The 53,289-nt window shown below is 69.7% G+C and carries 61 protein-coding genes and 1 tRNA gene (2 of these 62 cut by a window edge); 23 read left to right on the forward strand and 39 right to left on the reverse strand.

Translation table 11 applies throughout. The annotated features are described in order from the left end of the window. From ACFWJX_RS03480 to ACFWJX_RS03515, 8 genes are all read right to left on the reverse strand, one after another. Nucleotides 1-239 carry the 5' portion of a hypothetical protein gene (locus ACFWJX_RS03480; RefSeq protein WP_383236190.1) on the reverse strand. It extends 52 nt beyond the left edge of the window, so only the first 239 of its 291 coding nucleotides appear in the window; its start codon is at nt 237-239; the stop codon falls past the left edge of the window. Between the two features lie 18 nt (nt 240-257). Beyond that, complete coding sequence (locus ACFWJX_RS03485; protein WP_383236193.1) at nt 258-722, reverse strand: hypothetical protein; 465 nt, start codon at nt 720-722, stop codon at nt 258-260. Between the two features lie 203 nt (nt 723-925). Continuing rightward, entirely contained in the window at nt 926-3,055 is a 2,130-nt protein-coding gene (locus tag ACFWJX_RS03490) for an FtsK/SpoIIIE domain-containing protein (protein ID WP_383236196.1), read from the reverse strand. 115 nt (nt 3,056-3,170) lie between these two features. Beyond that, nucleotides 3,171-3,488, reverse strand: a complete 318-nt coding sequence (locus tag ACFWJX_RS03495) for a hypothetical protein (RefSeq protein ID WP_383236199.1) — start codon at nt 3,486-3,488, stop codon at nt 3,171-3,173. 14 nt (nt 3,489-3,502) lie between these two features. Beyond that, nucleotides 3,503-3,835 carry an RRQRL motif-containing zinc-binding protein gene (locus tag ACFWJX_RS03500; RefSeq protein WP_383236202.1) on the reverse strand — a complete coding sequence of 111 codons (333 nt, stop codon included), beginning with the start codon at nt 3,833-3,835 and terminating at the stop codon, nt 3,503-3,505. Further along, nucleotides 3,835-4,689, reverse strand: a complete 855-nt coding sequence (locus tag ACFWJX_RS03505; RefSeq protein ID WP_383236205.1) for a protein spdB — start codon at nt 4,687-4,689, stop codon at nt 3,835-3,837. Before ACFWJX_RS03505 ends, ACFWJX_RS03500 begins: the two co-directional genes overlap by 1 nt. Continuing rightward, entirely contained in the window at nt 4,686-4,949 is a 264-nt protein-coding gene (locus tag ACFWJX_RS03510; protein ID WP_383236208.1) for a DUF6284 family protein, read from the reverse strand. The genes ACFWJX_RS03505 and ACFWJX_RS03510 overlap by 4 nt, the downstream gene beginning before the upstream one ends. 108 nt (nt 4,950-5,057) lie before the next feature. Continuing rightward, entirely contained in the window at nt 5,058-5,237 is a 180-nt protein-coding gene (locus tag ACFWJX_RS03515; protein WP_383236211.1) for a hypothetical protein, read from the reverse strand. A 506-nt stretch (nt 5,238-5,743) separates the two neighbouring features. On the opposite strand from ACFWJX_RS03515, the gene ACFWJX_RS03520 reads away from it, so the two are divergent. Together ACFWJX_RS03520 and ACFWJX_RS03525 are read left to right on the forward strand one after the other, a co-directional pair. Continuing rightward, the gene (locus tag ACFWJX_RS03520; RefSeq protein ID WP_383236214.1) at nt 5,744-6,502 is read left to right on the forward strand and encodes a GntR family transcriptional regulator; all 759 of its coding nucleotides are present in this window, start codon (nt 5,744-5,746) and stop codon (nt 6,500-6,502) included. Continuing rightward, on the forward strand, nt 6,483-7,145 hold the full coding sequence (locus tag ACFWJX_RS03525) for a GNAT family N-acetyltransferase (protein WP_383236217.1): 663 nt from the start codon (nt 6,483-6,485) through the stop codon (nt 7,143-7,145). The genes ACFWJX_RS03520 and ACFWJX_RS03525 overlap by 20 nt, the downstream gene beginning before the upstream one ends. A 249-nt stretch (nt 7,146-7,394) precedes the next feature. Here ACFWJX_RS03525 and ACFWJX_RS03530 read toward each other — a convergent pair whose 3' ends face one another. From ACFWJX_RS03530 to ACFWJX_RS03580, 11 genes are all read right to left on the reverse strand, one after another. Beyond that, nucleotides 7,395-8,552: a pentapeptide repeat-containing protein gene (locus ACFWJX_RS03530; protein ID WP_383236220.1), complete on the reverse strand. Its 1,158-nt coding sequence runs from the start codon at nt 8,550-8,552 to the stop codon at nt 7,395-7,397. A 419-nt stretch (nt 8,553-8,971) separates the two neighbouring features. Further along, nucleotides 8,972-9,151, reverse strand: a complete 180-nt coding sequence (locus ACFWJX_RS03535; protein ID WP_319257256.1) for a hypothetical protein — start codon at nt 9,149-9,151, stop codon at nt 8,972-8,974. Between the two features lie 557 nt (nt 9,152-9,708). Further along, complete coding sequence (locus ACFWJX_RS03540) at nt 9,709-10,941, reverse strand: tyrosine-type recombinase/integrase (protein ID WP_383236227.1); 1,233 nt, start codon at nt 10,939-10,941, stop codon at nt 9,709-9,711. Beyond that, entirely contained in the window at nt 10,941-11,180 is a 240-nt protein-coding gene (locus tag ACFWJX_RS03545) for an AlpA family transcriptional regulator (RefSeq protein ID WP_086769715.1), read from the reverse strand. Before ACFWJX_RS03545 ends, ACFWJX_RS03540 begins: the two co-directional genes overlap by 1 nt. Continuing rightward, a complete protein-coding gene (locus ACFWJX_RS03550; protein ID WP_383237322.1) occupies nt 11,173-12,453 on the reverse strand; it encodes a replication initiator in 1,281 nt (426 codons plus the stop codon). The genes ACFWJX_RS03545 and ACFWJX_RS03550 overlap by 8 nt, the downstream gene beginning before the upstream one ends. Before the next feature lie 159 nt (nt 12,454-12,612). Continuing rightward, a complete protein-coding gene (locus ACFWJX_RS03555; RefSeq protein WP_383236231.1) occupies nt 12,613-12,864 on the reverse strand; it encodes a SpdD protein in 252 nt (83 codons plus the stop codon). Nucleotides 12,865-12,889: 25 nt separating this feature from the next. Next, the gene (locus tag ACFWJX_RS03560; protein WP_383236233.1) at nt 12,890-13,084 is read right to left on the reverse strand and encodes a hypothetical protein; all 195 of its coding nucleotides are present in this window, start codon (nt 13,082-13,084) and stop codon (nt 12,890-12,892) included. A gap of 16 nt (nt 13,085-13,100) precedes the next feature. Continuing rightward, nucleotides 13,101-13,292: a mobile element transfer protein gene (locus ACFWJX_RS03565; protein ID WP_010985414.1), complete on the reverse strand. Its 192-nt coding sequence runs from the start codon at nt 13,290-13,292 to the stop codon at nt 13,101-13,103. A 10-nt stretch (nt 13,293-13,302) separates the two neighbouring features. After that, the gene (locus tag ACFWJX_RS03570) at nt 13,303-13,917 is read right to left on the reverse strand and encodes a DUF2637 domain-containing protein (protein WP_383236237.1); all 615 of its coding nucleotides are present in this window, start codon (nt 13,915-13,917) and stop codon (nt 13,303-13,305) included. Between the two features lie 81 nt (nt 13,918-13,998). Beyond that, on the reverse strand, nt 13,999-15,375 hold the full coding sequence (locus ACFWJX_RS03575; RefSeq protein ID WP_383236240.1) for an FtsK/SpoIIIE domain-containing protein: 1,377 nt from the start codon (nt 15,373-15,375) through the stop codon (nt 13,999-14,001). Then, nucleotides 15,375-15,731 carry a hypothetical protein gene (locus tag ACFWJX_RS03580; protein WP_150471638.1) on the reverse strand — a complete coding sequence of 119 codons (357 nt, stop codon included), beginning with the start codon at nt 15,729-15,731 and terminating at the stop codon, nt 15,375-15,377. The genes ACFWJX_RS03575 and ACFWJX_RS03580 overlap by 1 nt, the downstream gene beginning before the upstream one ends. Before the next feature lie 180 nt (nt 15,732-15,911). On the opposite strand from ACFWJX_RS03580, the gene ACFWJX_RS03585 reads away from it, so the two are divergent. Next, nucleotides 15,912-16,280 carry a hypothetical protein gene (locus tag ACFWJX_RS03585; RefSeq protein ID WP_383236243.1) on the forward strand — a complete coding sequence of 123 codons (369 nt, stop codon included), beginning with the start codon at nt 15,912-15,914 and terminating at the stop codon, nt 16,278-16,280. Between the two features lie 28 nt (nt 16,281-16,308). Here the strand turns inward: ACFWJX_RS03585 and ACFWJX_RS03590 are convergent, their stop codons facing one another. Beyond that, on the reverse strand, nt 16,309-17,097 hold the full coding sequence (locus ACFWJX_RS03590) for a GntR family transcriptional regulator (protein WP_383236246.1): 789 nt from the start codon (nt 17,095-17,097) through the stop codon (nt 16,309-16,311). A 107-nt stretch (nt 17,098-17,204) separates the two neighbouring features. Here ACFWJX_RS03590 and ACFWJX_RS03595 point away from each other — a divergent pair, with 107 nt between their 5' ends. The 4 genes from ACFWJX_RS03595 to ACFWJX_RS03610 all read left to right on the forward strand — a co-directional run bounded on the left by ACFWJX_RS03595 (nt 17,205) and on the right by ACFWJX_RS03610 (nt 19,429). Next, complete coding sequence (locus tag ACFWJX_RS03595) at nt 17,205-17,612, forward strand: NUDIX hydrolase (protein WP_383236249.1); 408 nt, start codon at nt 17,205-17,207, stop codon at nt 17,610-17,612. A 46-nt stretch (nt 17,613-17,658) separates the two neighbouring features. Beyond that, nucleotides 17,659-18,090: an ATP-binding protein gene (locus tag ACFWJX_RS03600; RefSeq protein WP_383236252.1), complete on the forward strand. Its 432-nt coding sequence runs from the start codon at nt 17,659-17,661 to the stop codon at nt 18,088-18,090. Beyond that, the gene (locus ACFWJX_RS03605) at nt 18,084-18,467 is read left to right on the forward strand and encodes a hypothetical protein (RefSeq protein ID WP_383236254.1); all 384 of its coding nucleotides are present in this window, start codon (nt 18,084-18,086) and stop codon (nt 18,465-18,467) included. The genes ACFWJX_RS03600 and ACFWJX_RS03605 overlap by 7 nt, the downstream gene beginning before the upstream one ends. A gap of 401 nt (nt 18,468-18,868) precedes the next feature. After that, entirely contained in the window at nt 18,869-19,429 is a 561-nt protein-coding gene (locus ACFWJX_RS03610) for a hypothetical protein (RefSeq protein ID WP_383236257.1), read from the forward strand. Between the two features lie 318 nt (nt 19,430-19,747). Here the strand turns inward: ACFWJX_RS03610 and ACFWJX_RS03615 are convergent, their stop codons facing one another. Further along, complete coding sequence (locus tag ACFWJX_RS03615; RefSeq protein WP_383236260.1) at nt 19,748-20,812, reverse strand: pentapeptide repeat-containing protein; 1,065 nt, start codon at nt 20,810-20,812, stop codon at nt 19,748-19,750. Between the two features lie 595 nt (nt 20,813-21,407). On the opposite strand from ACFWJX_RS03615, the gene ACFWJX_RS03620 reads away from it, so the two are divergent. Beyond that, nucleotides 21,408-21,893 carry a DUF4265 domain-containing protein gene (locus ACFWJX_RS03620; RefSeq protein WP_383236262.1) on the forward strand — a complete coding sequence of 162 codons (486 nt, stop codon included), beginning with the start codon at nt 21,408-21,410 and terminating at the stop codon, nt 21,891-21,893. Nucleotides 21,894-22,162: 269 nt separating this feature from the next. On the opposite strand, the gene ACFWJX_RS03625 is transcribed toward ACFWJX_RS03620, so the two are convergent. The 4 genes from ACFWJX_RS03625 to phoU form a co-directional block, all read right to left on the reverse strand. Next, the gene (locus ACFWJX_RS03625) at nt 22,163-22,453 is read right to left on the reverse strand and encodes a ribosomal protein L7/L12 (protein WP_383236265.1); all 291 of its coding nucleotides are present in this window, start codon (nt 22,451-22,453) and stop codon (nt 22,163-22,165) included. A gap of 106 nt (nt 22,454-22,559) precedes the next feature. Next, nucleotides 22,560-22,808, reverse strand: coding sequence for an SCO4226 family nickel-binding protein (locus tag ACFWJX_RS03630; protein WP_383236267.1), 249 nt, complete (start codon nt 22,806-22,808; stop codon nt 22,560-22,562). Between the two features lie 166 nt (nt 22,809-22,974). After that, nucleotides 22,975-23,127 (reverse strand): hypothetical protein, encoded by a 153-nt coding sequence (locus tag ACFWJX_RS03635; protein WP_170109914.1) that lies wholly within the window; start codon nt 23,125-23,127, stop codon nt 22,975-22,977. A gap of 151 nt (nt 23,128-23,278) precedes the next feature. Beyond that, entirely contained in the window at nt 23,279-23,980 is a 702-nt protein-coding gene (phoU, locus tag ACFWJX_RS03640) for a phosphate signaling complex protein PhoU (protein WP_383236271.1), read from the reverse strand. A 224-nt stretch (nt 23,981-24,204) separates the two neighbouring features. Here phoU and ACFWJX_RS03645 point away from each other — a divergent pair, with 224 nt between their 5' ends. Further along, complete coding sequence (locus ACFWJX_RS03645; protein ID WP_383236274.1) at nt 24,205-25,539, forward strand: sensor histidine kinase; 1,335 nt, start codon at nt 24,205-24,207, stop codon at nt 25,537-25,539. Continuing rightward, nucleotides 25,536-26,216 (forward strand): response regulator transcription factor, encoded by a 681-nt coding sequence (locus ACFWJX_RS03650; protein ID WP_015659563.1) that lies wholly within the window; start codon nt 25,536-25,538, stop codon nt 26,214-26,216. The genes ACFWJX_RS03645 and ACFWJX_RS03650 overlap by 4 nt, the downstream gene beginning before the upstream one ends. A gap of 262 nt (nt 26,217-26,478) precedes the next feature. Here ACFWJX_RS03650 and ACFWJX_RS03655 read toward each other — a convergent pair whose 3' ends face one another. Beyond that, nucleotides 26,479-27,159, reverse strand: coding sequence for a DUF461 domain-containing protein (locus tag ACFWJX_RS03655; RefSeq protein ID WP_383236278.1), 681 nt, complete (start codon nt 27,157-27,159; stop codon nt 26,479-26,481). Nucleotides 27,160-27,846: 687 nt separating this feature from the next. On the opposite strand from ACFWJX_RS03655, the gene ACFWJX_RS03660 reads away from it, so the two are divergent. The 6 genes from ACFWJX_RS03660 to ACFWJX_RS03685 all read left to right on the forward strand — a co-directional run bounded on the left by ACFWJX_RS03660 (nt 27,847) and on the right by ACFWJX_RS03685 (nt 34,342). Then, nucleotides 27,847-28,329, forward strand: a complete 483-nt coding sequence (locus ACFWJX_RS03660; protein WP_003953493.1) for a CarD family transcriptional regulator — start codon at nt 27,847-27,849, stop codon at nt 28,327-28,329. Between the two features lie 343 nt (nt 28,330-28,672). Continuing rightward, nucleotides 28,673-29,425: a 2-C-methyl-D-erythritol 4-phosphate cytidylyltransferase gene (gene ispD, locus ACFWJX_RS03665; RefSeq protein WP_383236282.1), complete on the forward strand. Its 753-nt coding sequence runs from the start codon at nt 28,673-28,675 to the stop codon at nt 29,423-29,425. Next, nucleotides 29,415-29,921: a 2-C-methyl-D-erythritol 2,4-cyclodiphosphate synthase gene (ispF, locus tag ACFWJX_RS03670; RefSeq protein ID WP_383236285.1), complete on the forward strand. Its 507-nt coding sequence runs from the start codon at nt 29,415-29,417 to the stop codon at nt 29,919-29,921. The genes ispD and ispF overlap by 11 nt, the downstream gene beginning before the upstream one ends. A gap of 168 nt (nt 29,922-30,089) precedes the next feature. Then, a complete protein-coding gene (gene cysS / locus ACFWJX_RS03675; protein ID WP_383236288.1) occupies nt 30,090-31,490 on the forward strand; it encodes a cysteine--tRNA ligase in 1,401 nt (466 codons plus the stop codon). Nucleotides 31,491-31,601: 111 nt separating this feature from the next. Continuing rightward, the gene (gene rlmB, locus ACFWJX_RS03680; RefSeq protein WP_073492111.1) at nt 31,602-32,543 is read left to right on the forward strand and encodes a 23S rRNA (guanosine(2251)-2'-O)-methyltransferase RlmB; all 942 of its coding nucleotides are present in this window, start codon (nt 31,602-31,604) and stop codon (nt 32,541-32,543) included. Between the two features lie 149 nt (nt 32,544-32,692). Then, entirely contained in the window at nt 32,693-34,342 is a 1,650-nt protein-coding gene (locus ACFWJX_RS03685; RefSeq protein ID WP_383236291.1) for a DoxX family membrane protein, read from the forward strand. An 84-nt stretch (nt 34,343-34,426) separates the two neighbouring features. Here ACFWJX_RS03685 and ACFWJX_RS03690 read toward each other — a convergent pair whose 3' ends face one another. The 3 genes from ACFWJX_RS03690 to ACFWJX_RS03700 all read right to left on the reverse strand — a co-directional run bounded on the left by ACFWJX_RS03690 (nt 34,427) and on the right by ACFWJX_RS03700 (nt 36,999). Further along, nucleotides 34,427-35,158, reverse strand: a complete 732-nt coding sequence (locus ACFWJX_RS03690) for an NDP-sugar synthase (protein ID WP_383236294.1) — start codon at nt 35,156-35,158, stop codon at nt 34,427-34,429. A gap of 61 nt (nt 35,159-35,219) precedes the next feature. Next, nucleotides 35,220-35,675 (reverse strand): hypothetical protein, encoded by a 456-nt coding sequence (locus tag ACFWJX_RS03695; protein WP_383237326.1) that lies wholly within the window; start codon nt 35,673-35,675, stop codon nt 35,220-35,222. A 235-nt stretch (nt 35,676-35,910) separates the two neighbouring features. Further along, on the reverse strand, nt 35,911-36,999 hold the full coding sequence (locus ACFWJX_RS03700; protein ID WP_383236297.1) for an ABC transporter ATP-binding protein: 1,089 nt from the start codon (nt 36,997-36,999) through the stop codon (nt 35,911-35,913). 242 nt (nt 37,000-37,241) lie between these two features. Here ACFWJX_RS03700 and ACFWJX_RS03705 point away from each other — a divergent pair. Beyond that, nucleotides 37,242-37,313, forward strand: a tRNA-Thr gene (locus ACFWJX_RS03705). Between the two features lie 136 nt (nt 37,314-37,449). Beyond that, a complete protein-coding gene (locus ACFWJX_RS03710) occupies nt 37,450-38,847 on the forward strand; it encodes an NAD(P)/FAD-dependent oxidoreductase (RefSeq protein WP_383236299.1) in 1,398 nt (465 codons plus the stop codon). Nucleotides 38,848-38,863: 16 nt separating this feature from the next. Here ACFWJX_RS03710 and ACFWJX_RS03715 read toward each other — a convergent pair whose 3' ends face one another. After that, a complete protein-coding gene (locus ACFWJX_RS03715) occupies nt 38,864-39,835 on the reverse strand; it encodes a zinc-binding dehydrogenase (RefSeq protein ID WP_383236302.1) in 972 nt (323 codons plus the stop codon). A 74-nt stretch (nt 39,836-39,909) separates the two neighbouring features. Continuing rightward, a complete protein-coding gene (locus ACFWJX_RS03720) occupies nt 39,910-41,073 on the reverse strand; it encodes an NAD(P)-binding protein (protein ID WP_383236305.1) in 1,164 nt (387 codons plus the stop codon). Between the two features lie 150 nt (nt 41,074-41,223). On the opposite strand from ACFWJX_RS03720, the gene ACFWJX_RS03725 reads away from it, so the two are divergent. After that, on the forward strand, nt 41,224-41,934 hold the full coding sequence (locus tag ACFWJX_RS03725) for a pentapeptide repeat-containing protein (RefSeq protein ID WP_383236308.1): 711 nt from the start codon (nt 41,224-41,226) through the stop codon (nt 41,932-41,934). A 150-nt stretch (nt 41,935-42,084) separates the two neighbouring features. Here ACFWJX_RS03725 and ACFWJX_RS03730 read toward each other — a convergent pair whose 3' ends face one another. After that, the gene (locus ACFWJX_RS03730) at nt 42,085-42,585 is read right to left on the reverse strand and encodes a hypothetical protein (RefSeq protein WP_383236311.1); all 501 of its coding nucleotides are present in this window, start codon (nt 42,583-42,585) and stop codon (nt 42,085-42,087) included. A 156-nt stretch (nt 42,586-42,741) separates the two neighbouring features. Between ACFWJX_RS03730 and ACFWJX_RS03735 the strand changes: the two genes are divergently transcribed. Beyond that, nucleotides 42,742-44,154: a M1 family metallopeptidase gene (locus tag ACFWJX_RS03735; protein WP_383236314.1), complete on the forward strand. Its 1,413-nt coding sequence runs from the start codon at nt 42,742-42,744 to the stop codon at nt 44,152-44,154. 7 nt (nt 44,155-44,161) lie between these two features. Here ACFWJX_RS03735 and ACFWJX_RS03740 read toward each other — a convergent pair whose 3' ends face one another. Together ACFWJX_RS03740 and ACFWJX_RS03745 are read right to left on the reverse strand one after the other, a co-directional pair. Next, nucleotides 44,162-45,121, reverse strand: a complete 960-nt coding sequence (locus tag ACFWJX_RS03740) for a GNAT family N-acetyltransferase (RefSeq protein WP_383236317.1) — start codon at nt 45,119-45,121, stop codon at nt 44,162-44,164. Between the two features lie 74 nt (nt 45,122-45,195). Beyond that, complete coding sequence (locus ACFWJX_RS03745) at nt 45,196-45,771, reverse strand: TerD family protein (RefSeq protein ID WP_266458676.1); 576 nt, start codon at nt 45,769-45,771, stop codon at nt 45,196-45,198. A gap of 147 nt (nt 45,772-45,918) precedes the next feature. Here ACFWJX_RS03745 and arfB point away from each other — a divergent pair, with 147 nt between their 5' ends. Then, nucleotides 45,919-46,356 carry an alternative ribosome rescue aminoacyl-tRNA hydrolase ArfB gene (arfB, locus tag ACFWJX_RS03750; RefSeq protein ID WP_383236320.1) on the forward strand — a complete coding sequence of 146 codons (438 nt, stop codon included), beginning with the start codon at nt 45,919-45,921 and terminating at the stop codon, nt 46,354-46,356. Between the two features lie 39 nt (nt 46,357-46,395). Here the strand turns inward: arfB and ACFWJX_RS03755 are convergent, their stop codons facing one another. Beyond that, complete coding sequence (locus ACFWJX_RS03755) at nt 46,396-46,887, reverse strand: GNAT family N-acetyltransferase (RefSeq protein ID WP_383236323.1); 492 nt, start codon at nt 46,885-46,887, stop codon at nt 46,396-46,398. Between the two features lie 48 nt (nt 46,888-46,935). Next, nucleotides 46,936-47,454: a flavin reductase family protein gene (locus ACFWJX_RS03760; RefSeq protein ID WP_383237329.1), complete on the reverse strand. Its 519-nt coding sequence runs from the start codon at nt 47,452-47,454 to the stop codon at nt 46,936-46,938. Nucleotides 47,455-47,869: 415 nt separating this feature from the next. Between ACFWJX_RS03760 and cdgB the strand changes: the two genes are divergently transcribed. Further along, a complete protein-coding gene (gene cdgB, locus ACFWJX_RS03765) occupies nt 47,870-49,537 on the forward strand; it encodes a diguanylate cyclase CdgB (RefSeq protein WP_383236326.1) in 1,668 nt (555 codons plus the stop codon). 152 nt (nt 49,538-49,689) lie between these two features. Then, a complete protein-coding gene (locus ACFWJX_RS03770; protein WP_383236329.1) occupies nt 49,690-50,634 on the forward strand; it encodes a carbohydrate-binding protein in 945 nt (314 codons plus the stop codon). 6 nt (nt 50,635-50,640) lie between these two features. On the opposite strand, the gene ACFWJX_RS03775 is transcribed toward ACFWJX_RS03770, so the two are convergent. The 3 genes from ACFWJX_RS03775 to ACFWJX_RS03785 form a co-directional block, all read right to left on the reverse strand. Then, the gene (locus ACFWJX_RS03775; protein WP_383236332.1) at nt 50,641-51,561 is read right to left on the reverse strand and encodes a 1-phosphofructokinase family hexose kinase; all 921 of its coding nucleotides are present in this window, start codon (nt 51,559-51,561) and stop codon (nt 50,641-50,643) included. A 150-nt stretch (nt 51,562-51,711) separates the two neighbouring features. After that, on the reverse strand, nt 51,712-52,920 hold the full coding sequence (nagA, locus tag ACFWJX_RS03780; RefSeq protein ID WP_383236335.1) for an N-acetylglucosamine-6-phosphate deacetylase: 1,209 nt from the start codon (nt 52,918-52,920) through the stop codon (nt 51,712-51,714). Next, nucleotides 52,920-53,289, reverse strand: the 3' portion of a protein-coding gene (locus tag ACFWJX_RS03785) for an ROK family protein (protein WP_383236338.1). Its footprint extends 575 nt past the window's final position; 370 of the gene's 945 nt are visible here — the last part of the coding sequence; its start codon lies off the right edge, out of view — the gene reads right to left on this strand; it ends in the stop codon at nt 52,920-52,922. Before ACFWJX_RS03785 ends, nagA begins: the two co-directional genes overlap by 1 nt.

Raw genomic sequence — 53,289 nt, forward strand, 5'->3', positions numbered from 1 at the left:
TCGTGGCGGCGGCGCAGCCACCGGGGCCGGCGCGGGAGCGGCAGCAGGGTCACGGACCGTGCCGTCCAGCAGTCGCAGAACTCCCAGTGGGATCCGGCGTACTCGCCGGTGTCGTAGTCGCCGTAGTCGTAGGAGTGACCTCCCTCTCCCGCACAGTGCGGGCAGTCGGGGCGGGGGGTGTCGGTCAGGACCAGGGCACGGCGGGGGCAGCCCGCCAAAGCGAGGCGGAACCTGAGCATCGGTGTGAATCTCCCTTGTCAGCCGTAGAACTTGTTGCGCTTGAGGACGGCCTTGCGGATGTTGACCGTGGTCCCGGCGCCGTGGCGGTTGCTGCTGAGCACCTGCACGGCGATCCATCCGCCGAAGATGACGGCGGCCAGGGTGATGAGCTGGGTGATCAGCGCGGCCAGTGCGGTGATGAAGGTGGTGAGCATGAGCAGTCCGCCGCAGACGGCGAGGAACCCGACGCCTGCGAGGGCGACGTTCACCGCCGTGCGGGAGACGGCCGGCTTGGCGGCGAGCGGGGCCGGGTGCGCGTGCTCGATGGCGTAGCCGGTGACCACACGGCCGTCGGGCAGGATCACGCTCGCCACGGCCGGCACGGTGTGCGGCTGGGCGGGAACGAGGGGTGCCGGGTACGGCGCGGTGGGGGTGAGGGGGGTGGGGTGGTGGACTTCCACGGCCCGTAAGGCGGGTGGGTTGTGGGTGTGGTCGGGGTACATGTGGAATCCCTTCCGGTGCTTGGCGGGGGAGGCAGGGGCACCCCCTTCGGGGTGCCGTGTGGAGGGGGTTTCGGGGGTCTGAGCAGGGAGGCTCCCCGCTTCCCCGAAACGGTGTTTTCCCTGATCAACGTGGGGGATGCGGTCCGGGGAGGGGGTTGGGGAGTTCTCCCCGCCTCCCCGGTCCGGGAGGGTGTTCCTCCCCGCTACTCGGCGGTGGAAGCGGAACCGTTGGCGTCGCGGTGGGCGAGCGCCCGCAGGACGTGATCGCGGTGGAGGACCATGACCCCGTGGGACTTCTTCGGTTCCTCGCCGTGCTTCTCCAATAGGGCCTTGAGGCGGTCGTTGGTCCACTGGTCGCCGTAGACGTTCGGGGCCAGGGCGTGCAGCCGCTTGAGGACCTCGTTGGTCCGCAGCCGCGGCGCGTCGCCGATGACGGAAGCGACGTCGGCGAGCGCGTCGCGCTCCTCGCCCTGGTCGACCAGTCGCAGGGTGGTGACGCCGTCGCGCAGGGCCTTGGCCCGGTCGGCGATCTCGGCGGCCGGTTCGTCGTCGATGAAGTGGGTGCGCACCGTGATGGACGCCTGCCCGGCCGGGATCGTGATGCCGTCGGAGGCGACCACGAGGGTGCCCTTGTCCAGCCCTTGGCGCAGCAGGTGCGGGGCGGCGCCGGCGTTGACGGCCTTGGCACCGAGCGCCATGACGGCCTGGGACTCGGTGCCCACCACGAGGGAGGCGCGGGTGTGGGCGCCCTCGCGGACCAGCTTGGGAAGGTTCTGGTCGGTGGGGTCCTGCGTGCCCTGCCACATCAGCACGTCGACCGCACGGCCCTGGTTGTGGATCTCACGGACGCCCATGAAGTAGCGGGACGTTGCCTTGGAGCCGCCGTAGGGACGGCCGTCCTCGCCCTTGGCCGGGCACATGAACGCCTTCTGTGCCTCATCCACCGTCACGATCAGCGGCTCGAACACGATGGACGGGTCCTTGCGGCGTGCCTCGATCCGCCGGTTCATCTCCTCCACCGCGTTCTCAACCATCTCGGTCGCCTGGATGCAGTGGTTGTCCGAGGGGCCCTCGATCAGTACCTGTGCGATGCCCTCGAACATGGCCCAGTCGCCGATGCCCTTGAGGTCGGCGATCCAGAACTGCACGGAGCGGTCCAACGCGAGCCACAGGGCGAGGGCGCGCAGGGCGGCGGTCTTGCCCTGGTTGGACAGGCCGGTGACCAGCAGGTGGCGTTGGTACAGGCTGATCGCGGCGGTGTCGCCGCGCAGGTCCTGACCCCACGGGGCCTTGCCGGTCTTGTAGTTCGCGGTCATCGTCTCGTCCGTGACCAGCGGGGACGGGCCGATCGGCTCGTCCAGCGCGCCGGAATCGGCGATCCACAGCCGCACCGTGCGGGCAGCCTCCGGGATGGTGATGAACACCTCGTGCTCATGCCGGGTGAGGTTCTCAGCGAGCCTGCGCCGCTTGGCCTGCACCTCGTTCGTCGCCACCCCCGAGGGCAGGGTCACGTCGACCTCCACGCCGCATCCGGCGATCCGGATCGGACCGAGCATCGAGGCGCCGGCGTCACCCATCTCCTTGATGGCGTTGCGCAGCGCGGGCACTCCGAGATCGCGCAGGGCCTTGACCACGATCGACGGCGTGATGGGCTCGCCCTCGCTGTTGCGGACGTTGGCGGGCAGGGCCCAGGCGGGTGCGGCATGCTGCTTGCTGCCGACGGCCCACAGGGCGAGCAGGGCGAGGAACGGGCCCAGGGAGATGGCCGGTCCCCACAGGATCTGAACGATCCGGATCAGCGTCGCGATGAAGTCGATGGTCGCGGACAGCGGCGTGACCACGTCCCGGACCTCGCCCGAGTTGATCGCCATGACGACTCCGAGGGCGACCAGCAGACCGACGCTCATACCGGCACCGACCCCGACGCCCTTGGCGGCATCCACGGGTGAGTGGAGCAGGTCCATGCGGCGGTGGTGGCGGGCCGCGCGGAAGCGCGTCAGTCGCTCCTCCCACTCCTCGGCCGCTTCCAGGTTCCCCGCGGCTTCCGCCGCGCGGATCATGCGCTCGTAGCGGGAGCCGGTCTTGCCGTCCCAGGTGCGGCGGGCCACGATCCGCCCGCCGTTGAACGTGTACGACGCGTGCCGGGCAACCGCCCTACCCGTCGCCCTGGTCGTCTCGTGCGTGACAGCGGTCTTCACCGCGCGGCCTGAGCGCACCCACAGGGGAACGGGCCGGGCCGGCGGGGCGTCGGGCACAACGGTGAGCACCGTGGGCGCCGTACCGGGGGCCGGCGGGTCGGTGGGCTTGTGGAGGTGAACGACGTTCTCAGACATGCTGGAACTGCTCCTGACTGCCCCCTCTTGAGGGGCGGGAGATGTGGGAGTGCAGGTGCCGGGGTGGCCGGGTCCGTGGAAAGAGCGGCCACCCCGGCGCACGGGGGTGGGCTGGTCAGAACCAGCCGGACTTCTTCTTGGCGGCCTTGGCGCGGGCGGCCTCGGTGATGAGCCGCTGCCGCTCGCCGTGCAGCGCGGCCAGTTCGGCGTTCAGCCGCATCTCGGCGGCCGTGCCGGTGGTGTCCATGCGCTGTTCGGCACGGCCCGCGCTGCGGCCACGGGTGATCTGGTAGGCGCCGCCGGCCAGGGCGCGGGCCATGGCCCGGCGCTCGCTGCCGTTCAGCGGCCACCACTCGCCCCGCCGGACCGCTTCCAGCTTCTTCGTAGCCTTCTCGATCTCGCGGTCCAGACGGCGGATGTCGGCGTTGCCCATCAGGTGTTCCCTTCTCAGGCGTGCGGGTCGGGGTAGGCGCAGGGCACGCACATGCCGAGCGAGGTGGGGATGACGTATCCGGCGTCACGCCGGCAGGCGGGGCAGATGCGGCGGGCGGCGTTGGCCTTGGCCAGGGCCGCCCACCGGCCGGGGGTCATGGGCCGGACCGGCTTGGCCAGGTCGACCCGGTAGAGGTAGGCGATCAGCGGGCCCCGGCGACGGCGGGGCCGTTCGAGTTGAGCCGCAACGTCCTGGCCGCCGGGGCGCAGGTTGCGGGCCCTCAGCTGTCGGCGGGTGGCGTAGCCGTCCGGGGCGAGGCGCCACCGGTAGACCGGGAGCGTGGCCATCAGGCGACGCGCTTCCACGCCGACCGCAGCCGGACCTCGGAGGCGGAGTGGCCGGCCGCGCGGAAGCGGACGGCCATCTCGCGATACGACAGGGCCGGGGTCTGGCTCTGCCGGATCTCGTCGACCAGCGCGTCCAGTTCCGCATCCGTGAGCGCGGGCCCCGCGTCCAGCGCGGGAACGGCCTCGGTGGGACCCCAGACGGGCAGGTCCCAGCGGGATGTGACGCCGGGCGTGACACGGGCCGTCACACTGGTCAGCGCCCTGCCGGTGTCCTCCCCGGCACGGGCCCTCTCCAGCGTCGACCACGCCCCGGCGAGGGTCTCGGCCGTCCTGGCTTGGACGCGTGCGACGCGGGCACCGGCCTGCGTCACGGCCGTCAGCCGCGTCTCCTCGGTGGCCGCTTCCGCCCGCAGCCGGGCGCGGGCCACGGCCGCCTCGTCGCGCGCTTCCTGCTGGATGCCTCGGATCGCTCCGAGGGCGGAGGGGGTGAGCGCGGTGCGCTCCCACATGCCGTGCACCAGCCACAGCGCTTTGGCCGCGATGGGCAGCCACGCGACGGCCAGCCACGCGCCGGCCGAGTGGTCGGCGGTGAGCGCGTGGGCGACCAGGACGCCGGCCGCGAGCAGGCCGAAGGACCAGCCGACGGCGGTGACGGCGTTGCTGTGGTCGCCCTGCGCGGCCAGACGCCGTTCGTAGGCGAGGGTGGCCAGCCATCCGCCGTCGATCCCGAGACCGACGACCAGGGCGACCGGCCACGGCACTGCCGTGCCCAGCCACATCATGACCACGGCCAGCGTGAGGACCATGGACACCGCCGTCATCGCCACGGCGGGCAGCACGGTCTTGGCGTTCACGCCGCACCGCCCGCCGCGCCGGTGGTGCGGTTGACCAGGTCCCGCCGCGCGGCCAGCACCCGGTTACGGGCCCGCCGGATCCGGCGGGCGTCGAGGTCGGTCGGCGTGCGGTCCAGCGTGATGATCTGCGCGTCCAGCAGGTCGACCTCCGCCAGGATCAGCGGGGACTCCTGCTCGATCGCGTCCAGCTCAGCGGCTGTCGGTTCCATGAAGTCGGCGAACGCGGTAACAGCGTCCTGAACAGTAACGATGTGGTTCATGGGTCGTGGTCTCCCTAGCAGGTGAAACGGCCCGAACAGAGCCCCCGGAGTGGCTGCTCCGGGGGCTCGCGCCGTCTATCGGGTGTAGGTGGGGGCAGGCAGGTATGCCTAGCTCTGGGTGATCGTGATGTTGCCGATCGGCTCGTATCCCCTGCTGCGCAAGCTGCGCTCGACCGCTTTCTCGGCGGCTTGCGGCGAGGATGCGCTCAACGTGCCGGTCGCGCTCGTGATCTCCCCAGGGGTCAGGGTGTCGGCGAGTTCTTCGGCGGTGAAGCTGTACTTCGGCACGAGGTTCTCCCCCTCGGTTTCGGATCCGGCCCGTTCCGGCTCCCCTCCGCTGCACGTGCGAGACGTGCAGCGGAGGCAACCGGCCGCCGCAGCGAGCACGGCGAAAAGTTGAGAACTTGAGGCGCGGCAGGTGCCGCGCAATGTTCTGCGGATGTCAGATCACGCGATGCCAGCACCGCCCCGAGGGGCGGAACCGGGCAGGTCACCCGGCCCGACATGGGCGGTCGGGATGGTGACCCGCACCCATCGACCACCCGTGTTCAGGTGGCTGGGTCGGCACTCTGTTGAGTTCTCAAGCAAACGGACGCTGCCTTCGTACTCGCCCCCTTGCGGGGACTTTCCTCCGGGCGCTGTATGGCAATGCTGTACGTGACACCCCGTCTGGCTTGTCTGGAGGAGTGCCTTGGCAGAAGACTGCCCGAGCCGGACTTGGAGAGTCAAGCCCCCTGGTCTAACTTGTACGGAGGAGTCGGAGCAGAGGGGAAGTCTTGCCAGTGCGACGCGGTATGACGAAGGCTCAGGAAATTGCCTATGACCTGCGCGAACAGATCCTGTCTGGGGCGCTGAGCGGGGGGCAGGCGCTCCCAAGCGAGTCCAAGATGATGAGCCAGTACGGCTACAGCCGCGAAACCATCCGCTCCGGTGTCCGCCTCCTGATCGAGGAAGGACTAGTCGTCACGGGGCAGGGACAAGGGAAGTACGTCCGTGAGGACTACGCCCCCGTCGTGTGGAACTGGACGACGCTGGAGAGTCGGAGTCGCCATGCCAACGCGGTCGAAGGACGAACCGCCGGCGACCAGTGGGCGAGCGTGATTCAGGAAAACGGGAACGCCCCCCGCCAAGACATCACGGTGTCGATCGTCGAGCCCCCATCTCACGTCCGCGAGCGACTCGAACTCCCGGCAGACGGTTTGGCCGTGGCACGTAAGCGCGTTCGGTACATAGACAACCGGCCGTACGCGCTCGCCGACTCGTACTTCCCTCAGGAACTCGTGAGCGGCACGCCTTTGATGGAGCCCCGAGACGTCTCCGCACCGGGCGGCATCTTGGCCTCGGTGGGACTCGTCCAAGCCAAGTACGTGGATGAAATCTCAGTGCGCATGCCGACCCGCCCGGAGGCTGAACTGCTTGCTCTACCTGCGGCAACACCCATCGCAGAGCACACCCGAACGGGCTATGACGCGGACGATCGGCCCCTCCGCTGCATGGTCACCATCCTCCCCGGAGATAGGCACAGAATCCTCTATGAAGTCAGCACGGACTGAGTACCTCCGCCCCGCAGCGGCGGAGGATGTACCCGCCCTCTTGGCCTTGCGAGCAGAGGCGGAGGGGTGGTTGCGCGCCAAAGGCACGGACCAGTGGAGCGACCCTGAGACCGGCGAAAGAGCCATCACCAAATGGCGCGCGAGCATAGATGAGGGACGTGCATGGGTCGTCGTCGGTGAGCGGGACAAGGTGCTTGCGACTGTCAGTCGCGGCCCCGTCGACCGTGACTTCTGGAAGGACGACGACCGCCCAGAGTTGGCTCTGTACCTGTACAAGCTGATGGTGGCGCGCGAAGCGTCCGGCCGGCACCTCGGCGCACGGATCATTGATTGGATGTCCCGCCTCGCAGCGATGGAAGGCCGGAGCTGGGTGCGTATCGACACGTGGCGCACGAACACGGGCCTGCACGCTTACTACGAACGTTTGGGCTTCAAGTACGTACGCACAGAGGCGCCGTCCCACAGGCGTTCTGGCTGGCTTGCGCAGCGTCCAGCGGGTGAGGTCGCTCTGCCGCATGACCTCCTGCCCATTGGCTCTCATGGCGAGCACGGAGGCGCGAGTACGCTTCTCGAACTGCCGCATCAAACGGCTGAAGCGCGGAACAGCGGTGGCCTTGACCATAAAAGGGGGATGACTCCCTGACATCCCGACATCAACACGGGCGCGGCGGGGGCTGCTCCTCTTCGTGGGTAAGGATCCGGGGAGACACTGCCGGGCCCTTTCTTGACCCTCTGAAGGCGAGCGACGACGACAGGCAACGACCATAACGACGGTGCCACCGCAGGTCGTTGGGGTGTGCCTATCTCTAACCAGGGGCGAAAACGGGCCCGCCAGCCCCATGGCGGCCCTTGCCGCTGAGTATTGTCTGGGCGGTCATATGGCTGACCCGCCTCAGGGGTGTTGTTGTCCGATACCGTTTCTTGGTTTCTTGGCGGTTTCCGTCTCGCAGAACTGGATGCGTTCCTCCAGCTCGGGCGCATCGGCAAGTCGAGTGGGCAAAGTAGTTGTTGATCGTAGATCCGCGCCCAGCAGCGTTTGAATCGTACAATCTTGGGCCTCCCCAAGATGAGCCCGATCGAGCTTGGTCTCGATGAAGTAGGTGTTTGTCAACTTTGCCCCGTGTAGGCTTGCTCCGGTCATATCTGCTCGGCTGAGGTCTGCGGAGGACAAATCGGCTCCCTGCATTGCAGCCCGAATTAGGGTGGCACCGTACATCTGCGCATGTGACAGGTTGGCCTGGGAAAGGTCAGCCCCGCTCAGATCAGCCCTCGCCATTAGAGCTCCGTTCATTTGCGCCCCTACAAGATACGCGTCACTAAGCTGCGCGCCCTCCAACTCGGCTCCCGCCAAGTTCGCCTCCAACAGGTAGGCGCCGGACAAGTCGGTCTCTCTGAGGTCGAAGGCGGCAAAATTGGCTTTGAATAGGTGTGCGTTGACAAGGTGCACGCTGCGCAGATCAATCTCGAATGACTCCTTCCTTATTGGTCGCCTACCTAGAACCGTGAGGGCCGCTTGGACCTCCTCGCCCAGAGGTCCGCGCTGAAATCGGGCCGACATTCCCACGAGACTCGGCAAGGGTTGGCTGGCGTGCTGCCGGATAAAGCCAGCAAGAACCTGCACCACCAAAGCGTGATCCTTTGCCGAATCGCGCATAATGCGTTCCAATGCAAAGACCCCACCTAGTCGTTGGGTAACGTTCTCCGAACCCAATAGCTTGATGGCTTCCACGTAGCGATCGGTTACCTGGCCCTCACGGGTCAACTCCGCCTGTTCGCGATCCTTGTCCTGGGTGTGCTGAAATAGGGCCTCGGTCTGCTTATGGCCCTTGTGTGTGTAGCGCAGGCCAAATGCAGCCAGGGCTCCGGCACCAACGGCCACCAGCATGGTTCGGAAGCCGGTGATGACCACACCGTCGGCTGGCTGAAGGTTCTTAGTGCGGAGGTGGGCGCCGTCAATCCACCAGGGGCCGCGCCACAGCAACAGGACGTAGCCGATAGCCACCAAGGTGAGCAAGCTGGTAAGCGCGATCGGTTTCAACTTCTGCTTCATGGCAGGAGCTTGGCCCATTTCAGGCAAAAGCAACCGCGAACAGTTGATTTCAGAGGAGAAGTTGAGGTTGTGGGCTCGCCTGCGTGTCACCGGTGGAGCGAGGGTCACGTCGTGCTGGTCCTGCTTGCGAGCCGCTACTTGGTGAGCAGTCAAAGCCCAGGCAGGGCAGAACAATCCCCTGCCGGGCCCTCACTGGGCCCTCACTGGGCCCTCCGAGGATGACCGAGGACGACAGATGACGACAGATGACGACCCCCCGACCGCAGGTCAGTTGGGGTATGCGGCCCGCTGACCAGGGCCGAAAAACGGGCCCCTCAGACCCAGGGCAAGAAGAAGTAACGCGACACCGGTAAGCCCCCGACCTGCTGTTTCTTGGCAGGGCGGGGGCTTTTTAATGGGGCTGGGCCGTCTCTGGGCCGTCAGGTGGGGCGGCGCCAGCGACGGACCCGGATGTCGAGGACGATCAGCAGCGCCACGGGGACGGCGATCTCGGCGGGCGTGTCGGCCCAGAGGGCGAGCGCGCCGCCGGCTGTGCCGATGAGCGCCATCGGCAAGTCGCGGGGACAGATGTCGACACTGACACCTGCGCGTGGGACCATATTGCCTCCTTCTGTGGTCGGTTCCTGGTTACGGCTTCCGAACGCGGAATTGGAAACGAATGCCGCCCCTGTCCGGGCGGCATTCTCATGCGCTGGAACTCTCCCATAGCAGCCACCCGTCCCACAAACGTGCAGCTGGAATGCGGGTGCCGTCCCTGTTCCGTAGACAGTTCGTCTACGGAACTGGGACAGTGAGGCTTTCCGGGGGCTTCATGGCTCTCTCTAGTTTCCGCAAGTTTCCGCTAGCTTCCGGCATCTTCTCTGTGCCCCCTGCCGCTCGTTGGGGCTCCCTGGAGTGATCTGAGAGTCCCTGACGTTACCTCAAGTGTTCTGACATCCATGAGGCGTTCCTCGGCAGCCGGATATTCCATGGATGGAACGAATCGTTCCATCCGGTGAACGACGGGAAGTCTCCCTCGTGAGGGAGACTTCCCGTCACTGATTGCACGCTTTCCGCTAGCCAGCTAGCTTTCTTGCTAGCCAGAAAGATTCCCTCCCGAGGGAGAAAGGAAGCGTTGAGGCTCTCTTCTAGAGCTTCCAGGGGGTATGGCCCAGATCTACGCATCGAATTCTTCGTATGCCTGAGCGATTGCCTTTCGCGTACGTTCCTGGCTGGAGGGCATGAGGTGCGCGTACACCCGGAGCGTCAGGCCAGGGTCGGAGTGGCCGAGGTACTCCGCGAGAGCCTTGATGTTCTCCCCGGCGTCCAGGAGCACCGAGGCATAGAAGTGCCGGAGCGCGTGCATGCCGTTCTCGCGGGACTCGGCGTACGGCTCGCCCGGCTTCCGCTCGGGGATCACCCCGGCCGAAGCCAGTGCCCGCTTCCACGCCTCCTCGTTGAGCGACGTCCGCCAGACATGACCTCCGCGTGGCCCGGTGAAGATCAGCCGCTTGGTCACTGGAGGCCCGTCCGCCACCTTCCACGGCAAGGTGATGTCGACCGGCGGGAACCGCTTCATATGGGCCCGCAGGGCATCAGCGACCGGCCCAGGAAGCGGCACGTCCCGGAGCTTGCCACCCTTGGGCGGGGCAAAGACGGCCTTGCTTCGGCTCAGCTTGAGCTGCTGGACCACATGCAACGTGTCCGACTCGAAGTCGATCGCGTCGACGGCCACGCCGAGGATCTCGCCCTGGCGCAGACCGCAGCCGCCGCCCAGGTCGACCATGGCCCGGAACCGCTCGGGCATGCCGGCCTGGACAGCGAAGACCCGTTCCGGTGTCCAGGGAGTGACGCGCCTGTCGTCCACGACCGGTGGCCGGACGGAGCGAGCCGCACACGGATTCCGGGGAAGGTGTCCGTCGTCCACGGCCGCACTGAGGGCGGCACGCACGTTGGAGTAGATGGTGCGGGCGTATGAGCCCTGGATGCCGTTCTCGCTCAGCTGCCGCACCCAGTCACGGATGTGCGCAGGCTGGAAGGAGCCGAGCGGGCGCGATCCCAAGTACGGGAAGGCGTGCAGCCGAAGTTGCGACTCCATCGAAGCCTGGGTGTTCGGGTCGGCTCCCTGGGTGGATACCCATGTCTCGGCGTACTGCTGGAAGGTGACCCGAGCGGCACGAGGGTCGATGTACTGCCCGCGGGCCATGTCCGCCTCGGTGTGGGCGAGCCACTGATCAGCAAGCCGCTTCTGTCTGTCGGGGAAGCTCTTGGACTTCTCCGTACCGTCCGGGCCGACGTACCGCGCGCGGTAGCGCGCGCCCGAGCCATAGCGCTCGCTCCTCACTCTGCGGGTCTTGCCGTCCGGACCGACCTCTGTCTTGTACCAGCGGTCTTGGATGTGCCCGGCCATCAGGCAGCCGCCCGCTCACGCTGGGAGTCCACCCAGGCCCGCACGTCTGCCGGGTCGAAGCGCAGATGCCGGCCGACACGGAAGCCACGGGGCCCGGTGCGCTTGCGTCGCCACTGGTAGACCGTCTCGACGCTGGGCAGCTCGAACATCTCCACCAGGTCGTCAGGTGTCAGGTACCGCGTGGGCAGGGGACGCGGCTCGGTGGCCACGTCGACCAGGGCGAGGCGTCGGTTAGCCACGGGTGGGTTCTCCTTCGGTTCCAGGGGCGGGTTCGATGGACGCGGCCAGCCAGGCTTCGGCGTCGGAGAGGCCAGTTCCGGCGAAGACCCAGTGCGCGAGGACGTACGTCGTCTCGGGTGCTTGTTCGTTCGCTGCTGTCTGTGCTCGTCGCCATTCGGCGCGGGCGGTGCGGAGCGCGCCGAGGGTGGTGGAGTAGCGGCGGGACTTGGTGGAGAAGTGGCCGCGGAAGCCGAGCATGTGCGCCCAGGCCCGCAGGCGGAGGTGTTCGAGGTCTTTGCGTGCGCCCAGGGCCCACGCGGTCCGGATGAGGCGGCGGGCGTGTTCGCTGATGTCGAACTGGGCGAGTTCGGCGGCGAACTTTAGCGGGCGGTCGAGAGCTCCCGTGGCGGTCTCGGCGCCCTTGGTGGCGTACTTGGCGATGTACGCGGCCACGGCCCGTTCGGTCAGCTCCTGGCCGCGGTCGAAGTCGGCGGAACGGATGGTGCGGACGTCGAGTTGGTGGCCGAAGGTGAAGGTGTGGGCCCGGCCGTCGATGGTGGGTCCGTCGACGCGGACCTTGGTTGCGGCAGCGCCGATGGCGTCGGTGAGCAGCTCGGCGGTCGCCCACGCCGGGGGCGGGGTGTCGCCGCCGGTCGGGCCGTCGAGCCGTATGACGGCGTGGAAGTGAACCGCACCGCGCTTCTGGTACTCCGCGACCTTGGCGAAGGAGACGCGGGCATGGTCGCGGAGACGGCGCTGTGAGAGGCCCGCCCGCTTGGCGACCTCCCGGCGGACGTACGTCGAGAAGCGGCGCCAGAGGGGACCGGCGTGCGCGTTCCACAGGATGGCGGCCTCGTAGTCGTAGGTGTCCGGGTTCAGTGGGGTGCCGAGCGCCTCGTCCTCCTGGTCGTGCTGGGTGCCGCAGCGGCAGGGGCGGCCGTCGGTGCGGCGGTTGTGGACCGGGCCGAAGCCGGGGGCGGTGAAGGTGGCGAAGACACGGGGGTGGGTGGCGACGTGTTCCGGTGTGCCCTTGCCGCCGCGTAGTCCGGCAGTGATCAGCTGGAAGGTGTCGCGACGGTAGACCTCCGAGCAGGCCGGGCAGCGGGTCGTACGGCGGTTGTTGCAGCGGACGAGGAGTTGGCCGGCCGGGAGGTCGCCCGAGTCGAGGCGATGAAGAACGCGGCCGATCTCGCCGGTGACGGTGTCGACGTCGTATTCGGTGCGGTGGCCGTCGAGGCGGATCGGGTGGGTGCAGCCGCCGAGGCCGGAGAGCTGCCGGAGGATACCGGGCAGGGAGCCGCCTGCGGCGAGGTTGCTGAGTTCCGGGAGAGGGGGCGGGGTGGCGCGGGCGAAGATGACGGTTCTCCTTCTGACGGGCACTTCGGGAGGGGTGGGCCGCCGGGGCGGCGGGTACGTGGCTGTGTCGCGCCGCCCCGGAGGTCTGGCCGCAGGTCAGCGGCGGTGGTGGTCGCGGAGCAGGGAGCGCAGGACCACGGCGGCGACGGCGACCGAGATGGCCGTGATGGCGACGGCGGCCAGAATCGCGGTGAGGACGACTCCGCCGACGAGCACGGCCGCGACCGTCTTCTGATCGATGGACACCGACGGGAGCGAGCGCCGGACCGGGACGGGGGCCGGGTCGGTCGGGGTGTGGGTGTGCGCGGGCGGCGGGGTGGGGTTGTCCGGGTACTTGGGCAGGAACACGGCGGAACTCTCCTTATCTACTCGTCTAGTCATGTGAGCCGTTTATGACATCCACGCCGGAGCGCGTGCCGGATTCGAGGGCGGGGGCGAGGAAGGTGTGCGAGAGCCAGAAGCCGAAGAGCGCGATCAGGACGACGATCCAGGTGCGGACGCCGAGGTACTTGACCGCTCCCCAGGCGAAGAAGCCAAGGACGACGACGAGCGGAAGGCTGACGGTCACGGGGTACGAGGTCCTTTCAGCGGACAGGGCAGCGGTGGGTGCGGGCAGCGAGTTCGGCGGCGGCGCGGCTGTCGTAGTCGGCGGAGAAGTTGCAGCGCGGGGCGGTGCAGGCGGCGGTGTGTTTCTCGCGGCCGCGGTGGTCGTAGGCGGTGCCGACCTGCACGGGGCCGATGCGGGTGACGTTGCGGAAGCGGCGGTTGGCGGTCATCAGAGCTCCCTTAGAGGTGGGCGGCGATGGCTTCGGCCATGGGCGCCGGGACGCCGAGCCGGGCGCGCAGGGTGGTGACGTCCATGGGGGTGCCGGTTCGGGTGTGGTGTTCGGCGGCGACCTTGCGGGCGTGGTCGATGAGGGCGGCCGGGACCGGGACAGTCGGGGGTTCCGGCGGGGTCTCGATGGCGGGTGGGGCGGGCGGTTCGGGTTCGGGCTCGTCCTCCTGGTCCTCGATGACCTCGACGTCGTCGGCCGTCTTGGGTGCCGAGTGGGCGAGGAGCGTTCCGCCGAGGAAGGCGACGGCGGGCCAGCCCGCGACGAGGATGCGCAGCCAGGCCGGGACGTTGCCGAGGTCTAGCAGGCCGGCCGTGGCGATGTTCGCGCCCAGGGATGCGGCGAGCGCGATGACGAACCAGCACCAGGCCGCACCCTTGGCCGAGCCGGAGCGCAGTCGACGCCAGGCGGCGACGAGAAGCAGGTCGACGGAGACGGGGTAGGCCCAGGCTTTCCAACCGTCCTGTCCGGCCGCCACGGCGACGTCGTGAATGTGCGCGAAGGACAGCGCGGCGGCGATGAGCGCCTGTACGAGGACCGCGTCGACGCGAGCCAGCTGGGCGCGCATGGCGCCTCCTTCCGGGATCAGGCATGGCAGGGGTAGGGACACGGCGCGAGGCGGTCACGCCGACCGTGGGAGCGGGGGCTGTCAGCCGATGGCGGGATGGGGCTCGACGACGGGGGCCGAGGTCTCGACGGGCCGTACGGGGACGTCGGGCCGGAAGGGCTTCAGCGCGGGCAGGTTGGGTACCAGGTGGGCGGTCTCCCGGCAGACGTCGGCAGCGTCGCCGAGGGAGAGGTAGGCGGTGCGGATGCGGGACCAGCCGCCGGAGGTGTCGCCCGCGACGGCGAGACCGGGACGCTCAGGGGCAATGGCGCAGGCGGCGAGCACCGCTTCCGGCGCGATGTCGCCGAGGGCCATCTTCGCGGAGGCTTCGTCATTCACGCGGTGGCAGACGCGGCCGGTCAACTGGGCCCGGAGCATGGTTGCGCCCTTGCCCAGCTCAGCGCCGAAGCGCTGCCCGCACACCTCCAGGTAGATGCCGGCCGCGCGGCCGAGCTGGGCGAGCCGGATGAGCTGAGTGACCATCTCGTCGCGCCGTTCCTCATCCTTGCGGGTGGCGGTGAGGAAGAGCTCGGCCACCTCGTCGACGAACAGGACGATGGGCACGGGCCTTTCGCCCTCGGGCAGGCCCCAGATGTCGGAGGTGACCTCTTCGTCGGGGAGATCGGGGGCGATGCCTTGCCTGGCCTTGATCAGGTCGTACCGGTCCTCCATTTCCTTGACCAGGACGGGCAGCAGCTCGGCGGCTTCGTCCGGATCCGTGGCCAGAGCCGAGAGCCGCGAGGCGAACGGAGCCAGCTCGACCCCGCGCTTGCAGTCGACGCCGACGAGAGCGACGTCCTGACGGGCGAGCCCGGCCACCAGGTGCCGGAGGTACATGGACTTGCCCGACAGCGTCGCGCCGAGGGTGAGTTGATGGGGCACGGCCCGGTAGTCGCGTACGAACGGCATGGCGTCCTCCCGCAGCGCGACCGGCACCTTGAGGAAGCCGCCCTCGACCTTGCGGGGCATCCGAACCTCGCGCAGGACATCGAAGCCGACGAGCCGCAACTCGACGACGCCCGGCTTGACGGTGCTGACGTAGACGGCGTGGACGCCCCAGGCGTGCCGCAGCCGTTCGGCCGAGGCGGCGACGTCGGCGGGTTCCTGCCCCGGAGCGAGGCGGAGCCGGAGCCGTAAGCCGGTGGTGGTGGGCCGGATGATGCCCCGGCGGGGCGGTACGGGCCGCACCTCGCGGCGGGTGCTGGCTTTGACGGCGAGGGTCCGCAGTCGGGAGGGGGCGACGGTCAGGCCGCAGGCTTCCATGACCGAGGCGTACGAGCTGAGGAGGCGGACGGTGGATATCGGACCGCCGACCGCAGACCAGTAGAGACCCGGGTGGTTGGCCCGGGCATAGGCAGCCCCGCCGCCGAACGCGGCGACAGGACCACCCACCTCCAGAAGTGTCGTCAGGTCGGACATCAGGCCGAGGCTCCCATGGCGGCCGGGAAGGCGGCCGGGGTGACAGCGGCGGCGCGGTAGGCGATGCCGTGACGCTGCTGTCCGTTGAACACGGACTCCCACGGCCGGGCGATGAGCCCCGGCAGCGAGACCGGAGCACCGAGGTTCAGTCCCTCGGAGACACCGCCTTCCGGGATGGTGACCTTGATGAGCGAGGACTCGCCGTCCTCGATGTACACGACGCCGATGGTCATCAGCGCCTCGCCGCTGACGGCGTCCTTGGCGATCTCGCCGGTCTGACGGTCGCGGACCTTCGGCTCCGGGGCCTCCGTCAGGAGGATGGTCGCGGCGGAGGTCTCAACACGGATGGTGCGCAAGGTGACGTCCCTATCTACTCGTCTATACAAGATGCGATCTGCGAATCCGATCTCTCGGGCTCACGGCGATCACCCTGCCACACAACTTGCCCACTCGTCTATACGAGTAAGCGTGTTGGGGTGTACGAGTTCGTAGAAGCGTCCGCGCGCACTGTCAGACCCTTCGGTCAGAATCTGCCCATGCTGATCGCGACTAACGGCCGGGGCCACGTGGTGAAGCGCCCCTCGAAGCCGGCCATCGGGACGATGCTCGCCAAGCTGCGACGCGGCAACGAGCACATGGTGCTTGAGCGGCAGGACGAGGACCGTGTCGGAGACTGGTACATCCAGGTCCTGTTCCGCGACAACAACACCTACCAGCTGGAATACCGCGAAGGTGTCGCCGCCGAGCACTTCCAGACGCAGACCGTCTCGCAAGACAAGGTCCTGCACGCGCTCCTCGGTTGGGCCGCTGACAAGCCTGACTGGCGAGAAGGCTTCATGTGGAACAACATCGGCCACATGTTCACGCCGCCCGCTGGAGAGGTGGAGGACGAGCCGACCGTATAGCGCTGTACCGCCACCGTCGTTCACGAGGTCACGTGGCCGGGAGTTGGTACGCCAGGACGTAGGCGTCGGCCGCCATGACCGTGTCGCAGACCTCGACCGGTCGCCCCTCGGTGTCGAAGGCGGTCCGGACCAGATGGATCACGGGCACGCCGGCCGCGAGGTGGAGCGTCTTCACCTCGGTGGGTGAGGGCATCCGGGCGCGGATCTCCTCCTCGAAGTGGTCGAGGCGGTGGCCCAGCTCTTCGAGACGGGCGTAGATGCCACCAGGACCAGGGTTGGGTTCGGCAATCGGCGTTCCGCGGGCAATGTCGAGCGGGAGATAGGAGGTCGCGAACTCGACCGGCCGTCCGTCTAGGAGGTATCGGCGCCGACGGGCGAGAACCCGCCGTACGGACCCGAGCCGGGTGGAGATGTCCTGACTGGCCTTCTCTTCCTTGACCTCAAGGCTGTCGACCTGCGGATGGCTGCCGGCGGCGTCCGCCTCGACGATGAACGCGGACTTCCCCTGTTCCCGGTGCCGACGGGCGAACCGGTCAGAGGCGAGACGTCGCACGGGGGGCCGTGGTCGGACGTAGACACCCTTGCCGTGCTCGGCGTGGACCAGGCCCTCGCCCTGGAGGATGGAGAAGGAGTTGCGGACCGTCATGCGGGATACGCCGTAGTGGTCCACCAGCTCGGCTTCCGAGGGGAGCTTCTCGCCCTCCCGGAATCGCCCACGGTCGATGGCGTCACGCAGCTGGTCGGCGATCTGCCGGAAGACCGCACGATCGCTCGTGGGGTCGAGATCACCGAGCAGGCCCGAAGAAAGAGGGCTCACGTGTACTCCTTTAGGTATCTAGACGAATGGGCGAGTGTTGTTGCTACGGTGGAGAGCCTAGCCATCCGAGAGGGCCGAGGAACGTGAGCACAGAACGCCCGCACTCCGTGAGCGTGGCCGGGGTCGTCGTCGACGACCAGGGCCGGGCCCTCCTGATCCAGCGCCGCGACAACGGCCACTGGGAACCACCGGGCGGCATCCTCGAACGCGAGGAGACCATTCCCGAAGCCCTTCAGCGCGAAGTGCTCGAAGAGACCGGCGTCAAGATCGCACTTCCCGCGACTCTCACCGGGGTCTACAAGAACATGACGGGATTGATCGTCTCGCTGGTCTTCCGCTGCGAAGCGGCCGACGGCACGCCCACCACGGGCGACGAGACCCGCGCCCTGCGCTGGGCTGCCCGTGAAGAAGTCTCCGAACTCGCTGACGAGGCGTACGCGATCCGCGTCATCGACGCATTGGACGCGGCGTCTCCGCCGGCCATTCGCGCCCACGACGGCGTGAAACTCGTCTAGCCCGAACCCGCTGCACATGGCGGCCTACCAGCATAAAGGAACTTGTATGCACGAGTATACGAGTACAGCGCGGGTCTGGGGCCTGTCTTGCCCAGGTTTCCCCGAAGAGGTCAGCAGAGCCCGCCGCTGGACCCGCGACATCCTGCGCGGTTCCCCTTTAGCCGAGGACGCCGAGCTGATCGTGAGCGAGCTGAGCGCGAACGCGATCCTCCACACGGCCAGCGGCCAGGCGTTCGGCAGCTTCCACCTGGCCGTCGCCGTCTCGGCGCAGGTGGTCGCGGTCTCGGTGACGGACGACGGAGGCACCGGCACGGCCCCGAAGGCCGAGCACGACCAGGACCAGGACGCCGAGCACGGCCGGGGTTTGGGAATGGTCAGCGCGATCGCCCACCGGGTCGTCGTCCACGACAGCGACCACGGCCACACCGTCACCGCGGAACTGTTCACCGACACCCAGCCAGGAGGCCACCCGTGCTGACGAAGGAACTCCGACGCGGCTACTGGTGCGAGTGCTGGACGGAAGACCTCAGCGAGGGGGAAGCGCCGGCGTTACGGGCGTCCTTCGATGCCTACTCGGCGCCCCAGGCTGACCGTTGGGTGGCAGTCACCCTCCGCACGATCTCACCGGCCCTCGACGCGGACGCCTCGAACGAGGCATGGCACTGGCTGTACGACGGCCGCATCGAGACACGACGAGCCTTGCTGCGCTCCGAGCCCTGCACAGTCTCAGTGACCCACGCCGACACACGCATCACGTGGACGATCCGACCAGTGTTCTATCTGCCACTCGCACACCGCGAGAAGGGCGAACTTCCTGCCTGCGCACAGGACTTCAAGCCCCACCGAACAGACTGAGTTACAACTTTCTCTACGGGTTCAAGGCCCGCGCAAGCGCGGGCGCGCGTCGCCGGGCGGGGCCGCCGCCCTGTCTTCGCCAGCGGCGGCCCCGCCCGGCGGCGCGCTAGCGGCAGCGGGCATGAAGTGGGGAGACACCCTCTGGGACTCGGGCGGTCGGCTCCACGGCTCTAAGGCAGCCGCTCTTGGACGAGCCTCTAAGATCATGGCCCCAACGTCGTGCTTTGACGGGTAGGTCCACAGACTGCCCGACCCGCCGGAAGCTTACGGGGCCATGATCACTCGCCCCAAAGCGGCTGCAACCCAAAACCGCTCCGCCGACCTTCGAGTGTTGGCTAGGCTGCCGCTTCAGCGTCGGCCGAGCAGCGAAACAGGTATGCATGACGCCCTCTACAACCACAGTGATCGTCAACCTCACCGACCATCCCAGCGTCGAACCTGAAACGTCCTGGATCATTTCCCTTGACTCACTCGACGTTCCCGTCGAGGACGTCGTGAGCGAGTTGGAAACACTCACATGGCTTGCCGGGGACGAGTACCCGGCTATGAGCAGCCTGCGAAGTCGTCAAAGCGTCTTCAACTGGGGAGCCTCAGGCTCGTCCGCCGAGTTCGTGCTAAGTATCGCTTCGGGAGGCCTAGGGGGGTTGAGCGCCATGGCGATCGATACGGCCGTCAGAGACGTGTTCAGAAAGCTCCGTGAGCGGGCCAACGGTGATGATTGGGGCAACGCCATCTCCGAGGAGAACGCCTCTCAGGTAGCCCGGTCCAGAATCGCGACTCAGTACAGCGTGCCATCTGACGAACTGACCGCCCTAAGAGCTGAGACAGACATCGGGCAACGCACGCATGAGTTCTTGTTCCGGCACTCCGATGGGCGAACGTTCGGAGCCGTCGTCGGGCTCGTGAAGGACTCACCAACCTGCATGCGCATCTGGCGGGAAATTGCTCCCAGCGACGGCTAAAGTTGGCCCGCCATCCGTCTCGGTTTACTTCTGTTTCAGCGCCGTTTACGGCGGGAAGCGTAGCCGCACATGAACGCAGGTGAACGGCCCCGTTCAAGACCCCTGGCATTACCAACACAGTTGAAAAGAGCGTTGGTCGTCGGCCGTGGCCGCCGGACACAGACACCATGGACACTGACGACGACACGCAGAACCCAGCATAAATTGCGTCGCTTTTACTTCATATGCAAGACATATTCGGCGAGTATCAGTCACCTTGAGGCTGCCCGCTAGGCCTTCTTTTCCTACGCAAGTACGGGTTGAGTAGGCCGCCACTCCTTACAATAGATCGGCAGGCAGGCGCGTCTCCTCATCCGTCTTAGCAGAGGCTATTTGGCGGCGCTTTAGCCCTTTCACGCTACTTAGGTCCGCACCGCAGAAGTTCGCCCCGCTGAGATTCGCCTTGTTGAGTTGGCAATTGCTGAGCACTGCGCCCTGAAGGCTGGCGCCACTTAGATCGGCGTGCCGGAAATCACAATCCATAAAGCGCATACCCTCCATGCGGGATGCCGTAAGCGTGGCATGACGGAAGTCGACTTCCCGTGTCGCCCAGTCATCTCCAACGTCTGTAAATCTAGCGTATTTCATGAATGCGTAAGCGAAGCATGCATTTTCTGTTCGAGCATACTGCAGTTGCGCTTTACGGAAAGACGCCGTGACAAATACCGCGCCCCTCATATCGCACCGCCGAAGATCCGCGGAATTCATGTTCACGCCCCAGAGATGTGCTTTCTCCATATCGGATCCTCTGAGGTCAGATCTATTGAAGTCCGCACTCATCAAGTCCAGTCTGCGGAAGTCTAGCGATACAAGAGACCGGCCCTCTAGCCGCACCCGGAGCGCGGCATAACGCGACGCCTTTCCGAGTGCGTTTAGAGCAGTCTGCACTTCAGGTGCCATCGATTCGCCCGGCTCCGGAGTCTCTGCCCACTCATCTCCTGCCCTCGGAGTGTGCTCAAGCAGGAAATTTTGTAGAACAGTCTGGGCGTCTTGGCTCTGGTCCGGGGCGTCGTGCAGAATTTGCTCAAGTGCCAAAACTCCACCAATTCGCACATATTGCTTATCTGAACTGAGACGCTCAAGGGCCTTAGTGAATCGGTCAGTCACCTGACCACGTCTGGTCAGTTGATAATTTCGCGCCGTGTAAATTAGCGCAAAAGCAGCTCCTGCTGCAGCAATTGACTGGATCAATGCCAATCTGAGCTGCCCCTGAGCCGCAGCTTTTGCGTCCGGAGCAAGACGCTCGAGGTCTACCCCAATTGAAGCGTTCACTCGATGCGTAAAATTAGTCATAAATCCAACCTGCATGAGGATATACAGACCAAGGATAGCTGCAATTACCACGCCCCTTATGGCCCACTTGCGACGAGACTTATGCGTACTCGGAAAGAGCCACCGCTTCGTTCGTCCTGTGAGCCTAGCGTGCGCGTACAGTCGGACGAGATTGAAGAGGTCCCGCAAGTTAATGAGCGACTTCTTGACCATCTGGCTATTTAAACCCAACGTCGACTCCGCTGTCTCGGGAACTGCCTCTCCAGGGCTCAGTACGCGCCAGCTGGCCAGCGCTCGGAGCGCGCACCAGATCCAGCGAAGAACAGCGGGGGATCAGGGTGAAAGCAGCCAATGCTGGTGAGGCTGCACCCTTGCCGTCCGCTCAGGTCAGCGCCCTAACCCGGCGCAGCTTTCCAAGCTGAGAGCCTGGACCAGGCGACACCGGCTCCGTACGCCCCGGCTCGTGCGGCTTGCTCTGGTCGACGCCACCGGCAGCGTGGTTGAGGCCGGTGGGGGTGCAGCGAGACACACGCGCGCCTGATCGGTCGGCGCACCCGCCGTCGTGGCTGGCTTTCGTCGGCTGACGCACTGACAAACCTGTACCGAAGCAGACGTCGTCGGTCACCCACCTGCGGTCGGCGTGGCAGGACTGTGCATCCTGGGCACCATGACGAACCCCGAAGGCCCGTACGTGAAGGTGCACTTTCGGCTTGAGGTCGAAGGCGACTGGCCTCCGGCGTCGGTGGAGAGCCTGTGGACTGTCGACCAGGGCGATGGCACCGTGCGGCTCGACAACATCCCCTGGTTCGTTCGAGGCATCGCGTGCGGGGACGTCGTGGCCACCGAGCCCGACGAAGAAGGCGTGCACTGGGCCGGCGAAGTGGTTCGGCGTTCGGAGAACTGCACCATCCGCCTCATCCTGTTCCGTGACAGCGGCTCGGGAGCCGCGCGGCAAAGTGTGATCAACGCATTCCGCGAACTCGGCGTCGACGGCGAGGGCATAGAACAGTTCGGCATGGTCGCCCTGGACGTTCCGCCCACCGCCGACCTCACCAAGGTGCAAAGGCTGCTGAAGCACGGTGTTGCCAAGGAGTGGTGGGACATGGAAGAGGGGTGCGTCACCGTGCAGTGGCGGGCCGCGTCCGTCAGTTGACGCTGTTCATGTGATCCCGCCGGGCCGTCCCTGGGCCGTCCGAGGCCGCTCGACAGTAGCCAATGACGACCAACGACGACCACCATGCCCACGAGCCCACCGCCCCTGACCAGCAAAAACCCAGCTCACCAAGATCCCCGACAAGACCCAGGGCAAGAAGAAGTAGGCCCGACGCCGGTAAGCCCCCGCCCCGCGAGTTCTTCGCGGGGCGGGGGCTTACCGATGGGGCAGGGCCGTCCATGGGCCGGGAGCCGCTCGACGCGCTGTCGTCAGGGTCTGAGGAAGTCCGGCGGCGGCTGTTCCCTTGCTTCTGCCGCGGCTCCCACATCGCGGAGTGCCGCGACCGCTGCCTCGGCGCCGCCCCGCGGCACTCCGTCGAGAACCACGGCGGGTGTCCGCGTCGCCAGAACCCTGCTGTGCCAGAGGCTCAGTCCGGTCAGTCGGCGCACGGCTCGGGCGACGTCGATCACACGGACACCAGGGTCGGTGAGCACCACGTCGTGGGGCACGTCGTCGCACACCAATGAGAAGTACTCGTCCAAGAAGTACTCGTCGCCCATCGTCCTCCACGCCCTTCTGCTGCGCCCGGAGCGTACGAGCCCTCAGTCGTAGCTCACTCGTTGTAGCTCACTCGTTCATCCACGCGGGGCACGTGCGCTCTGCCGCTCATACCGACAGCGGCACCGCGTGGACCTCGTCCGCCTTGTGGCCCGCGCGTTCGTGGATGCGTTGGACCGCGTCCGCGGAGGGGGCCTCGGAGAGGCAGTAGACGGTGCCGGACTCCGGGTCCGCCCAGGCGCGCTCGAAGTGCACGCCCTCTTCCGACTCGATCGCGAGGTCGGCCTGGTGGGCCTGGTGGAGCTGGTCGGCGGTGATGCCCTTCATGCCGTGGTGGACGTCCATGAACCTGGTCATGACCGCATCCCCTTTCTCCAGCAGGCACGCCACGCCGGACCCTGCCTGCGGTTGCGGTTGCTTTCTCCATGCTGCGCCCGTGTGCACGGGTTCGCGCGGCAGGGGGATGCGCCGTGACAAGAGGGGCCCGACGCGACCCGCGTCCGGCCCCTCTCGGCGTAACGTCTCAGCCGCACTGGCAGGGGTTGCCCGACTGGCAGCCGCAGCCGCAGCCCGAGCCGCAGCCGCACGCCGCGACCATGGGCAGGCTTCTGATCTCGGCGGGCTGCTCGGTCGGGCGTTCCTGGGTGGGGTCGGGCTTGCTGGGGGCTTCGGCCATGGGTTCCTCCTGGAGGCCTGGAGACAGGAGCGCCTGTGCCCATTTCATGCCCGTCCGGGCGGGCGCATCAACGGCGCACGGAGGCTCCGAGGCGCCCCCGGCCCGTCCCGGAGGGGACGAACCACGCCTCCGCCCCGGCACCGGCGACGGACTACGCCCCCTCCGGCCCCGTCACCGGCTGGATCTCCGTCGGCAGGTCCTGCTGGAGGTTGTCCGCGTGTTCGCCCGTCACCAGGAACACGACGCGCTTGGCGACCGCCACCGCGTGGTCGGCGAAGCGCTCGTAGTAGCGGCCGAGCAGCGTCACGTCCACCGCCGTCTCGATGCCGTGCTTCCAGCGGTCGTCGATCAGGTGCTGGAAGAGCGTGCGGTGCAGCAGGTCCATCTCGTCGTCGTCGGTCTCCAGCTGGAGCGCGAGGTCGACGTCCTTGGTGATGATCACCTCGGCCGCCTTGGCCATCAGACGCTGCGCGAGCTGCCCCATCTCCAGGATGGTGGCGTGCAGGTCGTGCGGCACCGCCCGCTCGGGGAAACGCAGCCGGGCCAGCTTCGCCACGTGCTGGGCGAGGTCGCCGGAGCGCTCCAGGTCGGCCGACATGCGCAGCGACGTGACGACGATGCGCAGGTCGGTCGCCACCGGCTGCTGGCGCGCGAGCAGCGCTATGGCCCGCGCCTCGAGGTCGTGCTGAAGTTCATCGACCTTCTTGTCGGCCTCGATCACGCTCTCGGCCAGCTTCAGATCGGCATCGAGCATGGCGGTCGTGGCGCGCCCGATCGCCGACCCCACCAGCCGGGCCATCTCCACCAGACCGTCGCCGATGGAGTCCAGTTCCTCGTGGTACGCGTCCCGCATCAGGGTTCCCTCTCGTACGTGGTTCTTCGGGGGTTCCGGGGGCCGGGACCGGCCATGGAACCGGCGCTGCGAACCCCACGGTGCCACGCTCCGCCCCGTACGCGTCGGTTTCCGTCCCCTCAAATGAACCACCCCTGGCTCCAAGGTGAACTCTGGGCGACGAGTGTTCGAGGTCGCACCTCGATGGCTGTGGCCACGACGTGGCGCATGCCTAACCTGGGGGCATGGACGTGAACGCGGCGGTCGCCGCAGCGGCAGCGATCGCCGGGGTGCTCACCGGCGTGATCGCCATGCTGGCGTTCCGTTGGAGCGAACGCGACCAGAACCGACCCACCAGGACCTCCTTGCACACCGATCCCGTGCTTCCGCCGGGCGTGGACACCGTTCTGTCCGTGCTCCGCTCCTCGGCCGTCGTCCTCGACGAGGCCGACGCCGTCGTCAAGGCGAGCTCCGCCGCGTACGCCCTCGGGCTGGTCCGCGGCGGCAAGCTGGCCGTCGAACCGATGCTCCAGATGGCCCGGGACACCAGACGCGACGGAGAGATACGCCAGGTGGAGCTGGACCTGCCCCGGCGCGGCACCGGCCGGGGCGAAGCCCTCGCGGTGTCGGCCCGGGTGGCCCCGCTGGGCTCCCGGCTCGTCCTCCTGCTCGTCGAGGACCTCACCGAGGCCCGACGCATCGAGGCCGTCCGCCGCGACTTCGTCGCGAACGTCAGCCACGAGCTGAAGACCCCGGTCGGTGCCCTCTCCCTGCTCTCCGAAGCTGTCATGGACGCTTCCGAAGACCCCGAGGCGGTGGAGCGCTTCGCCGGCCGGATGCAGATCGAGGCGACCCGCCTGACCAACCTGGTCCAGGAACTCATCGACCTCTCCCGGGTCCAGAACGACGATCCGCTGGAGGACGCCGAACCGGTCCGCGTCGACGAACTCGTCGCCGAGGCCGTCGACCGCTGCCGGCACCAGGCCGGCGCCAAGCAGATCACCATGGCCGCGAACCTTGGGGCCTCCGAAGGGCTCGAGCAGGGTGATGGCGGGCGGCGGGCGGGCGGCACCGCCGACCTGCGGATCTGGGGCAATCGTGGTCAGCTGGCCGCGGCCCTCGGAAACCTGGTCGAGAACGCCGTCAACTACTCCCCCGCCCGCACCCGCGTCGGCATAGCCGCCCGCCGGGTGACCATGCATGGCGGGGAGCTGATCGAGATCGCCGTGACCGACCAGGGCATCGGCATCTCGGACAAGGACAAGGAGCGTATCTTCGAGCGCTTCTACCGAGTCGACCCCGCCCGCTCCCGTGCCACCGGCGGTACGGGCCTCGGGCTGGCGATCGTCAAACACGTGGCCGCCTCGCACGGCGGGGAGGTCACGGTGTGGAGCGCAGAGGGACAGGGCTCCACGTTCACGCTGCGACTGCCGGAGGCGGGCGCCGCCCGTGACCGCGCCCAGCAGCACTCCGACCTCGACGACGACGTGGAGGGCGGGTCCGCCGCCGGCACCCCCCATGCTTCACCCCCCGATTCAGCCGCGTACCAGACGCTTTCCGCCCCGGAGGTCCTTCCGTGACCCGAGTGCTCGTCGTCGAGGACGAGGAGTCCTTCTCCGACGCCCTGTCGTACATGCTCCGCAAGGAGGGCTTCGAGGTCGCTGTCGCGACCACAGGTCCCGATGGACTCGACGAGTTCGAGCGCAACGGCGCCGACCTCGTGCTTCTCGACCTCATGCTGCCGGGCCTGCCCGGCACGGAGGTCTGCCGCCAGCTGCGCGGCCGCTCCAACGTCCCCGTGATCATGGTGACGGCCAAGGACAGCGAGATCGACAAGGTGGTCGGCCTCGAAATAGGAGCCGACGACTACGTCACCAAGCCGTTCTCCTCCCGCGAACTGGTGGCCCGCATCCGCGCGGTGCTCCGCCGCCGCGGCGAGCCCGAGGAGGTCACCCCGGCGGCCCTGGAGGCCGGCCCGGTCCGTATGGACGTCGACCGTCACGTCGTCACGGTCTCCGGCTCCAAGGTCGACCTCCCCCTCAAGGAGTTCGACCTCCTGGAGATGCTGCTGCGCAACGCGGGCCGCGTCCTGACCCGCATGCAGCTCATCGACCGCGTCTGGGGTGCCGACTACGTCGGCGACACCAAGACCCTCGACGTCCACGTCAAACGCCTGCGCGCAAAGATCGAGCCCGACCCCGGTGCCCCCCGGTACCTGGTCACGGTGCGCGGCCTCGGTTACAAGTTCGAGCCGTAGACCGACCTGGCCGGGGCCGGCGGGCGGAGCCCGGCGCAGCCCGCCGAAGCCCGCGCGGCGGTGTGAGGGGTGCGTCGGGGAGGGTGCTCGAGCCCGACCCCGGTGCCCCCCGGTACCTGGTCACGGTGCGCGGCCTCGGTGACAAGTTCGAGCCGTATGCCTTGGGGTGTGCGCACGTACGACAGAGGGGCGGCACCCCGCGCGGGGGGTGCCGCCCCTTCGTCGTACGTGCGTACGTGCGTACGTCAGAGGCGTACGGCGCTCAGTGGCCGGCCGTCTCCGACTCTGAGGCGCTCGCGGAGGCCGTGTCGCTCGGGGAAGCGCCCTCGGTCGTGCCCGCGCCCTCGGCACCCTCGCCACCCGGCGTCTCGGAGGCCGACTCGCCGGCGGACGGCGACTCGGAGCCGGTCTCCGCAGAGGCGCTCGGGACGTCGGTGGGGCCCCACTCGGCGAAGTAGTGCTCGGCGGGCACGACGAAGGCGCGCAGGCTGATCTCGCCGGTCTCGCTGAAGGTGAAGGTGACCTTCTGGGCGTTGCCGTCCTGCATCGCCTCACCGCTGCTGGAGAGGCTGGCGGTGGCGTTGTTCTTGCCGCCGATGACGACCGAGCCGCCGGCCGGGACGGTCAGCTTGCCGCCCCCCTTGGCGGGCTTGATCTCGGCGGGGCCGTCGACGCCGTCCACGGTGATGGAGTCCAGCGTCTGCGGCTCGCTGCCGTTGTTGAAGACGGTCGCGGCGATCGCGGCGGGTCCCGTGGACTCCGGGTCGGGCTGGGTGATGACGACGACGTTCTGGAGCTTGATGTCGCCGACACTCGTGGCGGCGTTGTCGGGCTTGATCTCCAGCGTCTGGGCATCGTTGCCGGCTCCGCACGCGGCGAGCGTGGCGATCGAGAACACGAGGGCGGACGCGGCGAGGGCGCCGCGTCGAAGGCTGCTGCTCACGGCGGCGGCAACTCCTTGGGAACGCAGGGGCAGCTCTCCTTGGATCAAGCCGCCCTAAGGGTCTGTCAGCGGCCTTAGGTTACCGAGCCGGTCCCACGCCACCGCACCCGACCCGCCTCTCCGGCGATCCGGGCCCTGATCGGTCGCCGCGAGACGTGCCTTGTCACACCGGGCACAAGTGTCTCGGCAGAGACCCTGCAGCGCCTCGGAACCACAAGTGACCCGTGAGTCACATTGGCTTCCGCCGGTCCCCTGGACGCCGATCGCCGGCACGTAGTCGTGCATTCACATAAGCGCCGCTCACCGGGCCCCGCGGATTTTCCGTGAAGGAATGCGCGGCCGTCGCGGGAATTGATCACCGCCTGTTCGGCCGACTGTGTGATCAATTCCGGAAACGGCCAGGATCCGACTCCGGGCACCGAACGGAGTAGCGGAAGTCGCACGCCTGGAAGCGGACATTTGGGGATGTTCGGGCGCTCGAAGGGGCCTCCGGACGCGTGTGACGTGCGTGTTTCACCCCCCATGGAGAGCCGCTCCGACCTGCGAATACCTGGTTCCACCACCCGGTCGCAGCACGTTCCTGTTGCTGTTGTCAAGCCCCGAGATATGCCCTGACCTGCGAAAACGCCATTCAGAACCCGCAGTTTCCGTGTTACTCTGGATAGCCACGGAAGGGGTACCTGTCACATGACGTTCAAGGTTGGCGACACCGTGGTCTATCCCCATCACGGGGCCGCGCTGATCGAGGCCATCGAAACTCGCCAGATCAAAGGCGTGGACAAGACCTACTTGGTGCTGAAGGTCGCCCAGGGTGACCTGACGGTACGTGTGCCAGCGGACAATGCGGAGTTCGTGGGCGTGCGTGATGTGGTCGGTCAGGACGGGCTGGACCGGGTCTTCGAGGTGCTGCGCGCGCCGTATGCCGAGGAGCCCACGAACTGGTCGCGTCGTTACAAGGCAAATCTGGAGAAGCTCGCCTCCGGCGATGTCATCAAGGTCGCGGAAGTCGTGCGTGACCTGTGGCGTCGTGAGCGTGAGCGCGGACTCTCCGCCGGTGAGAAGCGCATGCTCGCCAAGGCCCGCCAGATTCTGGTGAGTGAGCTCGCGCTCGCGGAGAACACGAACGAGGACAAGGCCGAGGCGCTCCTCGACGAGGTCCTCGCGTCCTGACGCCGAGACCTGCCGGCCTCAGCTCAGCTCGCTCAGCGCAGTGAAAATGCCGCGGTGCCCGATGACGTTTCCCCGTCGCCGGGCGCTGCGGCATGTTCATGCCCGGACGCCGACGCGTATGCCCGCGCGTACACCTGCGCCGCGTATACCTATACGCAGGCCGGTGCGTGTTCACCTCGCAAGCAGCCCCCCGAAGCGGAAGCAGCCACCGAAGTCCTCGCGTGCCGGGCTCGGGCCGCTTGTTGCCTCGACCGGGGTCACGGAAGGGTCCGGTCAAGGCGTCGAGCCAGGCACGCTGTCTCCGTACCCACGTAGGCCGAGCACACAAACCTGACAGGAACCGATGTCTGACGATTCGCTTCCCGCCCCCGCCCTCGTACGCACGGCCGCGGTGATCCCGGCCGCCGGCCGGGGCGTACGCCTCGGTCCGGGCGCCCCCAAGGCGCTCCGCACGCTGGGCGGGACCCCCATGCTGATCCACGCGGTGCGCGCCCTCGCCGCCTCCCGTGCCGTCTCCCTCGTGGTCGTCGTGGCCCCGCCGGACGGCGCCGCCGAGGTCAGGTCACTGCTCGACGCGCACGCGCTGCCCGACCGCACCGACTTCGTCGTCGTCCCCGGCGGTGAGACCCGCCAGGAGTCGGTGAAGCTCGGCCTGGACGCGCTGCCGCCCGGTCACGACATCGTCCTCGTGCACGACGCCGCCCGGCCGCTCGTGCCCGTCGACACCGTCGACGCCGTGATCGAGGCCGTCCGCGAGGGCGCCCCGGCGGTCGTACCGGCGCTGCCGCTCGCCGACACCGTCAAGGAGGTCGAACCGGCCGCGGTGCCCGGCGGGCCCGAACCGGTCGTCGCCACGCCCGAGCGGGCGCGGCTGCGGGCCGTGCAGACGCCGCAGGGCTTCGACCGGGCCACTCTCGTGCGCGCCCACGAGACGGTCACCGACGAGGTCACCGACGACGCCGGCATGGTGGAGCGGCTCGGCCTGACCGTCGTGGTCGTCCCCGGCCACGAGGAGGCCTTCAAGGTCACCCGCCCGCTGGACCTGGTCCTCGCGGAGGCGGTCCTCGCCCGCAGGAGGCTCAACGATGGCTACTGAGGCCACCCCGGTGCCGCCGGTGCTGCCCCAGGTCGGCATCGGCACCGACATCCACGCCTTCGAGGAGGGCCGCGAACTGTGGTGCGCGGGCCTGAAGTGGGAGGGCGAGGGGCCGGGCCTGGCCGGTCACTCCGACGCGGACGTCGTCGCGCACGCCGCGTGCAACGCGCTGTTCTCCGCCGCCGGACTCGGTGACCTCGGGCAGCACTTCGGCACGGGTCGCCCCGAATGGTCCGGCGCCTCGGGCGTGACGCTCCTGGCGGAGGCGGCCCGGATCGTCCGCGCGGCCGGCTTCGTCATCGGCAACGTCGCCGTCCAGGTCGTCGGCCCCCGCCCCAAGATCGGCAAACGCCGCGACGAGGCACAGAAGATCCTCTCCGAGGCGGCGGGAGCCCCGGTGTCGGTGTCGGGCGCCACGACGGACGGGCTGGGTTTCCCCGGCCGGGACGAGGGTCTGATGGCGGTGGCGACGGCGCTGGTGGTGCGACACGGCTGAGGACGCGGTCGTAGGGGAACGAAGCCCGGTTCCGGGACGAAGTCCGGTTCCGGGGCCGAAGTCCGGTCGCGGGGGCGTGAACCGCGTGTCCCCACCGGCCGCCGGACACCGCACGGCCAAACCGGTGGAAGGTGTCGGGCACTCGCCCACGCCCACTACCCTGGAGTGGTGACCATTCGCCTGTACGACACCAGCGCCCGGCAGATTCGTGACTTCGCCCCGCTCACGCCGGGTTGTGTCTCGATCTACCTGTGTGGTGCCACCGTGCAGGCGGCCCCGCACATCGGGCACATCCGCTCCGGCCTGAACTTCGACATCATGCGCCGCTGGTTCGCCCACCGCGGCTACGACGTCACGTTCATCCGCAACGTCACCGACATCGACGACAAGATCATCGTCAAGTCCCGTGAACAGGGCCGCCCCTGGTGGTCCATCGGGTACGAGAACGAGCGGGCGTTCGAGGACGGCTACCGCGCCCTCGGCTGCCTCCCGCCGACGTACGAGCCGCGGGCCACCGGGCATGTCCCCGAGATGATCGAGATGATGCGCGGGCTCATCGAGCGCGGCCACGCCTACGAGGCCGACGGCAGCGTCTACTTCGACGTGCGTTCCTTCCCCGGCTATCTGGCGCTGTCCAACCAGGACATCGACGACCTGCGCCAGCCGACCGAGGAAGGCATCACCGGCAAGCGCGACCCGCGTGACTTCGCGATGTGGAAGGCCACCAAGCCGGGCGAGCCCGACTGGGAGACCCCGTGGGGCCGCGGCCGTCCCGGCTGGCACCTGGAGTGCTCGGCGATGGCCCACAAGTACCTGGGCTCCGCCTTCGACATCCACGGCGGCGGCCTGGACCTGATCTTCCCCCACCACGAGAACGAGATCGCCCAGGCGAAGGCCTACGGCGACGAGTTCGCGCGGTACTGGGTGCACAACGCCTGGGTCACCATGAGCGGCGAGAAGATGTCCAAGTCGCTCGGGAACAGCGTGCTGGTCTCCGAGATGGTCAAGCAGTGGCGCCCGATCGTGCTGCGCTACTACCTGGGCACCCCGCACTACCGCTCGATGATCGAGTACAGCGAGGAGGCCCTGCGCGAGGCCGAGTCGGCGTTCGCGCGGATCGAGGGCTTCGTGCAGCGCGTCGTCGAGAAGGCCGGGGGCGTCGTCGAGCCCGCCGCCGAGGTGCCGCCCGCCTTCGCCGAGGCGATGGACGACGACCTGGGTGTCCCGCAGGCGCTGGCCATCGTGCACACCACCGTCCGGCAGGGCAACTCCGCCCTCGCCGCCGACGACAAGGAAGCCGCCGTGGCCCGCCTCGCCGAGGTGCGCGCCATGCTCGGCGTCCTCGGCCTGGACCCCCTCGACCCGCACTGGGCCGGGGAGAACGACCGGGGCGAAGACCTGCACGGCGTCGTCGACACCCTCGTCCGCATGGTCCTCGACCAGCGGGAGGCGGCGCGCGGCCGCAAGGACTGGGCGACCGCGGACGCCATCCGCGACCAGCTCAACCAGTCCGGGCTGACCATCGAGGACGGCCCCCAGGGGCCGCGCTGGACGCTCGGCCCGCGCTGAGCGGCCCCTTGATCGATTCTTGATGCATTCTTGATCGATTGTGCCGCCCGGGTGTCCGGGCGGCACACTGCATTACGTACGCACACACGCTTCACGACAGACGGGTAGGTCATGGCAGCCAACAACCGCCGCATGTCCGGCAAGAAGGGCGCGCAGGTCGGCAGTGGCGGCCAGCGGCGCCGGGGCCTCGAGGGCAAGGGTCCGACCCCGCCCGCCGAGATGCGCAAGGGGCACAAGAAGAACCGCCTCGCCACCTCGAAGGCCAAGCAGACCGCACGTCGTCCCGCGCCGCGCGGCCGGGCCGGCAGGTCGCCGTCCGAGCTGGTCGTCGGCCGCAACCCGGTCGTCGAGGCGCTGCGCGGCGGCGTGCCCGCCTCCACCCTGTACGTCCAGCAGTTCATCGACAACGACGAGCGGGTGCGCGAGGCGCTCCAGCTCGCGGCCGAGCGCGGCGGCATCAACCTCATGGAGGCCCCGCGCCCCGAGCTGGACCGCATGACCAACGGCCTCAACCACCAGGGCCTGGTCCTCCAGGTCCCGCCGTACGAGTACGCGCACCCCGAGGACCTGGCGAACGCCGCCTACGACGCCGGCGAGGACCCGCTGATCGTCGCCCTCGACGGCGTGACCGACCCGCGCAACCTCGGCGCCGTCGTCCGCTCGGTCTCCGCGTTCGGCGGCCACGGCGTCGTCGTCCCGGAGCGTCGCGCGGCCGGCATGACCGCCGGTGCGTGGAAGACGTCCGCCGGTGCGGCCGCCCGCACTCCGGTGGCCCGCGCCACCAACCTCACCCGTGCCCTGGAGGCGTACAAGAAGGCCGGTATGACGATCGTCGGTCTGGCCGCCGACGGCGAGGCCGAGGTCGGTGACCTGGCGGCCTTGAGCGGCCCGGTCGTCATCGTCGTGGGCAGTGAGGGCAAGGGACTGTCCCGCCTGGTCGGCGAGACCTGTGACCACCGGGTACGGATCTCCATGCCGGGCGGCGCGGAGTCGCTCAACGCCGGTGTGGCGGCGGGGATCGTCCTGTACGAAGCGGCTCGTCACCGGGCCTGACACCGCTCGGAGCAGAGGGACGGACGGGTCGAACGCCCGTCCGTCGGCTCACCCGTACGGGGTAATTCCGGCGCGTCGGACAACCTTGACGCTGTCCGGACAGATCCGGCGGGTCAAGGCAGTGTCCTAAACACACATCACTCGGTTAGATGAGTGTGGACACCAGAACACCCCGCACACCCACGGGGGACCTCTCGTCGGGCTTCGACGACGCTCCCGCGCTGAGCATGGTGAAGGTGCCGAGCGACCCGGCGCAGATCATCGTCAATCACGCGAGTTTCCGCGTGCAGCTGGGGGCGTCGGCACGGCGCAGCCAATCCCCGCGGATCGCCCGGCACGCCGGCGCAGTCGAGGACACCGCGCGCATCCCCGTCGCCGGGGCCGGTGCCGCCCGTCGCCGGCCGGTCGTGTGGAGCGGCCGGTCCGCGCCGGACGACACCGGGGCCCACCGGCTGCTCCAGGCCGTACGGGCAGGCAGCGTCGGCCACGGCGAACCGCCCGCCGCCGACGCCGGAGCCACCCAGGTCATCCCCCGCGTGGGGATCGACGACGGCTACGACGGCGACCTCACCGCGCAGACCCTCGAAACCCCGCTCGTCGGCGCCCAGCGCACGCATGGCGACGGCGAACAGCGGATCCTGCCGCAGATGCGCACCGTCGGCAGCGCCTACGACGAGCCCGGCTACGGCGATCCCGGTCACGGCCGACCGGACCACGACGACGGCAGGTTCGAGGAGTTCGCGGAGGCCGCCGCGACGGTGGACGCCGGCTCGCGCGGCAGACGGCACAGCGGCGACCCGGCCCGGCACGCCTACTACCCCGGCCGCCGGATGAACCTCGGCGTCGTCCTGCTCCCGCTGCGGATCCTCCTCGGTTCCATCTCCGTCTACGCCGGCATGAGCAAGCTGTGCGACCCCGTCTACTTCGACGGCGGCGAGCGCGGCTCCATGGTGAAGTGGCTCAACACCCTGCATCCGTGGGAAGTCGCCGAGCCGCTGCGTCAGTTCGCCCTGCACCACCCCATCGGCTCCGGCCTCGTCATCGCATTCCTCCAGGTCGTCGTGGGCGTCCTCACGGTCCTGGGCTGCTGGCAGCGGATCGCCGCCGGCTTCGGCGCCATGCTCTCCGCCGCGCTCATCCTCACCGTCAGCTGGAAGACCGTCCCGGTCTACGAGACGCCCGACATCATCTACCTCGCCGCCTGGTCGCCGCTGATCATCGCCGGTGCCCCCGTCTATTCCGTCGACGGCCGGCTCGCAGCCGGTGCCTGGCGGCGGCTCGGCCCCCGGTCCGACCTGTGGGAGCTGCGCCGGTACGTGCTGCGCCGCGGCACCCTCGTCACCGCGATCGTCGTCGGGCTCACCCTGCTCACCGGCTCGCTCCTCGGCGGTGCCGTCCGCGACTCCGACCGCGTCGTCGTGCCCGGTCCGGGCGAGGCCCCGCGCAACGAACTGCCCGGCTCACCGCTCCCCGAGGAGTCCGACGGGCGCCGGCCGAGCCGGACGCCGTCCGCGTCCACCTCGCCGACCCGGGGCAGCACGTCCGAGGCCCCGACCCGGGAGGAGGACTCCGCTCCGGGCGCCACGCGGGACACCGAGACCGCCACGAGCGGCCCCAGCCAAACCCAGGGCACCGGCGGCGAGGCCCCGCCGGAGCAGTCCAGTCCGGTCGAGGAGGCGCCCAGCACCAGTTCGGGGCCCGCCTCCGGCGGCACCAGCAGCTCCGGTTCCACCGGCGGCCCGGACGGCGGCTCCCCGCCGGCGGAACGCCCGGGACTGGTCGGCGGCCTGCTGGGCTAGCTCCTCGTGCCTCTACGCCGATGGGGCCCCGCTCGCTTGAGGAAGCGAGCGGGGCCCCATCGGCCTTGAAAGGCTGTCCGACCGTCAGCGGCCCAGCGCCGCCAGCTCCTTGGCCGCCTCCGTGAGGTCCTTCGCGGTGTCGATGGCGCGCCAGTACGCGCCCTGCGGGATCGGGAACCCGGCCAGCCGCCGCTCGCGGGCGAGATGCGGGAAGGTGGTCCGCTCGTGGTCCCCGCGCTCGGGCAGCAGCCCGGCGAACTCCGGGGAGAAGACGTAGACGCCGGCGTTGATCTCGTACGTCGTGGGCGGGGCCTCGATGAAGTCCGTGATGTGGCCGAAGCCGTCCGTCTGCACGGCGCCCCACGGGATGCGCGGCCGGGCCAGCGCGAGGGTGGCGACGGCGTCGCGCTCGGTGTGGAAGTCCGCCATGTCGCGCAGCGAGAAGCGGGTCCAGATGTCGCCGTTGGTGGCGTACCAGGGCCGCTCGGGGTGGGGGAGGTGGGCGGCCGCGTACTTCAGGCCGCCGCCGCGGCCGAGGGGCTCGGTCTCGACGACCGTGGTGACCTTCAGGGGCAGGTCGGCGGAGTCGAGCCAGTTCTCCAGGACGTCGGCGAGGTGGCCGCAGGAGACCACGACGTCGGTCACGCCCTCCTCGGCGAGCCAGACAAGCTGGTGGCCGATGATCGGCGTCCCCGTCCCGGGGATCTCGACCATCGGCTTGGGCCGGTCGTCGGTGTAGGGACGCAGCCGGGACCCCTGGCCACCGGCCAGGATGACGGCTTGCGTGGGTCGGGACGCGGCGCGCGGATCGGTCATCCCCGAACTGTACGCGGCGCCCCGTTCCCGTCGAGAGGGTCCCCTGAGGGCCTCCGACGCCCTAGCTGTGCGCCGCCAGGACGCCCGAGGCGAAGGACGTGTCGCACACCGGGCGGGCGTACGACTGGGCGCGTGAGGCGCCGTGGATGCGGACGGCGGCGCGGCCCAGAGCGCGGGCGATGGAGGTGCAGTGCTTCGCCAGGGACGGCCTGCCGTTCACGGCGGCCTGGAGATGGGTCAGGGCGGTCCCCGGATCCTTCTCCTGGAGTTCGGCCAGCAGCTGGTCGCGCAGGACGTCCTGCGGGGCCTTGGCGGTGCCGTGCGCGGTGCGGTGGGCGGTGGAGACGTCGGAGGCGGTGAGCACCGAATCCGAGGGGTTCCCCGACCAGTTGACCCGGGTGACCGCGAGGGTCCCCGAGAGCACCATGACGACGGGCAGGACGAGGGCGAGCGAGCGGCCGATCCGTCGGGCGGGGCCCTGGCCGCGTCGCGACGGTTGGGTGGCGGAGTGCTTCACGGAGTGCTTCACGCGTGTGAGGGTAGCGTGGGGTAATGATTTGGCGACATTTAGTCACCCGGTCGGGGGATGAAGGAGTGCGTCTTTTTGGGTAGAGGGTTGACGTTCACGCTCGAAACGCCCGTTGTGCCGGGTTTTCCGGCCTTCCGGAGAAACAGACGCGAGAAGGGCCCCGCGGCAGCAGCCGTGGGGCCCTTCTCGTCGGAGTGGCCAGGCGGGGAGGCCCGTCGAGGGATCAGTCGGAGAGGCGCGCGCCCGTGGAGGTCGAGAACACGTGGGTCTCGCCCGCGCGGGGCACGACGTGCAGCGTGCTGCCCTTCTCGGGGACGTTGCGGCCGCCGACGCGGACGACCAGGTCCTTCGTCTCGGAGCCGACCGTGGCGGTGCCGTAGACGAACGCGTCGGAGCCCAGCTCCTCGACCACGTTCACGACGACCGCGAGACCCTGCTCGGTGTCGGGGCCGGCCACGTCGAAGTGCTCGGGGCGGACGCCGACGGTGACCGTCTTGTCGGTGGCGGCGGAGAGCGCGTCACGCTGGACCGGCACGACCGACTTGCCGAACTTCACGCCGCCGTCGGCGATCGGGACCTCGACGAGGTTCATCGCCGGGGAGCCGATGAAGCCGGCCACGAAGAGGTTCGCCGGGCGGTCGTACATGTTGCGCGGGGTGTCGACCTGCTGGAGCAGACCGTCCTTGAGGACCGCCACCCGGTCGCCCATGGTCAGGGCCTCGACCTGGTCGTGGGTGACGTACACGGTGGTGATGCCGAGGCGGCGCTGGAGCGAGGCGATCTGCGTACGCGTCGACACACGGAGCTTGGCGTCCAGGTTGGACAGCGGCTCGTCCATGAGGAAGACCTGCGGCTCACGCACGATGGCGCGGCCCATCGCGACACGCTGGCGCTGGCCACCGGAGAGGGCCTTCGGCTTGCGGTCGAGGTACTCGGTCAGGTCGAGGATCTTCGCGGCCTCCTCGACCTTCTGCCGGATCTCCGCCTTGTTGACACCGGCGATCTTGAGCGCGAAGCCCATGTTGTCGGCGACGGACATGTGCGGGTAGAGCGCGTAGTTCTGGAACACCATGGCGATGTCCCGGTCCTTCGGCGGCAGGTGCGTGACGTCGCGGTCACCGATGCGGATGGCGCCGCCGTTCACGTCCTCGAGCCCCGCGAGCATGCGGAGCGAGGTGGACTTGCCGCAGCCCGACGGGCCGACCAGGACGAGGAACTCGCCGTCCTCGATGTCGATCTCGAGTGCGTCGACGGCGGGCTTGGTGGAACCCGGGTAGATCCGGGTCGCCTTGTCGAACGTGACAGTGGCCATGGTGATGGGCCCCCTTCTACCGGCAGGAACGTGCCGGACGATCCGTTGTAGGAAGGTGGTGAGCCGTCCCGGACAGGGCCCGGGAAGGTTTAGTCCACATGAGTGAACGGATCTGGACGGTACCTGGCGTTCGCCTGATCTGTCAGTACCCGGAGGCATGTGAACTTCGCGGAAACTTTCGGCGGGCGCCCCCGGCGACCTGGGTACACTGCTCGGGCGCGTCCGCGGACGCGAGCGCGCACGCCTCCTTAGCTCAGTGGTAGAGCACCGCTCTTGTAAAGCGAAGGTCGTCGGTTCGAATCCGACAGGGGGCTCTTTCTTCGCCGCCGGCCCGGCCGCGTTGTCGATCACGTGGCGGACGGTAGCCGGTGTGCGTCGCTGGTCAGAGGGCGTGCAGGACGACGGAATCCGAAGGAGACAAGGGCCGCTCGGGCGGGCTAACGTCCGGCCATGAGCAGCGGTGTCGTGAACGGCGGGATCTCCTACTGGTACGCGGACGACGGCCTCCCCGCGGCGCGGGAGCCGCTCTCCGGGGACGCCTCGGCGGACGTCGTGATCGTCGGCGGCGGCTACACGGGCCTGTGGACGGCGTACTACCTGAAGAAGGCCGCGCCCTTCCTCCGGATCACGGTCCTGGAGCAGCGGTTCTGCGGATACGGCGCCTCCGGGCGCAACGGCGGCTGGCTCTACAACGGCATCGCGGGCCGCGACCGGTACGCGAAACTGCACGGCCGGGACGCCGCCGTACGGCTCCAGCGAGCGATGAACGAGACCGTCACCGAGGTGATCCGGGTGACCGGGGCCGAGTCGATCGATGCCGATGTGCATCGCGGCGGTGTCCTCGAAGTGGCCCGCACCCCCGCCCAGTTGGCGCGGCTGAAGGCCTTCCACGCGCAGGAACTGGCGTACGGCGAGCAGGACCGTGAGCTGTACGGCGCCCGGGAGACCGCCGAGCGGATCCGGGTGGCCGGCGCGGTCGGTTCGACGTGGACCCCGCACGGGGCGCGGGTGCACCCGGTGAAGCTGGTGAAAGGGCTGGCGGCGGCCGTCGAGGCGCTGGGCGTCGTGGTGCACGAGTCGACGCCGGTCACCGAGATCCGGGCGGGGCACGCGGTGACGCCGTACGGGACCGTGCGGGCGCCGTACGTGCTGCGGTGCACCGAGGGGTTCACCGCCTCGCTGAAGGGTCAGCGGCGGACCTGGCTGCCCATGAACTCCTCGATGGTCGCCACCGAGCCGCTGACCGACGAGCAGTGGGCGGCCGTCGGCTGGGACGGCCGGGAGACGCTGGGCGACATGGCCCACGCCTACATGTACGCGCAGCGCACCGCCGACGGGCGGATCGCGCTGGGCGGGCGCGGGGTGCCGTACCGCTTCGGGTCCCGGACGGACCACGACGGGCGCACGCAGGAGGCGACCGTCGAGGCGCTGCGCGAGATCCTCGTCGGGTTCTTCCCCGCGCTGGCCGGGGTGCGGGTCGCGCACGCCTGGTCGGGGGTGCTGGGTGTGCCGCGAGACTGGTGCGCGACGGTCACCCTGGACCGTACGACGGGGCTCGGCTGGGCGGGCGGGTACGTCGGCTCGGGCGTCGCCACCGCCAACCTCGCCGGGCGCACCCTGTGCGACCTGGTCCAGCAGGATTCCGGGCAGGCCGGGCGGACGCCCCTCACGGAGCTGCCGTGGGTCGGTCACAAGGTCCGCCGGTGGGAGCCGGAGCCGCTGCGGTGGCTGGGCGTGCAGGGCATGTACGCGACCTATCGGGCCGCGGACCGCCGGGAGACGGAGACCCACAGCGCGGGGTCGTCACGGCTGGCGCGGGTGGCGGACCGGGTGGCCGGCAGGCATTGAGCGCGACCCGACCGCGTCAGGGCTCCAGGACGACCTTGCCGGTCGTTCGGCGGGACTCCAGGGCGCGGTGGGCGGCGGCTGCCTCGCGCAGGCGGAAGCGGTGGACGGACGGGGTGAGGCGGCCGGTGGCGGCCTCGGTGAGGGCGCGGAGTTCCAGGGGGCGCAGGCCGCCCGCCTTCTCCAGCATCACCGGGCCGAGGACCGACTGCGAGACGCCGTCCACGAAGTGGCCCTTGCCGTCCCTGATGCCCTCCGCCGACCAGCCGAAGACGAGGTGGGTGCCGCCGGGGCCGAGCAGCGCCACCGCCTCGCGGGCGACCTCGCCGCCCACGCCGTCGAAGACGACGGTGGCGGGCCGGCCGCCCAGGAAGGCGCGGACCTGCTCCGGCCAGGCCGGGTCCCTGTAGTCGACGGCGAGGTCGGCGCCGTTCTCCTGGACGAGGGCCGTCTTCTCGGGCCCGCCCGCGAGTCCGACGACCGTGGCGCCCGCGTTCTTCGCGTACTGCACGAGCAGGGTGCCGATGCCGCCCGCGGCGGCCGGGACGACGGCCACCGTGTCGGGGCCCGGCTCGGCGAACTGGAGGATCCCCAGCGCCGTACGGCCCGTGCCGATCATCGCGACCGCCTGGGCGGCGTCCAGGTTCGCCGGGATCTCGTGCACGCGGTCGACGTCGGTGACGGCGAGTTCGGCGTAGCCTCCGGGCGCGAAGCCGAGGTGGGCGACGACGCGCCTGTCGAGCCATCCGCCGTCCACGCCCTCGCCGAGGGACTCGACGAATCCGGCGACCTCACGGCCGGGGACCGTCGGCAGCACCGTCGGCTGCTGCTGCGGGCCCTGATGGCCCTCGCGCAGGGCGGTGTCCAGCAGATGCACACCGGCCGCCTCCACGGCGATACGGACCTGGCCCGGCGCCGGGAGGGGGTCCTCGACCTCCTCCCAGGTGAGGTTCTCGGCCGGGCCGAAGGCGTGCAGGCGTATGGCGTGCATGGGGTCCCCCAGAGTCGCTCGCGTGAGTCGCGTCGTGTGGTCGTCGCGTGGTGCCGTGCGGCCACTCTGTGACCTCAAGCATGCTTGAGGTCAAGGGTGTTCCGGCCCAGGGCGAGGGAGACGGCCGTCAGAGCGCTGGTGAAGGACACCTCCGACAGCACGCCCGGCGCGGCCACCTGGTCGCCCACCAGATAGACGCCGTCGCCACGCTCGACGGCCGGGCGGTCCCGCCAGCTGGTACCGGGGAGGTCGACCGCGCCCGTACGGCCCGCCGCGACGGCCTTCCGCCGCCAGGTGACCCGCTCGCGCCAGCGGGGAAACCCCAGGTCGAGGAGGTGCTCGGCACGGGTGACGCCCGCCGCCCCCGACTCGCCGGGGCCGATCGGGATCTGTCCCTGGATCAGCTGCTCACCGGCCGGGGCGAGCGTGCGGTCCTGCGCGGAGAACCGCTCGATCCAGCCGGGCGCGTCCAGGTCGGAGACGACGAAGGCGTCTCCGCGGCGGGTGCGTACGGCGAGATCGATCAGGACGGTACGGCCGCTCGGCCAGGTCAGGGAGTCGTCCCGGAGCAGGTGCCGGGCGGCGTCGAGGGAGGTCGCGACGATGACCGGGGTGTCGGTGGGGAGGGTGTCGACACGGGAGAGGGTCTCCATCCGCACCCCGAGGTTCCAGGCGCGGGCGGCCATCCGGTCGATGAGCGCGCCCCAGCCGCCGCGCGGGTAGTGCGCCTCGGGCGGCAGCTTGGTGGCGCGGCGCAGGCGTTCCTGCACGAACGCGGCGGACAGCGCGCCGGGGTCGTGGTGGAAGAGGGCGACGGCGGAGTAGTGGGCGGCGGCACGGGCGCCCTCCTCGCCGGCCAGCTCGGTCGCCCAGGTCAGGAAGTCGACGTCGACGGGCGCGGGGTGGCGGACGCCGGCGCGCAGCAGCTTGAGCATGGCGAGCGGCGGGGTGCGGCGCAGGGCGCCCCGGTGGTGCAGGCGCAGCCGGGTGGCCTCCAGGGGCGGGAGCGGGGCGAGCGCTCCGATGAGGTCGCGCTGCCGGAGCCAGGTCCAGTGCGGGCCGCCGTTGTAGAGGGCGTGCGGGCCCTCGTTCGTCCGGTAGGGGCCGTCGGCGGTGCGGGCCCGTCCCCCGAGGGTGTGGTGGGCCTCGTGCAGGGTGACCTTCGCGCCCGCCTCGGCGGCGGCGATGGCGGCGGTGAGGCCGGCGAAGCCACCGCCGATCACGGTGATGTGGCGCATGGGCTCTCCTTCGGGTCGGGTGGGTCGGGTCGGGTGTATGGCGGCGGGGCGCCTTTGCCGGATAGGACCGCCGGTGGGCAGGGATATGTGACATGGAGGGCGTTCGCGCTGGTCAGCGGCGTTGTCAGTGGTGGGGTGCAGCATGGGTGCATGGCGAGGACGGGTGCGGGTGGCGGGAGCAGGGCGAGGGCGGCCGCGGGCGGTGGCAGCCGGGTGAAGGGCGCGCGGCGCCCGGAGGTGCGGCTGCCACCGCTCGAGCCGTACGACGGCGGGGGGCTGGAGCCCGACGGGGACTACGACGGGCTGGAGTTCCGGGAGAGAGACCTCTCCGGGCAGGACGGCGGGGGTGCCCGCTTCATGGACTGCGCCCTGTCGGCCTGTGTGCTGGACGGGACGCGTCTGCACCACGCCCGCCTGCTCGACTCGGTGCTCACCGGCATCCGCGGGGTCGGCACGAACCTGGCCGAGTCGACCCTGCGCGATGTCGAGCTGGTCGATGCCCGCCTGGGCGGGACGCAGTTGCACGGCGCTGTCCTGGAGCGGGTCCTGATCCGCGGCGGCAAGATCGACTACCTGAATCTGCGTCAGGCCCGGCTGCGGGACGTCGTCTTCCAGGGCTGTGTGCTGGTCGAGCCGGACTTCGGGGGCGCCCGCCTGGAGCGCGTGGAGTTCGTGGACTGCGCCCTGAAGTCGGCCGACTTCACCGCGGCGACCCTGACGGACGCGGACCTGCGCGGCGCGACGGAACTGGGCATCGCGGGCGGCCTGGACCGCCTGTCCGGCGCGGTGATCAGCACGTCTCAACTACTGGATCTTGCGCCGGTCCTGGCCGCTGAGCTGGGGATCAGGGTGGAGGACTGAGGCGGATGGGGACGGGTTGAGCTACCTGGCCCGGGGTGACCTGCCGTACAGGACGTCGGCGGGCGATCCGGTGGTGCTGGGCGGGGCGGTGCGGCCGGCATGGGTGGGCTGAGGCGGAGGCCGACCGGCCCGGCCGGGGGTGGGTGCCGCTCAGGCCAGACGGGGGAAGCGGGCCTGGAGGGTCCAGATCGCCGGGTTCTCGCCCAGGTCGTCGTGCAGGTCGACCAGGTCGGCGATCAGGTCGTGCAGGAAGTCGCGGGCCTCGCGGCGCAGCTCGGCGTGGGAGAAGTTCAGCGGGGGTTCCTCGGCCGGCATCCAGTCGGCCTCGATGTCGACCCAGCCGAAGCGGCGCTCGAAGAGCATGCGGTCGCTGGACTCGGTGAAGTCCAGTTCCGCGTGTTGGGGGCGGGAGGCGCGGGAGCCCTTCGGGTCCTGGTCGAGCTGCTCCACGATGTCGCAGAGGGCCCAGGCGAAGTCGAGCACCGGAACCCATCCCCAGGCTGTGGACACCTCCCGGTCCGCCTTGGTGTCGGCCAAGTAGACGTCCCCGCAGAACAGGTCGTGCCGCAGCGCGTGGACGTCCGCGCGGCGGTAGTCGGTCTGCGGGGGGTCGGGAAAGCGGTTGGAGAGGGCGTAGCCGATGTCGAGCACGTACGTGATGGTGTCACGGCTCCGCAGGGCCGGGCGCCCTCGGAGATCCCGCAGCTGTCCCGGCCTGCGCGGCTCGTGGAGCCCTGACGCGTTCCGGGCCGTGCGGGGCCCGCATCTCTGACATGTCCTGATCCGCTCGCGCCTAAGATCGCTCACATGTCCCGATCCGCGCGCCTTGTCAGGGCCGTCGCCGTGACCGCCGTCTGGGGCCTCGTCCTGCCGCTCGCCCTCGCCGGGTGCGACGGGGGCGGGCAGGGCGACGCCGGCGCGCCGGGCGTCGGCGACCCGTACTTCCCGAAGGCGGGCAACGGCGGCTACGACGTCCGCCACTACGACCTCGCCCTCGCCTACGACCCCACCGGCCGCCGTCTGTCCGGCACCGCCCGCCTCACCGCCCGCGCCACGGAGGCCCTCTCCGCCTTCGACCTCGACCTGAAGGGCATGACGGTCGAGACGGTCACCGTCGAGGGCAGGGCGGCCTCCTTCGACCGCGACGGACAGGAGCTGACCGTCCGCCCCGAGGACCGCCTCGGCAAGGGCGAGACCTTCGAGGTCGCCGTGCGCTACTCCGGCAGTCCGGAGACGATCACCGACCCGGACGGCTCGAAGGAGGGCTGGCTCAGGACCGCCGACGGGGCGCTCGCGCTCGGCGAACCGACCGGCTCCATGGCCTGGTTCCCCGGCAGCCACCACCCCTCGGACAAGGCGTCCTACGACATCGCGGTCACCGTGCCGCGGGGCCTGACGGCCGTGTCCAACGGGGAGTTGAGGAGCGGGCGGACCACCGGCGGCCGTACGACGTTCGCCTGGCACACCGCCGAACCCATGGCGAGCCATGTCGCCACGCTGGCGATCGGCCGCTACACCGTCACCCGCTCCACCACCGAGGACGGGGTGCCGGTGTACGTCGCCGTCGACCCCACCCAGGCCGCCGCGAGCCGCACCGCGCTGGCCCGGCTGCCGGAGGTCATGGAGTGGGCGGCCGACAACTTCGGCCCGTACCCCTTCTCCTCCGCCGGCGCGATCGTCGACCGCCCGCGCGACTCCGAGTACGCCCTGGAGACCCAGAACCGCCCCGTCTTCCCCGGCGCTCCCGGGACCGAACTCCTCGTCCATGAACTCGCCCACCAGTGGTTCGGCAACTCCGTCACCCCCCGGACCTGGCGGGACATGTGGCTCAACGAGGGCTTCGCCACCTACGCCGAGTGGCTGTGGACGGAGGACGAGGGCGGTCCCACCGCCGAGGAGACCTTCGCCGAGCTGTACGACCACGGCGACGACACCTACGAGGACCTCTGGGCCTTCCCGCCCGCGAGACCCACGAGCGCCGCGGACGTCTCCGCCGACCCGGTCTACCAGCGCGGCGCGATGGTCGTCCACAAGCTCCGGCAGACCGTCGGCGACGACGCCTTCTACGGCCTCGTCCAGGGCTGGACCGCAGCCCACCGCCACGGCAACGCCGACACGGCCGACTTCACGGCGTATGTGGAGAAGCAGGCCCCGGACAAGGACTTCGAGCCGATCTGGCGCGACTGGCTGTACGGGAAGGGCAAGCCGGAGCGCCCCTGACCCGCCGTCACCGAGGCCGACGCGAGGCCTCCCAGGCGTCGAGCAGCCGTGCGAGGCCCGCCGGCCACACCGGCTCCGCCTCCTCGGCCAGCTCCTCGCGCGTCCACCAGCGCCAGGTGAGGATGGAGTCGGTGGCGTGGGCGGCGGCCAGGTCGGGGCCGGCCGGTTCCCGGTGCGGGCCGGGGGTGACGTAGATGTGCTCGTACTGGTGGACGGGGATGCCCGAGTGCGTGAAGTCGTGCTCCCAGGTGTGCAGCAGTTCGCCCGGCTCCAGGTCCGTCCAGCCCGTCTCCTCGGCCAGCTCCCGCAGGGCCCCTTCGCGCGGGGACTCGCCCTCGTCCAGTCCGCCGCCGGGCAGCGCCCAGTGCACGCCCACCTCGACGTTGTCGTACCGGAAGAGGAGGACCGCGCCCGCCTGGTCCACCACGGCGACACGGGCGGCGCGGCGCGGGGTGCGCAGGCTTTTCCGCAGTACGGCGCAGGGGCGGCCGAGCTGGAGGTCGGCCCGGTGTCCGATCACCTCGTAGCCGAGGGCCGTCCAGAAGGCGAGGCCCTTCGGGTTGGCGTCCAGGACGGCGAGCCGTACGCCGCCGCGTCCCGCCGCACGGAACCGCGCCTCGACGGCCTCGGCGATCCGCCGCCCGTACCCCTGCCCCCGCACGGCCGCGTCGACCATCAGCAGCCCGATCCACGGGTCCGGATCGGCCGGGTCGGGATGCCGCGCCAGCGTCACGGCCACCCCGACGAGCCGCCCGCCCCCGCGCGCCAGCAGCACCTCCGCCCCCGGATCGGCCAACTCGTCGGCCAACGCCTTGGCCACCTGCTCGGGCCGGATGTCGTCGGGGTCCGGAAAGTCCCCGCTGAGCGCCTGGAACTCCCGGTCGGAGGCGTAGAGCGCGGTGAGTTCGGCGAGCAGGGGAGCGGGGATGTCGTGGTCGGGGGTGAGGGGGAGCGGGTCGAGGATCACCACGGCAACCTATCGCCGGAAACGGCGGAGCCCCCGGCCTTTCGACCGAGGGCTCCGACAGGGCGTGGCGTCCGTCAGACGTTGACGCCGAAGTCCTGGGCGATGCCCACCAGGCCCGAGGCGTAGCCCTGGCCCACGGCGCGGAACTTCCACTCGGCGCCGTTGCGGTACAGCTCGCCGAAGACCATGGCGGTCTCCGTCGCCGCGTCCTCGGAGAGGTCGTAGCGGGCGATCTCGGCGCCGCCGGCCTCGTTCAGGATGCGGATGTAGGCGTTGCGGACCTGACCGAAGTTCTGCGAGCGGTTCTCGGCGTCGTAGATCGAGACCGGGAAGACGATCTTGTCGATGTCGGCCGGGAGACCCGCGAGGTTGACCTTGATCGCCTCGTCGTCGCCCGCGCCCTCGCCGGTGCGGTTGTCACCGGTGTGGACGATGGTCTGGTCCGGCGTCTGCTTGTTGTTGAAGAAGATGAAGTGGGCTTCGGAGTAGACCTTGCCCTCCGGGTTGACCGCGATCGCCGAGGCGTCGAGGTCGAAGTCCGTGCCGGTGGTGGTGCGGACGTCCCAGCCGAGGCCCACGGTGACGGCCGTCAGGCCCGGAGCCTCCTTGGTGAGCGAGACGTTGCCACCCTTGGACAGGCTTACAGCCATTGTTGGGAGTCCTTCCCTAGTTCTGTGACGGGCACGAAGCTACAGCTACCCCTATGAACGCCGCGAGGGGCGGTCAAGGTTCCCCGTGTCTTTACTTTCTTTGCCAAACCCTAATTCGCGTGACGTGGACGGGTCAGGCAGGGGAACATGTACGGCATGTCCGGTCCCCATGTCATCAGAGGCTCCGTCTCCCTTCCCGAGGCCGAGCTGGTGTGGCGTTTCTCGCGGTCCTCGGGGCCCGGCGGGCAGCACGTCAACACCAGCGACTCGCAGGTGGAGCTGCGTTTCGACCTGGCGCGCACCGAGTCCCTGCCCGAGGTGTGGAAGGAGCGCGCGCTGGAACGGCTCGCCGGGCGCCTGGTCGACGGCGTCGTCTCCGTCCGCGCCTCCGAGCACCGTTCCCAGTGGCGCAACCGCGAGGCCGCCGCCGTACGCCTGGCCGCCCTGCTCGCCGAGGCCACGGCGCCGCCGCCCAAGCCGCGCCGGCCCACCCGCATCCCGCGCGGGATCAACGAACGCCGGCTGCGGCAGAAGAAGCAGCGGTCGGACACGAAGCGGGGGAGGACGGGGCGGGACTGGGGGTGAGGGGCACGCGGCTCGGAAGCTGGCTCCGGCCGGCCGCCTTCACGCTCGTACACGCTCCAGTGGCAGCACGCCCACCGTCTCGCCCTCGCTCCGCTCCCCCGTGTCGCGGAATCCCAGGCCGGCGTAGAAGCCCTCGGGGCCGTGGTCGCCGGGGTGCCAGGTGACGTACAGCTCCTTGCCGCCGCGGCGGCGGATCTGCTCGGCGACGGATTCGACGGCGAAACGGCCGTAGCCGCGGCCCTGCTCGCCCGCGGCGATGTTCAGCCGCCACAGGCCGGAGCGGATGAGGCTGCCGTCCTCGCGCCAGTCGATGTCGAAGAAGGCCATCAGGAAGCCGACGGGGCGCTCGCCGTCGACGATCAGGCGCGGCCAGGCGACCCCGGGATGCACATACGCCTCGGCGAGCGACTTCACCACAGGGGAGACCGCGAATTCCTGCTCGGGCAGGACCCGAATGCCGAGGGCGGCTTCCAGATTTGCGGGGGTTATTTCTTGGAGGTGGAGGGCGGAAGCCGCCGCCTGGGTGGTCATGGGGGGAGTGTAGGAAGGGAGTTCAGCGCGCGGCCACTGAATTGCCGTTCAGCTCAAGTGGCGGTAACGGCCCTTGAAATAGAGCAGCGGTCCGCCCTCCGCGCTCGGCACGCGGGCGTTCAGCACCCGGCCGATCACCAGGGTGTGGTCCCCCGCCTCCACCCGCTGCTCGGTACGGCACTCGAGGGTGGCCAGCGCGCCGCCGACCAGGGGTGCGCCGGTGATCTCGCCGCGGGTGTACGGGATGTCCTCGAAGAGGAGCCGGTCGCTGAGCCGGCCCTTCATCGCGAAGCGTCCGGCGATGTGCCGCTGGCTGTCCGACAGCACCGACACCCCCCACAGGGGCTGCTCGTCGATCAGGTCGTCCATCCGGGAGCCCGTGCGCAGGCTGACCAGCACCAGGGGTGGTTCCAGGGAGACGGACAGGAACGCCGTGGCCGTCATGCCGGCGTTCTCGCCCTCCGGCGACCCCGGGTCGTCCGGGTCCAGTGGGGCCTCCTGCGCGGTCACCAGGACCACGCCGCCGGCCAGCCGGGACATGGCCGCACGGAACTCGTCGTTGCTCACCCCCACAGCATGCCCGGAGGGGGCGGCCTGGGCGGGCACGGTGGGTGAGGTCTTCAGCAGGTCGGGAGGCACGCTCCGCACGCTAGTCTCCGGGCCGACCGCCCCGCATCGGACCTTCGCCCGAGAGCGGTCGTAGGTCCGCGGACCGATTCCCGTACGCTCTCCGGCAGGAGAGTCATACGCTCAGTAAACGAACGGGAAAGATGCAGAAACCCCGCGCAATTGCTCATGTTCTTATGTGACTTGAGTCACAAGCGCGGGGAATTGTTGACCCTGTGTACCGAGTGGGCAGCGCGCTGTGATTCAGTGGCGGAGGCGTCACAGGTACAGACACAACGACATGCGCAACGACAGAAACGACGTTACGCCGAAGACAACCCTTGATTCGCTGCGAAGTCTCGGGGGGAGGGCGAGCATGGAGGCCGAGTCGGAGCCTTACGTCCGTCTTGCGTCCCTGCGACAGCTGCACCAGGTCATGGCCGACATGAACACGGCCCGCAGCCTGGCCGACACGCTGCAGACGGTCGCCAACGGCGTCGTGACCGCCCTCGGATACGAACTGGCGTGCGTCAACCTGGTCCGCCCCGACGGTGACCTCGTCGTCGCCGCCTTCTCCGGGAACCCCGCCGCCGAGGCCCTCATCACCGGCCGGGTCGGTTCCCGCGAGTCCTGGGAGCGGCGGCTGAGCATGGGCGAGACCTGGGGCGACCTGATCTTCATACCCCACACCGAGGGCTGGATCCTCGACGACGACGACGTCCCGCAGTGGTACACGGACGGACCCGCGCCCCGCTTCGAGGACGAGTGGCACCCCTCCGACCGGCTGTTCGCCCCCATGTACACGCCCGCCGCCCCCGGCGGCAACGGCGCCTGCGGCGAACTCATCGGCGTCCTTTCCGTGGACCGCCCGCGCAACGGCCGGCGGCCCGGCGCCTGGGGCCGCGAGGCCCTCCAGATGTACGCCTTCCAGGCCGCCATCGCGATCAGCAACGCGCGTCTACGTGCCAACATGCAGCGCGCCCTGGTCCGCCTCGAACGCGAACAGCAGGCCCTGCGCGCCAGCGAGGAAAGCTTCCGCCAGGCCTTCGAGTACGCCCCCTCCGGCATGGCCATCGCCGAGATGGGCGGCGACCAGCACGGCCGGATCCTGCGCACCAACGACGCCCTGTGCCGCCTGCTGGGCCGCCCCGCCTCCGCGATGCGCCGCTACTCCTTCTCCGACCTCGTCCACCCCGAGGACATAGGCACCCTGCTGCGGACCTCCGCCGAGGGCGGACGGGCCGAACTCCGCCTCGGCCGCCGCGACGGGACGTACCTCTGGGTGTCGCTGCGCAACTCCGTCGTCGCCGACGCCGCCGACGGACCCCGCTTCCTCCTCACCCACGTCGAGGACATAGAGGACCGCAAGCGCCGCGAACTCCAGCTCGCCCACCGCGCCTCCCACGACTCCCTCACCGGCCTGCCGAACTCCGCCGAGCTGCGCTCGCGCCTCTCGTCCCGGCTGTGCAAGCGCCCGCAGTCCACCCACCCCGCCGCCGTCGACGCGATGGACGCCCAGGGCCACCCCGCCTTCGACACCAACGGGCACGGCTTCGACTTCCGGACCGACGGCGCGGAGAGCTTCGAGGCCTACGACCACCACGTGCACACCGTCGCCCCCGGGGAGGGGGCCCGCGACGACGGCACCAAGGGGCTCGCCGTCCTCTTCTGCGACCTCGACGGCTTCAAGTCGATCAACGACCGGTTCGGGCACAACGCCGGTGACGCGGTTCTCATCGAGGTCGCCCGCAGGCTCTCCCGCGGCGTCCGCGACGGCGACACCGTCGCCCGGCTCGGCGGCGACGAGTTCGTGATCCTCGCCGACGGCCTCGGCAGCGCCGACGCCCAGGACCTCGCCGTACGCCTGCGCAACGAGATCATCCAGCCGATCCGCGCCGAGGGCCGGGCCGTCCGGGTGGGCGCCAGCTTCGGCATCGGATGGGCACACTGCGGGATGACCGCGGACGAGGTGTTGAAGTCCGCCGACGAGCGGATGTACGTAGAGAAACGATCTCGTCCCAAACAGCACCGACGCGCTGGGTGATCACCAGGTCAGCGCCCCGCCCCCCGGAACGATGCGATCCGAGTCACCCGTTCGGCGGGTCGGGAGCGGGTAGGCTCGCACTTCTCCGCACGTAGGGACGCGTAGGGATACGCGGACCACATCCGCCCCGCACTGTTGAGGAGTACGAAGGGATGACGCCCGGCAACAACGGCGCGAGTACGCCCGAGGACGACGACCCGTTCGGCTACCTCTACGCCGACGGCCAGGCCAACGGAGCACAGCCTCCGTCCGGCGGTGGCTACGGATACCCGTCGGTCAACCGGGTGCGCCCGGTCGGCGAGCGCCAGTACGGCCAGCAGCAGACCGCGCAGTACGGGCAGCAGGCGGTGCCGCCTCAGCAGGGTGCGTACGGTCAGCCGAACGGCCACCACGCCGGGCCCGAGAGCTTTTCCGGCGGCGGTGGCGTGCCCACCGGCAACCGGCAGCAGGGGATCGGCGGCGGCCGGGGCCGCGGCCCCAACACCAAGGGGCTGCTGATCGGCGCGGTCGCCGTGGTCGCCGCCGTCGTCATCGGCATTGCCGTGGCGATGGCGGGCGGTGACTCCGGCGACGACAACAAGGCCGGCGACGAGGTCTCCACCTCGCCCACCGTCTCCCAGAGCGCCTCACCCAGCGCCTCCAGCAGCGGCGACACCGAGGACGAGGTCGAGCTGCCGACGGTCGACGCCAAGGCCCTGCGCCTCGGCGGCGCCGCCGCCCTGGCCTCCGACGTCCAGGGCGCCGAGGCCGACGGCGGCATCTACGTCGCCATGAACCAGGCCGGCAACTCCGTCACCTGGAGCGTCGACGGCATCCCCGAGGACGGCGCGTACACGCTGTTCGCGCACTACAGCACCGCCGGCGAGGACCAGTCGATGACCCTCACGGTCAACGGCAAGAAGTTCGGCCAGCCGCTCAGCATGAAGAACTACGCGAAGGCCGCCGACGGCGACTTCGCGAAGGGCTGGACCACCACCTTCGCCTGGCCCAGCCTCACCAAGGGCACCAACACCATCAGCCTCTCCTGTGAGACCGGCGACAAGTGCAATGTGCTCCTGGACCAGTTCTGGCTGAAGAAGGGCCAGGTCGAGGAGTAACCCCGCTCAGGCAGCGGTGACCTCCCCGGTCACCGCCACCCTGCCCACCAGCTCCTCGTAGGCGGTCCGGTCGAACTCGCCCGCCGTCGGGGACAGGACCGTCGCCGCGGACAGGGCGACCGCTCGGGCCAGGGTGCGGGGCCAGGGGAGACCTTCGACCAGGCCCGAGAGGAGGCCGGCGGACACCGCGTCCCCGGCGCCCGTCGGGTTGCCGCGCAGCCGGGCCGGCGGGGTGGCCCGCCAGCGGCCCTCCGGCGTCGCCGCGACCAGGCCCTGCGGGCCCAGGGACGCCACCACCGAGCGGGCACCGCGCCGACGGGCGTCCTGCGTCGCGCGCAACGGCTCGTGCGAGCCGGTCAGCTCGGCCAGCTCCTCGGCGTTCGGCTTGATCAGATCGGGGCGCGCGGCGACCGCGCGGCGCAGCGCCTCACCACTGGTGTCCAGCAGCACCGGTACGCCCGCGGCCCGCGCGGTGCGCACCAGACCCGCGTACGCGCCCACCGGCACCCCCGGCGGCAGGCTGCCGCACAGGGCCACCGCGTCGGCACCGGCCACCAGACGCTCGTACGCCTCCTGGAACGCGGACCACTCGGCGGGCGTGATGACCGGCCCCGGTTCGTTGAACTGCGTGGCGTCGCCGGTGCGTTCGTCGACGACGGCGAGCGTACGGCGGGTCGGGGCCGCGCACGGGACCAGCGCGTCGGTCACGCCGGTGAGCCGCTCCCGTACGACACGGCCGGTGGGGCCGCCCACGAAACCCGTGACCGTCACCTCGTGCCCGAGGGCGGCCAGGACCCGTGCCACGTTCAGTCCCTTGCCGCCGGGGCGTTCGGCCACCTCGGTCACCCGGTGCGTGGCGTGCGGGAGCAGGGCCGGGACGCGGTAGGTGACGTCGAGAGCGGTGTTCACCGTGACCGTGAGAATCACCTGACCCCGACCTCCCCCGATCACCGGCGTTCGCCTGTTGTTCGCCTGAATCCGTCCTTCCGGACGTCCTGATCATGCCAAAGAGACGGCGGTCGGCCCAGTCCCAGGGTCGGCCACCGTCTCTCCACGGGCCCGCTACCGGCGCATATTTCAGGCCAGTTGGGGATCCACCACCCAAACCCCCTGCCGCATCACGCCCTTGAGGTCGAAGTTCTCGTCCAGCAGCACCAGATCGGCGTCCTTGCCCGGCTCCAGGGAGCCCACCCGGTCGTCCATGCCCAGCAGCCGGGCCGGGTTCGCGGACAGAGCCGCGACCACGTCCTCCACCGGCAGCCGGTCCACCGTCACCGCCCGCTTGAACGCCCGGTCCAGCGTCAGCGTGGAACCGGCGATCGAACCGCCCTCCGCCAGCCGGGCCACGCCCTCACTGACCTCGACCTCCAGCGGGCCGAGCATGTATCGGCCGTCACCGACGCCCGCCGCGTCCATCGCGTCCGTGATGAACGCGACCCGGCCCGCCCCCGCCCGGTGGAACGCCAGTTCCAGCGCGGCCGGATGCAGATGGACGCCGTCGTTGATCAGCTCGACCGTCACCCGCTCGTCCTCCAGCAGCGCGGCGATCGGGCCCGGCGCGCGGTGCCCGAGCGGCGGCATGGCGTTGAAGAGGTGGGTGGCGACCGTCGCCCCCGCCTCGATCGCCTCCACCGTCTGCTCGTACGTGGCATCCGTGTGGCCGACGGCCGCGATCACCCCGTGCTCGGCCAGCAGCCGTACGGAATCGATGCCGCCCGGCAGCTCGGTGGCCAGCGTCACCATCCTCGCCCTGCCGCGCGCCGCGTCGATCAGCTTGCGCACCTCCGCCGGATCCGGGTCGCGCAGCAGCCCCTCCGAGTGCGCGCCCTTGCGGCACGGGGAGATGAACGGGCCCTCGAAGTGGATACCGGCCAGGTCGCCCTGCTCGGCCAGCTCACTCAGCAGGCCCGCCTGGCGGACCAGGACGTCCATGTCGTCGGTGACGGTGGACGCGACGAGGGTGGTGGTGCCGTGGCGGCGGTGGGTGTCGATGGCCTTCTGTACGTCTTCGGCGGTGCCGGAGAAGGAGGCTCCGCCGCCGCCGTGGTTGTGCAGGTCGACGAAGCCGGGGACCAGCCAGTGGTCTTTCACGTCGATCACCTGGGCGGTGCCCTGCGGGGCTTGGGGGGCGATACGGGTGCCGTCGATGGTCACCCGGCCGTCGGTGATCGTGCCGGTCGGCATGACGACCCGGGCGCCGACCAGCGTCTGCCCGCGGGTGCCGGTCGCGGGCTGCGGGTACGTCGTGGCTGGTCGCGCAGTGCCTCGCGCCCCTGGGGTGGCCATCAGGTCGATACCTCCGTGCGGTCGGTCGAATCGAGGAGATCCCAGGCCAGTAGTCCTGCGCCCCGGCATCCGGCTGTGTCGCCCAGCGCCGCTGGGGCTATTTCCGGGAGTTTCTGGAAGGTGATCCGCCGGCGGACGGCGTTCCGCAGCGGTGTGAACAAGGTTTCCCCCGCCTCGGCCAGGCCGCCACCGATGATGAGGGTGCGCGGGTCCAGCAGGGTGAGGGCGGTGACCAGGCCGTCGGCGAGCGCGTCGACAGCCTGCTGCCAGATCCGGACAGCGTTCGGGTCGCCGGACGTGACGGCTTTCGCGCAGTCCGCGGCGTCCGCCTCCGGGTCCCCGCAGGCCGCCGCCCATGCCTCGCCGACC

The organism is Streptomyces sp. NPDC058335, assembly GCF_042723915.1.
Taxonomy (GTDB): Bacteria; Actinomycetota; Actinomycetes; order Streptomycetales; family Streptomycetaceae; genus Streptomyces.

What these genes read in the sequence shown, in the direction of transcription:
- ACFWJX_RS03485 (WP_383236193.1), bottom strand. Translation starts at nt 722, where the DNA reads ATGTACCCCGACCACACCCACAACCCACCCGCCTTACGGGCCGTGGAA.
- ACFWJX_RS03490 (WP_383236196.1), bottom strand. Translation starts at nt 3,055, where the DNA reads ATGTCTGAGAACGTCGTTCACCTCCACAAGCCCACCGACCCGCCGGCC.
- ACFWJX_RS03495 (WP_383236199.1), bottom strand. Translation starts at nt 3,488, where the DNA reads ATGGGCAACGCCGACATCCGCCGTCTGGACCGCGAGATCGAGAAGGCT.
- ACFWJX_RS03500 (WP_383236202.1), bottom strand. Translation starts at nt 3,835, where the DNA reads ATGGCCACGCTCCCGGTCTACCGGTGGCGCCTCGCCCCGGACGGCTAC.
- ACFWJX_RS03510 (WP_383236208.1), bottom strand. Translation starts at nt 4,949, where the DNA reads ATGAACCACATCGTTACTGTTCAGGACGCTGTTACCGCGTTCGCCGAC.
- ACFWJX_RS03520 (WP_383236214.1), top strand. Translation starts at nt 5,744, where the DNA reads ATGACGAAGGCTCAGGAAATTGCCTATGACCTGCGCGAACAGATCCTG.
- ACFWJX_RS03525 (WP_383236217.1), top strand. Translation starts at nt 6,483, where the DNA reads ATGAAGTCAGCACGGACTGAGTACCTCCGCCCCGCAGCGGCGGAGGAT.
- ACFWJX_RS03530 (WP_383236220.1), bottom strand. Translation starts at nt 8,552, where the DNA reads ATGAAGCAGAAGTTGAAACCGATCGCGCTTACCAGCTTGCTCACCTTG.
- ACFWJX_RS03535 (WP_319257256.1), bottom strand. Translation starts at nt 9,151, where the DNA reads ATGGTCCCACGCGCAGGTGTCAGTGTCGACATCTGTCCCCGCGACTTG.
- ACFWJX_RS03540 (WP_383236227.1), bottom strand. Translation starts at nt 10,941, where the DNA reads ATGGCCGGGCACATCCAAGACCGCTGGTACAAGACAGAGGTCGGTCCG.
- ACFWJX_RS03565 (WP_010985414.1), bottom strand. Translation starts at nt 13,292, where the DNA reads ATGACCGCCAACCGCCGCTTCCGCAACGTCACCCGCATCGGCCCCGTG.
- ACFWJX_RS03570 (WP_383236237.1), bottom strand. Translation starts at nt 13,917, where the DNA reads ATGCGCGCCCAGCTGGCTCGCGTCGACGCGGTCCTCGTACAGGCGCTC.
- ACFWJX_RS03575 (WP_383236240.1), bottom strand. Translation starts at nt 15,375, where the DNA reads ATGTCCGACCTGACGACACTTCTGGAGGTGGGTGGTCCTGTCGCCGCG.
- ACFWJX_RS03585 (WP_383236243.1), top strand. Translation starts at nt 15,912, where the DNA reads ATGCTGATCGCGACTAACGGCCGGGGCCACGTGGTGAAGCGCCCCTCG.
- ACFWJX_RS03600 (WP_383236252.1), top strand. Translation starts at nt 17,659, where the DNA reads ATGCACGAGTATACGAGTACAGCGCGGGTCTGGGGCCTGTCTTGCCCA.
- ACFWJX_RS03620 (WP_383236262.1), top strand. Translation starts at nt 21,408, where the DNA reads ATGACGAACCCCGAAGGCCCGTACGTGAAGGTGCACTTTCGGCTTGAG.
- ACFWJX_RS03625 (WP_383236265.1), bottom strand. Translation starts at nt 22,453, where the DNA reads ATGGGCGACGAGTACTTCTTGGACGAGTACTTCTCATTGGTGTGCGAC.
- ACFWJX_RS03630 (WP_383236267.1), bottom strand. Translation starts at nt 22,808, where the DNA reads ATGACCAGGTTCATGGACGTCCACCACGGCATGAAGGGCATCACCGCC.
- ACFWJX_RS03635 (WP_170109914.1), bottom strand. Translation starts at nt 23,127, where the DNA reads ATGGCCGAAGCCCCCAGCAAGCCCGACCCCACCCAGGAACGCCCGACC.
- phoU (WP_383236271.1), bottom strand. Translation starts at nt 23,980, where the DNA reads ATGCGGGACGCGTACCACGAGGAACTGGACTCCATCGGCGACGGTCTG.
- ACFWJX_RS03645 (WP_383236274.1), top strand. Translation starts at nt 24,205, where the DNA reads ATGGACGTGAACGCGGCGGTCGCCGCAGCGGCAGCGATCGCCGGGGTG.
- ACFWJX_RS03660 (WP_003953493.1), top strand. Translation starts at nt 27,847, where the DNA reads ATGACGTTCAAGGTTGGCGACACCGTGGTCTATCCCCATCACGGGGCC.
- ispD (WP_383236282.1), top strand. Translation starts at nt 28,673, where the DNA reads ATGTCTGACGATTCGCTTCCCGCCCCCGCCCTCGTACGCACGGCCGCG.
- ispF (WP_383236285.1), top strand. Translation starts at nt 29,415, where the DNA reads ATGGCTACTGAGGCCACCCCGGTGCCGCCGGTGCTGCCCCAGGTCGGC.
- rlmB (WP_073492111.1), top strand. Translation starts at nt 31,602, where the DNA reads ATGGCAGCCAACAACCGCCGCATGTCCGGCAAGAAGGGCGCGCAGGTC.
- ACFWJX_RS03685 (WP_383236291.1), top strand. Translation starts at nt 32,693, where the DNA reads ATGAGTGTGGACACCAGAACACCCCGCACACCCACGGGGGACCTCTCG.
- ACFWJX_RS03690 (WP_383236294.1), bottom strand. Translation starts at nt 35,158, where the DNA reads ATGACCGATCCGCGCGCCGCGTCCCGACCCACGCAAGCCGTCATCCTG.
- ACFWJX_RS03700 (WP_383236297.1), bottom strand. Translation starts at nt 36,999, where the DNA reads ATGGCCACTGTCACGTTCGACAAGGCGACCCGGATCTACCCGGGTTCC.
- ACFWJX_RS03710 (WP_383236299.1), top strand. Translation starts at nt 37,450, where the DNA reads ATGAGCAGCGGTGTCGTGAACGGCGGGATCTCCTACTGGTACGCGGAC.
- ACFWJX_RS03715 (WP_383236302.1), bottom strand. Translation starts at nt 39,835, where the DNA reads ATGCACGCCATACGCCTGCACGCCTTCGGCCCGGCCGAGAACCTCACC.
- ACFWJX_RS03720 (WP_383236305.1), bottom strand. Translation starts at nt 41,073, where the DNA reads ATGCGCCACATCACCGTGATCGGCGGTGGCTTCGCCGGCCTCACCGCC.
- ACFWJX_RS03725 (WP_383236308.1), top strand. Translation starts at nt 41,224, where the DNA reads ATGGCGAGGACGGGTGCGGGTGGCGGGAGCAGGGCGAGGGCGGCCGCG.
- ACFWJX_RS03735 (WP_383236314.1), top strand. Translation starts at nt 42,742, where the DNA reads ATGTCCCGATCCGCGCGCCTTGTCAGGGCCGTCGCCGTGACCGCCGTC.
- ACFWJX_RS03745 (WP_266458676.1), bottom strand. Translation starts at nt 45,771, where the DNA reads ATGGCTGTAAGCCTGTCCAAGGGTGGCAACGTCTCGCTCACCAAGGAG.
- arfB (WP_383236320.1), top strand. Translation starts at nt 45,919, where the DNA reads ATGTACGGCATGTCCGGTCCCCATGTCATCAGAGGCTCCGTCTCCCTT.
- ACFWJX_RS03755 (WP_383236323.1), bottom strand. Translation starts at nt 46,887, where the DNA reads ATGACCACCCAGGCGGCGGCTTCCGCCCTCCACCTCCAAGAAATAACC.
- cdgB (WP_383236326.1), top strand. Translation starts at nt 47,870, where the DNA reads ATGGAGGCCGAGTCGGAGCCTTACGTCCGTCTTGCGTCCCTGCGACAG.
- ACFWJX_RS03770 (WP_383236329.1), top strand. Translation starts at nt 49,690, where the DNA reads ATGACGCCCGGCAACAACGGCGCGAGTACGCCCGAGGACGACGACCCG.
- nagA (WP_383236335.1), bottom strand. Translation starts at nt 52,920, where the DNA reads ATGGCCACCCCAGGGGCGCGAGGCACTGCGCGACCAGCCACGACGTAC.